This window comes from Prevotella veroralis DSM 19559 = JCM 6290 (assembly GCF_000377625.1).
Lineage (GTDB): Bacteria > Bacteroidota > Bacteroidia > Bacteroidales > Bacteroidaceae > Prevotella > Prevotella veroralis.
Genome location: NZ_KB898326.1, coordinates 57672 through 115342 on the forward strand (window position 1 = coordinate 57672; position 57671 = coordinate 115342).

General features: G+C 44.5%; 48 protein-coding genes and 1 pseudogene (1 of these 49 only partly in view). 31 read left to right on the forward strand and 18 right to left on the reverse strand.

Annotated features, from left to right (window positions below):
• From D464_RS0102715 to crcB, 9 genes and pseudogenes are all read left to right on the forward strand, one after another.
• Nucleotides 1–1057 carry the 3' portion of a penicillin-binding transpeptidase domain-containing protein gene (locus tag D464_RS0102715; protein ID WP_026284615.1) on the forward strand. It extends 107 nt beyond the left edge of the window, so the window shows 1057 of its 1164 coding nt (coding positions 108–1164); its start codon lies beyond the left edge, outside the window; the stop codon is at nucleotides 1055–1057.
• 736 nt (nucleotides 1058–1793) lie between these two features.
• Nucleotides 1794–2540: a sugar phosphate nucleotidyltransferase gene (locus D464_RS0102720; RefSeq protein ID WP_238309044.1), complete on the forward strand. Its 747-nt coding sequence runs from the start codon at nucleotides 1794–1796 to the stop codon at nucleotides 2538–2540.
• Between the two features lie 2 nt (nucleotides 2541–2542).
• Entirely contained in the window at nucleotides 2543–3367 is an 825-nt protein-coding gene (locus tag D464_RS0102725) for a hypothetical protein (RefSeq protein ID WP_024985719.1), read from the forward strand.
• 53 nt (nucleotides 3368–3420) lie between these two features.
• Nucleotides 3421–4362, forward strand: a pseudogene (locus D464_RS14130) (CDP-alcohol phosphatidyltransferase family protein); the annotation flags it as partial.
• Nucleotides 4360–5097, forward strand: a complete 738-nt coding sequence (locus D464_RS14135; protein ID WP_306302066.1) for an HAD family hydrolase — start codon at nucleotides 4360–4362, stop codon at nucleotides 5095–5097. The pseudogene D464_RS14130 and the gene D464_RS14135, both read left to right, overlap by 3 nt.
• Before the next feature lie 91 nt (nucleotides 5098–5188).
• A complete protein-coding gene (locus tag D464_RS0102735; RefSeq protein WP_018910039.1) occupies nucleotides 5189–6496 on the forward strand; it encodes an inositol-3-phosphate synthase in 1308 nt (435 codons plus the stop codon).
• A gap of 160 nt (nucleotides 6497–6656) precedes the next feature.
• Nucleotides 6657–9314 (forward strand): DUF5686 and carboxypeptidase-like regulatory domain-containing protein, encoded by a 2658-nt coding sequence (locus D464_RS0102740; protein ID WP_018910040.1) that lies wholly within the window; start codon nucleotides 6657–6659, stop codon nucleotides 9312–9314.
• Nucleotides 9315–9557: 243 nt separating this feature from the next.
• The gene (locus D464_RS14060; RefSeq protein ID WP_262502517.1) at nucleotides 9558–9689 is read left to right on the forward strand and encodes a hypothetical protein; all 132 of its coding nucleotides are present in this window, start codon (nucleotides 9558–9560) and stop codon (nucleotides 9687–9689) included.
• A gap of 9 nt (nucleotides 9690–9698) precedes the next feature.
• Nucleotides 9699–10076 carry a fluoride efflux transporter CrcB gene (gene crcB / locus D464_RS0102745; RefSeq protein WP_018910041.1) on the forward strand — a complete coding sequence of 126 codons (378 nt, stop codon included), beginning with the start codon at nucleotides 9699–9701 and terminating at the stop codon, nucleotides 10074–10076.
• Nucleotides 10077–10630: 554 nt separating this feature from the next.
• Here crcB and D464_RS0102750 read toward each other — a convergent pair.
• Both D464_RS0102750 and nspC read right to left on the reverse strand, forming a co-directional pair.
• Nucleotides 10631–11326, reverse strand: a complete 696-nt coding sequence (locus D464_RS0102750; protein ID WP_018910042.1) for a DnaJ domain-containing protein — start codon at nucleotides 11324–11326, stop codon at nucleotides 10631–10633.
• Between the two features lie 60 nt (nucleotides 11327–11386).
• Nucleotides 11387–12553: a carboxynorspermidine decarboxylase gene (gene nspC, locus D464_RS0102755; RefSeq protein ID WP_018910043.1), complete on the reverse strand. Its 1167-nt coding sequence runs from the start codon at nucleotides 12551–12553 to the stop codon at nucleotides 11387–11389.
• A gap of 73 nt (nucleotides 12554–12626) precedes the next feature.
• On the opposite strand from nspC, the gene D464_RS0102760 reads away from it, so the two are divergent.
• From D464_RS0102760 to D464_RS0102805, 10 genes are all read left to right on the forward strand, one after another.
• The gene (locus D464_RS0102760; protein WP_024985721.1) at nucleotides 12627–13235 is read left to right on the forward strand and encodes a beta/alpha barrel domain-containing protein; all 609 of its coding nucleotides are present in this window, start codon (nucleotides 12627–12629) and stop codon (nucleotides 13233–13235) included.
• Between the two features lie 57 nt (nucleotides 13236–13292).
• On the forward strand, nucleotides 13293–14231 hold the full coding sequence (locus D464_RS0102765; protein WP_004382082.1) for a ribose-phosphate pyrophosphokinase: 939 nt from the start codon (nucleotides 13293–13295) through the stop codon (nucleotides 14229–14231).
• A 953-nt stretch (nucleotides 14232–15184) separates the two neighbouring features.
• Complete coding sequence (locus D464_RS0102770) at nucleotides 15185–15778, forward strand: TetR/AcrR family transcriptional regulator (protein ID WP_018910045.1); 594 nt, start codon at nucleotides 15185–15187, stop codon at nucleotides 15776–15778.
• Nucleotides 15779–15804: 26 nt separating this feature from the next.
• On the forward strand, nucleotides 15805–16551 hold the full coding sequence (fabG, locus tag D464_RS0102775; protein WP_004382087.1) for a 3-oxoacyl-[acyl-carrier-protein] reductase: 747 nt from the start codon (nucleotides 15805–15807) through the stop codon (nucleotides 16549–16551).
• A 159-nt stretch (nucleotides 16552–16710) separates the two neighbouring features.
• Complete coding sequence (locus tag D464_RS0102780) at nucleotides 16711–17382, forward strand: RluA family pseudouridine synthase (RefSeq protein WP_018910046.1); 672 nt, start codon at nucleotides 16711–16713, stop codon at nucleotides 17380–17382.
• Between the two features lie 187 nt (nucleotides 17383–17569).
• Nucleotides 17570–18655, forward strand: a complete 1086-nt coding sequence (locus D464_RS0102785) for a PCMD domain-containing protein (RefSeq protein WP_018910047.1) — start codon at nucleotides 17570–17572, stop codon at nucleotides 18653–18655.
• A gap of 63 nt (nucleotides 18656–18718) precedes the next feature.
• The gene (locus D464_RS0102790) at nucleotides 18719–19498 is read left to right on the forward strand and encodes a porin family protein (RefSeq protein WP_018910048.1); all 780 of its coding nucleotides are present in this window, start codon (nucleotides 18719–18721) and stop codon (nucleotides 19496–19498) included.
• 874 nt (nucleotides 19499–20372) lie between these two features.
• Nucleotides 20373–23915 carry an ATP-binding protein gene (locus D464_RS0102795; protein ID WP_018910049.1) on the forward strand — a complete coding sequence of 1181 codons (3543 nt, stop codon included), beginning with the start codon at nucleotides 20373–20375 and terminating at the stop codon, nucleotides 23913–23915.
• A gap of 48 nt (nucleotides 23916–23963) precedes the next feature.
• Nucleotides 23964–24689, forward strand: a complete 726-nt coding sequence (locus tag D464_RS0102800) for a DUF5932 domain-containing protein (protein ID WP_018910050.1) — start codon at nucleotides 23964–23966, stop codon at nucleotides 24687–24689.
• Nucleotides 24679–25299 carry an AbgT family transporter gene (locus D464_RS0102805; RefSeq protein WP_018910051.1) on the forward strand — a complete coding sequence of 207 codons (621 nt, stop codon included), beginning with the start codon at nucleotides 24679–24681 and terminating at the stop codon, nucleotides 25297–25299. The genes D464_RS0102800 and D464_RS0102805 overlap by 11 nt, the downstream gene beginning before the upstream one ends.
• A gap of 388 nt (nucleotides 25300–25687) precedes the next feature.
• Here the strand turns inward: D464_RS0102805 and D464_RS0102810 are convergent, their stop codons facing one another.
• Both D464_RS0102810 and D464_RS0102815 read right to left on the reverse strand, forming a co-directional pair.
• Complete coding sequence (locus D464_RS0102810) at nucleotides 25688–26560, reverse strand: sigma-70 family RNA polymerase sigma factor (protein WP_004381684.1); 873 nt, start codon at nucleotides 26558–26560, stop codon at nucleotides 25688–25690.
• 678 nt (nucleotides 26561–27238) lie between these two features.
• Entirely contained in the window at nucleotides 27239–27967 is a 729-nt protein-coding gene (locus D464_RS0102815) for an HAD family hydrolase (protein WP_018910052.1), read from the reverse strand.
• A gap of 403 nt (nucleotides 27968–28370) precedes the next feature.
• Here D464_RS0102815 and D464_RS0102820 point away from each other — a divergent pair, with 403 nt between their 5' ends.
• The 3 genes from D464_RS0102820 (at nucleotide 28371) to D464_RS0102830 (ending at nucleotide 32494) form a co-directional block, all read left to right on the forward strand.
• Complete coding sequence (locus D464_RS0102820; RefSeq protein ID WP_026284617.1) at nucleotides 28371–29912, forward strand: sulfatase-like hydrolase/transferase; 1542 nt, start codon at nucleotides 28371–28373, stop codon at nucleotides 29910–29912.
• 758 nt (nucleotides 29913–30670) lie between these two features.
• On the forward strand, nucleotides 30671–31090 hold the full coding sequence (locus D464_RS12455) for a hypothetical protein (RefSeq protein WP_024985722.1): 420 nt from the start codon (nucleotides 30671–30673) through the stop codon (nucleotides 31088–31090).
• Between the two features lie 303 nt (nucleotides 31091–31393).
• Nucleotides 31394–32494 carry an Mrp/NBP35 family ATP-binding protein gene (locus tag D464_RS0102830; RefSeq protein WP_018910055.1) on the forward strand — a complete coding sequence of 367 codons (1101 nt, stop codon included), beginning with the start codon at nucleotides 31394–31396 and terminating at the stop codon, nucleotides 32492–32494.
• A gap of 101 nt (nucleotides 32495–32595) precedes the next feature.
• On the opposite strand, the gene D464_RS0102835 is transcribed toward D464_RS0102830, so the two are convergent.
• On the reverse strand, nucleotides 32596–33345 hold the full coding sequence (locus D464_RS0102835) for an LrgB family protein (protein ID WP_004383202.1): 750 nt from the start codon (nucleotides 33343–33345) through the stop codon (nucleotides 32596–32598).
• On the reverse strand, nucleotides 33342–33848 hold the full coding sequence (locus D464_RS0102840) for a CidA/LrgA family protein (RefSeq protein WP_004383201.1): 507 nt from the start codon (nucleotides 33846–33848) through the stop codon (nucleotides 33342–33344). Before D464_RS0102840 ends, D464_RS0102835 begins: the two co-directional genes overlap by 4 nt.
• A gap of 228 nt (nucleotides 33849–34076) precedes the next feature.
• Here D464_RS0102840 and D464_RS0102850 point away from each other — a divergent pair, with 228 nt between their 5' ends.
• Both D464_RS0102850 and D464_RS0102855 read left to right on the forward strand, forming a co-directional pair.
• Entirely contained in the window at nucleotides 34077–34892 is an 816-nt protein-coding gene (locus D464_RS0102850; protein ID WP_018910057.1) for a DUF3822 family protein, read from the forward strand.
• 40 nt (nucleotides 34893–34932) lie between these two features.
• Nucleotides 34933–35481 (forward strand): RsmD family RNA methyltransferase, encoded by a 549-nt coding sequence (locus tag D464_RS0102855; protein WP_018910058.1) that lies wholly within the window; start codon nucleotides 34933–34935, stop codon nucleotides 35479–35481.
• 380 nt (nucleotides 35482–35861) lie between these two features.
• On the opposite strand, the gene D464_RS0102860 is transcribed toward D464_RS0102855, so the two are convergent.
• Together D464_RS0102860 and D464_RS0102865 are read right to left on the reverse strand one after the other, a co-directional pair.
• A complete protein-coding gene (locus D464_RS0102860; protein WP_018910059.1) occupies nucleotides 35862–38042 on the reverse strand; it encodes a tetratricopeptide repeat protein in 2181 nt (726 codons plus the stop codon).
• A 37-nt stretch (nucleotides 38043–38079) separates the two neighbouring features.
• Nucleotides 38080–38991 (reverse strand): ABC transporter substrate-binding protein, encoded by a 912-nt coding sequence (locus D464_RS0102865; RefSeq protein WP_018910060.1) that lies wholly within the window; start codon nucleotides 38989–38991, stop codon nucleotides 38080–38082.
• Between the two features lie 61 nt (nucleotides 38992–39052).
• Between D464_RS0102865 and radA the strand changes: the two genes are divergently transcribed.
• A complete protein-coding gene (gene radA / locus D464_RS0102870; RefSeq protein WP_018910061.1) occupies nucleotides 39053–40453 on the forward strand; it encodes a DNA repair protein RadA in 1401 nt (466 codons plus the stop codon).
• Between the two features lie 147 nt (nucleotides 40454–40600).
• Here the strand turns inward: radA and D464_RS0102875 are convergent, their stop codons facing one another.
• From D464_RS0102875 to D464_RS13820, 3 genes are all read right to left on the reverse strand, one after another.
• Complete coding sequence (locus D464_RS0102875) at nucleotides 40601–41308, reverse strand: GDSL-type esterase/lipase family protein (protein WP_018910062.1); 708 nt, start codon at nucleotides 41306–41308, stop codon at nucleotides 40601–40603.
• Between the two features lie 133 nt (nucleotides 41309–41441).
• A complete protein-coding gene (locus D464_RS0102880; RefSeq protein ID WP_018910063.1) occupies nucleotides 41442–41861 on the reverse strand; it encodes a hypothetical protein in 420 nt (139 codons plus the stop codon).
• Between the two features lie 207 nt (nucleotides 41862–42068).
• Complete coding sequence (locus D464_RS13820) at nucleotides 42069–42335, reverse strand: hypothetical protein (protein ID WP_018910064.1); 267 nt, start codon at nucleotides 42333–42335, stop codon at nucleotides 42069–42071.
• Between the two features lie 240 nt (nucleotides 42336–42575).
• Between D464_RS13820 and D464_RS0102890 the strand changes: the two genes are divergently transcribed.
• Entirely contained in the window at nucleotides 42576–43367 is a 792-nt protein-coding gene (locus D464_RS0102890; protein ID WP_018910065.1) for a glycoside hydrolase family 25 protein, read from the forward strand.
• A gap of 17 nt (nucleotides 43368–43384) precedes the next feature.
• Here D464_RS0102890 and D464_RS0102895 read toward each other — a convergent pair whose 3' ends face one another.
• The 6 genes from D464_RS0102895 to D464_RS0102920 form a co-directional block, all read right to left on the reverse strand.
• Entirely contained in the window at nucleotides 43385–43822 is a 438-nt protein-coding gene (locus D464_RS0102895; protein WP_018910066.1) for a hypothetical protein, read from the reverse strand.
• A 153-nt stretch (nucleotides 43823–43975) separates the two neighbouring features.
• A complete protein-coding gene (locus tag D464_RS0102900) occupies nucleotides 43976–45643 on the reverse strand; it encodes a formate--tetrahydrofolate ligase (protein WP_018910067.1) in 1668 nt (555 codons plus the stop codon).
• Between the two features lie 660 nt (nucleotides 45644–46303).
• Complete coding sequence (locus tag D464_RS0102905) at nucleotides 46304–47611, reverse strand: ABC transporter permease (protein WP_018910068.1); 1308 nt, start codon at nucleotides 47609–47611, stop codon at nucleotides 46304–46306.
• Between the two features lie 50 nt (nucleotides 47612–47661).
• On the reverse strand, nucleotides 47662–48873 hold the full coding sequence (locus D464_RS0102910) for an ABC transporter permease (protein WP_018910069.1): 1212 nt from the start codon (nucleotides 48871–48873) through the stop codon (nucleotides 47662–47664).
• A 23-nt stretch (nucleotides 48874–48896) separates the two neighbouring features.
• Entirely contained in the window at nucleotides 48897–49880 is a 984-nt protein-coding gene (locus D464_RS0102915) for an HlyD family secretion protein (protein WP_004382226.1), read from the reverse strand.
• 47 nt (nucleotides 49881–49927) lie between these two features.
• On the reverse strand, nucleotides 49928–51433 hold the full coding sequence (locus tag D464_RS0102920) for a TolC family protein (protein WP_018910070.1): 1506 nt from the start codon (nucleotides 51431–51433) through the stop codon (nucleotides 49928–49930).
• Nucleotides 51434–51629: 196 nt separating this feature from the next.
• Here D464_RS0102920 and D464_RS0102925 point away from each other — a divergent pair, with 196 nt between their 5' ends.
• From D464_RS0102925 to D464_RS0102940, 4 genes are all read left to right on the forward strand, one after another.
• The gene (locus D464_RS0102925) at nucleotides 51630–51845 is read left to right on the forward strand and encodes a DUF4492 domain-containing protein (protein ID WP_004382224.1); all 216 of its coding nucleotides are present in this window, start codon (nucleotides 51630–51632) and stop codon (nucleotides 51843–51845) included.
• A gap of 84 nt (nucleotides 51846–51929) precedes the next feature.
• Nucleotides 51930–53465: a cytochrome ubiquinol oxidase subunit I gene (locus tag D464_RS0102930; protein WP_018910071.1), complete on the forward strand. Its 1536-nt coding sequence runs from the start codon at nucleotides 51930–51932 to the stop codon at nucleotides 53463–53465.
• Complete coding sequence (locus D464_RS0102935; protein ID WP_018910072.1) at nucleotides 53462–54604, forward strand: cytochrome d ubiquinol oxidase subunit II; 1143 nt, start codon at nucleotides 53462–53464, stop codon at nucleotides 54602–54604. The genes D464_RS0102930 and D464_RS0102935 overlap by 4 nt, the downstream gene beginning before the upstream one ends.
• A gap of 211 nt (nucleotides 54605–54815) precedes the next feature.
• A complete protein-coding gene (locus tag D464_RS0102940) occupies nucleotides 54816–55670 on the forward strand; it encodes a patatin-like phospholipase family protein (protein WP_024985723.1) in 855 nt (284 codons plus the stop codon).
• A 255-nt stretch (nucleotides 55671–55925) separates the two neighbouring features.
• On the opposite strand, the gene trmB is transcribed toward D464_RS0102940, so the two are convergent.
• Nucleotides 55926–56726 carry a tRNA (guanosine(46)-N7)-methyltransferase TrmB gene (gene trmB / locus D464_RS0102945; RefSeq protein WP_018910074.1) on the reverse strand — a complete coding sequence of 267 codons (801 nt, stop codon included), beginning with the start codon at nucleotides 56724–56726 and terminating at the stop codon, nucleotides 55926–55928.
• 398 nt (nucleotides 56727–57124) lie between these two features.
• Between trmB and D464_RS0102955 the strand changes: the two genes are divergently transcribed.
• Nucleotides 57125–57325, forward strand: a complete 201-nt coding sequence (locus tag D464_RS0102955; protein WP_238309047.1) for a hypothetical protein — start codon at nucleotides 57125–57127, stop codon at nucleotides 57323–57325.
• Nucleotides 57326–57671 lie beyond the last annotated feature (346 nt).

Genomic DNA, 57671 nt, shown 5'->3' on the forward strand with positions numbered 1-57671 from the left:
AGCCCCCCTCACATTCCGTCCATTGCTGCAAGAGCTTGGAACGAATCTGATGAAGGGTAAGAAAGGGAGTATCGTGGCACTTGATCCAGCCACGGGAGAGGTTCTTTGCATGGTAACGAACTCGCCCGATGGACCGAATGACGGCTTAGCTATAGCCACAGCTTACCCTCCGGGCTCCACAATTAAGCCTGCGCAAGCCTTGATTTACTTGTCGGAAGGATTGGTAAAGAGCGATACCAAGATTGCTTGTCACGATGGTTTTCGTGACGGAAACATAAGGGTGAAGTGTCATCACCATTACTCCCCAGAGCCTTTAATAGGTGCTTTGGCTGTCTCATGTAACACTTGGTTCCTCAAGTCCTACCTCGCCATGATAGGCAACACACATAAGTATGGCTCTAAAGAAGAGGCTGTCACGGTGTGGCGCGATTACTTGGTTAGCATGGGATTAGGCGGTCCTTTGGGTATAGATATGCCTGGCGAACGAGGCGGACTGGTAGCGAATGTGAACTACCTAACGCGTCGTTACAAGACAGGTTGGACTCCCAAGACCATTATGTGGGCTGGTATGGGGCAAGGAGACATCACTGTTACGCCTCTTCAACTGTGTAACCTCGCAGCCACAATAGCCAATCGTGGGTTCTTCTTCACCCCTCATATTCACAAAAACACCGATTATGCGCCCCTCCCTTCACGCTTCCTTACACCGCGTCCAACCAAAGTGTCGGCTGCAGCTTACGGTCCTGTGATAGAAGGAATGCGTCAGGCTGTGACGAAGGGAACGGCTACAATATTGAATGGAACAACCTATCCGGTTTGTGGAAAGACGGGTACTGCGGAGAACGCAGGCAAAGATCACTCTGCATTCATTGGTTTTGCACCAATGAATCATCCGAAGATAGCCATCGCCGTGTACGTTGAACATGCTGGTTTCGGTGCTGATGTGGCTGCCCCGATAGCTGGTCTTATCATGGAGAAGTACCTTAAAGGCAAGCTAAGTCCTAAGTCTATAGCATTGGCAAAGAGGGTGGAGAAAATACAAACGATTGTCCAGTAACAATAAGGAAAAACACTAAAAGTAAGGACAGGAGCCCTCGGCTAGAAACCCGTCTACCTCAATTAATCAATAAAGGGTCAACTGTTTAGCGGACAGACGAGGGCGTCTGTCCCTACTTTGGGGTGTTATTTTGATTGGGAAGAACCATCTAAATTGACTTCCGTTAGGCACTCCTCCCCTTAGGGGAGGCTGGGTGGGGTTTCCAGACGAGGGCGTCTGTCCCTACTTTAGTACCTTATTCCCTAACCTCTCTCCGAATGGAAAGGGGAGTAGATAGTGTCATCTGAAAACGACGGGGGCGTTTCTTCATTGCCAAGAGAGGCTTTCTTCGATATGAAGAGACGCCCTTTTCATTGCAAGGAAACGCCCTCCTTGATTGGAGAAGGGCGTTCCTTTAATTAATGATAATACCAACTTGTAGGGACAGACGCCCTCGTCTGTCCGCCAAAACACAGCAAATAAAAGCCTCCCCAAGCCCCTCCAAAGGAGGGGATGTTGTCTATCAGAATGTCATGAAAGGGTAGATGGGTGGATAGACAAGGGCATCTGTCCCTACTTTGCGGCATCATTTTGATTAAAATAATATGTCATTAAAACAACATGTCATTATGTCCTTCTGTCTTAAAACTATGTTGCAAAGTGGGTAGGCAAGGGCATTCCCCCCTGCTTGTTACTACAGCTTCTGACAAAACTATTCATAACTTTACATTATGAATTGTGTGTTTTGAATAGATAAATGTGTATCTTTGCATGGATGAAGTATGCAATCATAGCCGCTGGAGACGGCTCCCGACTGGCACAAGAAGGTGTTACTGATTCCAAGCCATTGGTTAAGGTGAATGGAGAACGGCTTATTGACCGGTTGATAAGAGTGTTTGTTGCGAATGATGCAACCGATATTCTCGTTATCTGCAATGAGCACATGACGGATGTTGCAAGGCACCTCGTTGAGGTGGAGGAACAGGGTTTGAATGGGCATCATGTCCCTCTGCAATTCCTGATCAAGACGACTCTTAGTTCCATGCACAGCCTCTATGAGCTGCGAAAATACCTACTTGACGAACCCTTCATACTGACGACTGTAGATACAATCTTCGATGAGCAAGCGTTCAGTTCGTATGTCTCTACTTTCCGAAAAAGGCTGCATCAGGGGGTGGATGCACTGATGGGTGTAACCGATTATATCGATGATGAGAAACCGCTCTACGTGTCGACTGATTCGCAACTACACGTTACGGGCTATTATGACCATGCACACCCTGATACGCAATATATCTCTGCGGGCATCTATGGACTTACCCCTCTGACCCTCTCCATACTGAATGATTGCATTGCAAAAGGGCAACATCGCATGCGTAACTTTCAGCGTGCTTTGGTGGAAAATGGGCTTCACGTTGAGGCTTATCCATTGTCGAAAGTCTTTGACATAGACCATGCTTCTGATATAACAAAGGCTGAAGAATATTTGAATAAAAGGCTCTAACCATGTTACTCATACAACGGGCAAAGCGTTATTCGCCCCATTCTGAAGAGAAAGATTTGGCTATCTTGGAGGCAGTGGGTAGGCTGTTAGGCAAGGTAGACATCGTGGGTGAAGAAGCGTTGGAAACCTTTTTACAATCGCATGAGAGGGTAGGGGAGAGTCTATCAAAAGCCGGAGTGCCCACCGAGCGACGTCTCGTTCTCTCCATGGGGCGTGCTCCGCAGACCTTAGATTCTCTATCCACATTGGAGGAAAAAGGTGTCTGTGTGCTTAATCCCACAGCTGGTGTGCGAGCCTGCCAACGTAGTAATATAGAACGAGTAATGCGTGAAAATCATCTTCCATTGCCACCATCAGAAGGAGAAAAAGGCTATTGGCTGAAGCGTGGCGACCAAAGTGCAGAGACCCAAGAGGACGTTTGCTATTGTGCGAATCGGGCTGAACTGGAGCTTGCCAAAGAGCGTCTTCAACAGCGAGGAATCGTCGATTTCATTGTACAAGCGCATGTGGAAGGCGATTTAATCAAGTTTTATGGCGTTGAAGGAACGAATTTCTTTCGTTGTTTCTATCCTTGTGACGATGGTGAAACGAAGTTTGGTGCAGAGCAGCGGAACGGTATTTCTCATCATTTCAGCTACTCCAAAGGGCAGTTGCAATACGATGCAGAACAGTTGTCGAGGCTTTTGCAAACCCCTATCTATGGTGGCGATGCTATCATTCGAGCCGATGGAACTTATGTCATCATCGACTTCAATGATTGGCCGAGTTACTCCCGTTGTCGTCAAGAGGCAGCTCAATCGATTGTTGAAAGAGTGCGTCAGCTGTGAAAGTCATCCCCTTTTGACTATTAACAAACGATAATGAAAGTCTTGAAAGATACATGATAATAAGAGAGAAAATAGATAAATTCCGCACATTACTACGTGCTTCTATGAAGTCGGAAGACACCGAAGAGTGGCTAGATGTGCATTTCACACGTCCCATCGGACTTGCTTTTGCCTTGCTCTGGCACCGCTTTGGCGTCACTCCTAACAGCATTACAATCCTCTCCATATTCCTTGGTGTGGCGGCAGGAGTGATGTTCTCTTTCACAGACACATTATATAATGTAGTGGGCGTAGTGCTCTTGATGCTTGCAAACTTTTGTGATTCCACCGACGGACAACTAGCTCGTCTCACCAACCAGCGGTCGATGAAGGGGCGTTGTTTGGATGGTTTCGCTGGTGATACATGGTTTTTTACGATCTATCTAGCCCTTGTCTTGCGCCTTTGGAACGAGCCTATACCCTTCACGACAGTGCCTTGGGGCATTGGAGGATTGGTCTTGGCAGCCGTTGCAGGTCTATTGTCTCACTCGCCACAAAGCTCCTTGAGCGACTATTATCGTCAGATACATCTTTACTTCCTGATGGGTAGGAAAGGTTCAGAATTAGGCTCTTATGCACAGGAACAAGCGATAGTTGAATCGCTGAAAGGCAAACCGAATGTCTTTTGGGAGCGTGCTTTCCACTCCAATTATCAGCATTATTGCCAGAGTCAGGAGCGTCGCACACCTGCTTTCCAGCGTTTCCACAAAGCGTTGATGGCACAGTATGGCAGCATAGAGCAGGTTCCGCAAGAACTGAAAGAACGTTTTTTGAAAGGGAGCCGACCGCTCATGCCCTTCACAAACCTGCTTACTTTTAACAGTAGAGCTATCCTCCTTTACATCACCTGCTTACTGAATTGCCCTTGGATCTACCTCCTTTTTGAAGTCACGATATATAACCTCATGTATGTATATATGCACCAGAAACACGAGAAACTGTGTGCATCTTTGATGCAGAACATCGGTGAGGGGGGGCTGACAAAGTCGTCCGTTATCCTCTTCGACTTCGGCGGAACGCTCGATACACAGGGCTGTCACTGGGGCAAAATGCTTTGGCATGGATATGAAGCGATGGGTGTTCCCGTGACAGAAGAGCAGTTTCGGGAAGCCTACGTATATGCTGAACGAAAGTTAGGGAGCGAACCTTTGATTCATGCCAACGACACTTTCCGTAGGATGTTATCGGTGAAACTCAGCTTAGAGTTCGATTACCTCTTAGAGAAAGGATGGTTGACTGTTGATGAGCAAAGTGCGAGGAAGATGCAAACAGAGCTTGAAAACCATATATATAATAAGGTGGAAACGACAATCGGAAGCAGTAAGAACGTTCTTGAACAGCTTCGGAAGCGATACAGATTGGGCTTAGTAACCAACTTCTATGGCAATATGTCCGTTGTTCTCAAGGAGTTCCAGCTGTCCAATCTCTTTGAGACTGTGACCGAGAGCGCCGTTGTTGGCGTTCGTAAACCATCCCCAGAGATATTCAGAAAAGCCGTTGCCGCTATGCAAGTGCAGCCTGACAGGGTGTTAGTAGTGGGTGATAGCTATACGAAGGACATTCTTCCTGCCCATGAGATAGGCTGCCGTACCTGTTGGATCAAGGGTGAGGGATGGGACAAGGAAGAGCCGCAAGCACCTGTTGCCGACCTTATTATTCATGAGTTAAAGGTACTTTTATCCTACGAATAAGTACTATTTGAAGTTTAAATAAGCTGAAAAATAATTAGAAGAAAGCAATATTAGTAAAGTAAGAGCGTTTGGTTTATAATATAAAAGGCGTATGAAAGAAATAAATGTAAAGCCTGCAGAGGGTAGACTCGGAGTGTTGGTCGTTGGATGTGGAGCTGTTGCTACAACATTCATAACGGGTGTATTGATGGCACGTAAGGGGCTTGCAAAGCCTATCGGGTCGATGACACAATATGACAAGATACGTGTTGGGCATGGAGCCGATAAGCAGTATCTGCACTACAAGGACATTGTTTCGATGGCAGACCTTCGTGATCTTGTCTTCGGGACATGGGATGTCTACCCTCAAAACGCATATCAAGCTGCGGTCTATGCAGAGGTCTTGAAGGCTAAAGACATTGAACCTGTTCGGGACGAGCTGATGGCTATTAAGCCTATGAAAGCAGCCTTCGACAAGAATTACGCCAAGCGTCTTGATGGCGATAATGTTAAGGATTGCAGGACGAGATGGGATATGGTTGAGGCGTTAAGAGCCGATATCCGCGACTTTAAAGAGCGTGAGCAATGCGATAGAGTAGTGGTTATCTGGGCTGCTTCCACAGAGATATTTGTACCTTACGATGCGGCTTATCACAAGACACTCGACCAACTACAAGCTGCGATGAAGGCTGACGACAGAGAGCACATAGCCCCTTCCATGTGTTATGCTTACGCTGCTTTGGAAGAGAGATGCCCGTTTATCATGGGTGCTCCTAACACTACTGTCGACATTCCCGCGATGTGGGAATTAGCAGAGAAGACGCACATGCCGATTGCAGGAAAGGACTTCAAGACAGGTCAAACACTGGTGAAATCAGGCTTCGCACCTATCATTAAGACCCGTAATTTGGGCTTGGCAGGATGGTTCTCAACCAATATCCTCGGTAATAGGGATGGGCTTGTTCTGGACGAGCCAGCCAACTTCCACACCAAAGAAGTTAGTAAGCTGTCCACCTTAGAGACCATTTGTAAGCCAGACGAGCAGCCCGACTTATATGGAAACATCTATCACAAGGTGCGTATCAACTACTATCCTCCACGCAACGACAATAAAGAAGGGTGGGATAATATTGATATCTTCGGGTGGATGGGATACCCAATGCAGATCAAGATAAACTTCCTTTGCCGTGATTCCATCCTTGCCGCACCCTTGTTATTAGACCTTGTTTTGTTGTCAGATGTGGCTGTTAGGGCTGGAAGATATGGTATTCAATGCTTCTTGAGTTTCTTCTTAAAGAGTCCAATGCATGACTTCACGCAAGGTGAAGAGCCTGTGAACAACCTCTTTGAGCAGTACACAATGCTTAAGAATGCCATCCGTGAGATGGGAGGCTACGAGCCGGATGAAGAGATAGATTAGTTGTCTCTGTCTGAGTAAATAAGACTTTGGGTCTTAAAAGAGTTATAAAATGATTGTATTAGATAGATTAAGAAAATCCCAGAAGTCCGTGTTCTCCGTGTTTCGAGACCGACTGAGAATAGTGCTGTTGATGTGCCTATTGTTTATAGTAGGCACATTGATGGCTCATGCGCAACAACCACTTCCTTCAGTCTTAAAGGTAGATTCCCTACCAGTTAAGACTGATTCGTTGTTATTAAGCACTGACTCTATGTCGCTTGCCACTGATTCCCTCATTCAGATGATGGACTCTCTTGCAAAGGAGGTAAGCAAGCCTGCACCTGCAGTCGATAGTACTTTATTACAGTGTTATGTGGTTGACTCGCAGACAGGAGACAGTATTCCTTATGCTAATGCCATCTATAAAGCACTGAAGATAGGGACTTCGGGCGATGCTGACGGTCATTTCACAATTAAGAGGAAGGCTGGCGAACAACTCACCGTAACGGCTGTTGGCTATAAACCTCGTCGAATTAAAGTGACGGATGACACGCCTAATACACTGCATATAACGCTTATTGCCGACTCGAGACAACTGCAAGGTGTGGTGGTAAAAGCCAAACGCCGGCATCGTTACTCTCGCAAGGATAACCCCGCAGTAGAGCTTATGAGGCGTGTAATAGCAGCCAAGAAACAGTCGTTACTATCGAACCACAGCTACTATCAATATGATAAGTATCAGAAGGTAACGATGGCTGTTAACAACCTAACTCCCGATGATCTTGAGGGCAAGATGTTTAAGAGAGCACCTTGGCTAATCGATCAGGTGGAGGTGTGCCCATATAACAATAAGCTCATACTTCCTATCTCCGTTGATGAGACACTCACGCAACACATCTATCGCAAAGAGCCTCGCGATGAGAAAGACATCGTGTTGGGTCAGACCACAAAGGGTATCTCTAAGCTCATTCAGACAGGTGAGGCGGTGAACACAATAGTAAAGGATCTCTTCAAAGATATCAACATCTATGATGATCAAATCGACCTCCTGCAAAAGAGATTCCCCTCTCCAATAGGCTCAACTGCCATCTCCTTCTATCATTTCTATATAGATGATACGGTCTATGTGAACCAAGATCAATGCATCAGACTACAGTTTATGCCAGCTAACCAACAGGACTTTGGCTTCCGTGGTGAGCTTTATGTGCTGAACGACAGTACGCTGCATGTGAAGAAGTGTGACATGCAGTTGCCTGCAAACACAGGTGTTAACTTTGTCGATGCGATGAAGTTTGAACAGGAGTTTACTAAGTTGGACAATGGCGAATGGGCGTTGACAACGGATAACATGGTGGCTGAGTTGAAACTCACCGACTTTCTCCAGCGTGCCATTGTGATACGTACAACGGGCATGAATCACTATGCCTTCAATCCTATTGACGACAAACTCTTTAAGGGGAAAGCAAAGGTTACGTATGATGCCAACGCTAAGATGCGTGATAATGAGTTCTGGGCAGAACACAGAACAACGCAGTTAACGAAGAGCGAAGCCGGTATGGACTCGTTCGTGAAACGCATGTCTAAGACCAAGCACTTCAAGTGGGTGCTGTTCGCAACGAAAGCTCTTGTGGAGAACTTCATCGAGACTGGCAATGAAGATAAGCCCAGTAAGGTGGACCTCGGACCGGTTAACACCTTCATTTCAAAGAACTTCGTCGATGGCATCCGTTTGCGTGCTTCAGCCCGAACAACGGCTAAGTTCAATCCACACTGGTTCTTTGAAGGCTATTACGCATACGGTACCAAGTCGCATGACCATTACTATGATGCGAAGGTAACATACTCTTTCAATAAGCCAGAATACCAACCGATTGAGTTCCCGATACGTACTATCTCCATCGAATCCAATAAAGATATAGAGTCGCCATCGGATAAGTATTTGAAGCATAATAAGGATAACATCTTTATGACCTTTCGCCCAGTTAAGGTGGAGAAACTCTACTTCTATAATCGCCAGAAGATAACCTTTGAGTGGGAAACAAGCTATGGCTTGAAAACAGGTATTGGTCTTCGCACAGAGAGCAATCGCCCAACTGGAAAGTTGATATACGAACGGATGGATGGCTCCTTGGTAGATCGTATTCGTATGACGGAGCTTTCTTTGAGTTTAGACTTCCGTCCCGGACAAACCTATGTGAACTCGAAGCAGAGACGAATGGAGGTTAATCTCGATGCACCAGAGTTCAAGTTAAAGCACATCATGGGCTTGAAGAACTTCCTCGGAGGGCACTTCACGACCAATTTCACCGAACTCTCCATCTATAAGCGATTCTGGTTAGGGAGCTGGGGACACGTTGATACACGTGTAGAAGGGGGTGCGCAGTGGAATAAGGTGCCTTTCCCTTTCCTCATCACACCGCCTGTCAACACCTCGTACTTCGAACACCTTGGTACGTTTAACTTGATGCAACCACTCGAATTCCTTAATGATCGGTATGCCAAATTCAACCTTGCTTGGGACTTGGAAGGCAAGGTTTTCAATCGAGTTCCATTGTTGAAGAAGTTGAAATGGCGTGAGTATGTAGCCTTCAAGGGCATGTGGGGACACCTAACAGATAAGAACAATCCCTTCTTACCACAGAACTCTAACGATCGAGTTCTATATAAGTTTCCAGATGGAACAGGCGTTATGACGAATGATCCTTATCTAGAGTTTGTGGTCGGAGTGCATAATATCTTCAAGTGTTTGGAGGTCGATTATGTGCGCAGACTGACCTATACTCATGCGCCGGGGATCTCTAAGAATGGTATAAGATTCGGTTTTAATCTTGTGTTCTAGGGCTCTCTTGTAATTCAAAATTCATAATTCACAATTCAAAATTATGATTAGGTAGAGTGGACGAATTAACTGGTTGACGGGTTAACAAGTTGTTTATTCCGTTGAGGAAAAGCCTCACCCCCAACCCCTCTACGTATGGGGAGAGGAGTAAATAGTGCTTTTTGCATACGAAGTCAGTATCACAAAGTAGGGACAGACGCCCTCGTCTGTCCGCATAAATACAATATATGAGATAAAAGGGATATGTCATTAGAACAATATGTCTTTAGTCATTTTGTCTTTAAACCACGTTGCGAGGCGGACAGACGAGGGCGTCTGTCCCTACGGTGTAGCGTTATCTGGGAGGTAGATGAGTTCTTTAAAAAGTTGATATAAGTACAGATTATGTTGAAGGATATTATCTTAGTAGGTATTGGAAGTTTTGTAGGAGGAAGCCTGCGAATGGTTATCTCAAAGTATATTCAGCTTGCCATTGCAGGGTCGTTCCCCTTAGGAACGATGGTGGTAAATGTTTTGGGCTGTTTTCTGATTGGTGTTTTCTCCTCTTTATCAGGTGAGAATGGAGGTATCAGTACGTCTACTCGCCTCCTACTAACTACTGGTTTCTGTGGTGGATTCACGACTTTCTCCACCTTTATGAATGAGAATGTCGGTTTGATAAAAGGTGGTGATGGCTTCACAACATCCGTTCTTTACATCCTTGTCTCCCTCGCTTTGGGGTTCATCGCAGTGTTGGCTGGTAGGGTAGTGGTGGTGCATTAAGGAGCACTAAACACCCTCTTTTAATTCAAAATTCAAAGTTCACAATTCAAAATTAAAGCCTCCCCAAGCCCCTCCGAAGGAGGGGATGTCCTCCCCCAAGGTTTTGCTTAACTTCTAAAGTGTGGTTGGTATGAGTGGACGAGTGGATGGGTTGATAAGTAGACGAGTTGTTTGTTCTATTGAAGAGGGCGTTTCTTCGATGTGAGGAGACGCCCTTTTCATTGCAAGGAAACGCCTTCTTCGCTTTGAAGAAGGCGTTTCCTTGTTTTTAGTTCTGCTGTTCCAGCTAACGAGGTACTACCTCGCTACACTGAAACTATGTTACACGGGCATTCCAGCAAAGCCTTACATCAAACAGAACTAATCATAATTTTGAATTTTGAACTTTGAATTTTGAATTAAAGTAAAGCCTTACATCAAACAGAACTAATCATAATTTTGAATTTTGAACTTTGAATTTTGAATTAAAAGAGATGTCTACTTGATAATCAGAAAGGTTACAAGATAGCTTCTAAAGCATGTTGGAAGAGCCATGAATGAGCCTTTTCTTGGGGTTAGCCTTCGCGTCTCATCTGTTCGATAAGCTCCTTTTGATGCTCCGTCAGATGGTCAGGAAGTTTCACGTTATAGGTAATGATGAGGTCACCGAAGGTACCGTCACCACGGTCGTAACCCTTTCCACGTAGCCGAACCTTCGTCCCGCCTTGTGTTAAAGGCTTTACTTTCAGTTTCACCTTGGTACCACTAGAGAGCTGAATAATCACTTCTCCACCCAATAGGGCAGTGTAGAGATCAATGCCAACAGTGGCTTCCATTTGTCCAGGACTGGGTCGACCGTAAGCTCTACCAGTGCTTCCTGCCGATGAACGCCGCCTCCCTGCACCTCCGAAAAGGTCTTGGAAGAAGCTACTGAAGCCGCCACCTCCACTGCCAAAGCTGCTGAAATCGAATCCTCCAAACGAGTTTGCATCCCCTTGACTACCATTAAAACCACCGAAGCCACCCGCTTGCTCGTAGGCATCAGCATTCCTCCATTGCTCGCCATACTTGTCATATTTAGCGCGTTTGTCGGGGTCTCCAATCACTTCAAAGGCTTCGCTCAATGCTTGGAACTTGGCTTTTGCCTTCGGATCGTTAGGATGTAGGTCTGGATGAAACTGCTTTGCACGTTTCCTATAGGCTGCCCGCACATCCTTCTGAGGGATGTTTCGGTCAACACCTAGAATCTTATAATAATCTATAAATGCCATATTTTACCTCCTTATATATAGTTAATTCTTTCTTTAAAGAGGGTAGCAAAGAGCGTGCCATTAGTCCATTCGGTCTCGATAATCCTCATAGGTAAACTCTCGCAAGACCTCTAGTTCGTTGTCAGGATGGAGTAGGGCGATAGCCGGATGACTGATTCCATTGAACATATTAGTCTTCACTGTCGTGTAATGAAGCATGTCTTCAAAGATGATATTCTCGCCTATCTGCAATGGATGATCAAACCTCCATGCCCCCATCCAGTCGCCACTCAAGCAGCTGTTAGCACCCAGTCGGTACGTATTCTCACCCTTTGCAGAACCGTCCTCATCAACTAATTCCGCATTGCGAACGGCTGGGTGGTAAGGCATCTCTAAACAGTCAGGCATGTGACAGGTGAAACTTACATTTAAGATAGCCGTTTTTATGCCATGATCCTCCACCACATCGAGCACTTGAGCGACCAGTGGTCCCGTCTGCCAAGCGAAGGCACTACCTGGTTCGAGTATCACCTTTAACCAAGGATAGCGTTTCTTAAACTCTTTCAAGGCACGAATAAGACGCGGAACATCGTAGTCTTTGCGTGTCATCAGGTGTCCGCCACCGAAGTTAACCCACTTCAGTTGAGGGAACCAGTTGGCGAACTTCGCCTCAATATGCTCCAATGTGCGTTCGAAAACATCGCTACCACTCTCGCAATGACAATGAATATGGAAGCCATCAACGCCCTCTGGCAGTGTAGCAGGGAGTTTTGAAGATGCGACACCGAACCTAGTTCCAGGCGCGCAAGGGTTATATATGAGTGTTTCTACCTCTGAGTACTCCGGATTCACACGTAGACCGAAACTCAAGCGAGTGTTTTCTAGCTTTGCTCTAACGTGGTATCGCTCAAATTGCGACAATGAGTTGAACACGAGATGAGACGAGCATCGAGCAATATCATCGATCTCGTAATCCGTATAACCGGGTGAGAAGGTATGCGTGGGAGCACCAAATTCCTCAAAACCAAGGCGTGCCTCATACAGAGAAGATGCCGTTGTGGCATGGATATACTCACGGAAAATAGGAAAGGTACGCCATAGAGCGTAGGCTTTAAAGGCTAGAATAATCTCAACATCAGCCTCCTTAGCAACACTGGCGATCAGTTGGAGGTTCTTTCGTAAACGCTCTTCTTCCAATATGTACATCGGTCGGGAGAGTTCGTTGTAAGTCTTTGGATTTACTTTCATGGTGCAAATATAAGGAAAAATTTGCGGTTATCAGAAATAATATCTACCTTTGCAATACAAATAAAGTATGAGCATGAAGCTGGTTATTATGACTAAATCCACCTTCTTTGTAGAGGAGGATAAAATAATAAGTATGCTCTTCGAGGAAGGACTTGACTGCCTACACATCTCGAAGGTGGATCCATCTCCACTTTATTTGGAACGCCTCTTATCCCTTATTCCATCCCATTATCATAGCAAGATAGTTGTACATCAGCACTTTCAGACGAAAGGTGAATATGGTTTGGGTGGTATTCACTTGGATAACCCCACAATTTCTGCCCCTCGGGGATATAAAGGTCACATCAGTAGAAGCTGTGATGACGTGATGAAACTAAAGGCGATTAAGAAACAATCAGACTATGTTTTTCTTAAAAACATCCATCAGCCACGTGAGCAATCGGCTGCAACTGAACACATCCTATCGGATATTGAGTTGGAAGAAGCCAGTCGGCAAGGACTCTTAGGAAAGCATGTTTATGCCATGGGAGGCATTACGGTGGAAGATTTCCCACGTTTGCATGACCTCGACTTTGGTGGAGTAGTGGTGCGAAACGACCTTTGGGATCAGTTTTGTATCCATAGTGAGCAGAACTTCAATCCTATAATTAAATACTTCCACAAGCTCCGTACAATTTGTTAAGGACTTTGGATAGATAACAGTTGATTTATACCTTATCAATATAAACAATAGAAAGAAATGAGTGAAAACAACTCTTTTTTGGTCTTCTCAGGTACTAAGACGAGATATCTTGCTGAGAAAATCTGTGCTAGTTTAGGCTGTCCTCTTGGCAACTTAGTGATGACTCGCTTCTCTGATGGTGAGTTTGTCGTTTCTTATGAGCAGAGTATTCGTGGCAAAGATGTCTATCTTGTACAGAGCACTTTCCCTAACTCTGATAATCTCATGGAGCTTCTCTTGATGATTGATGCAGCCAAGCGTGCATCTGCCCGACAGATTATTGCTGTTGTGCCTTACTTTGGTTGGGCTCGTCAAGACCGTAAGGACAAACCACGTGTCAGCATTGGTGCAAAGCTAGTAGCCGACTTGTTAAGTGTTGCTGGTATTGATCGCCTAATGACAATGGATCTCCATGCTGATCAGATTCAAGGTTTCTTCAACGTTCCTGTTGACCACCTCTATGCTAGCGGTGTTCTTCTTCCTTATGTACAGAGTCTCCACTTGGAGGATTTAGTTATTGCCAGTCCTGACGTCGGAGGCTCAAAACGTGCTAACACATACGCTAAGTATTTGGGTTGTCCGCTCGTTCTTTGCAATAAGACACGTGCTCGTGCCAATGTAGTAGATACGATGCAGATCATTGGTGATGTAAAAGGTAAGAACGTCATCATCGTTGATGATATGGTTGATACAGCCGGCACCATTACCAAGGCAGCTGATATTATGAAAGAAGCAGGTGCAAAGAGTGTTCGTGCTATTGCTTCTCACTGTGTTATGAGTGGTCCTGCAACCGAGCGCGTAGAGGCTTCTGCCTTGGAAGAGATGGTCTTCACAGATTCTATTCCATATACTGCTCGCTGCTCAAAGGTTAAGCAGATCTCTGTTGCTGATATGTTTGCAGAGACGATCAAGCGCGTTTTGAATAATGAAAGTATCTCTAGTCAATATCTTATCTAATTGATAGATTAGATAGATCGGAACTTGTGATTAGACACATAATAAGGGATGGAATGAAGAGTTCCATCCCTTTTTTGTGCTTTTAAGACAAGTTTCGTTGATATAAGTCAATAAATGAAGAATCATATAGAAAATAGCCCCCAAATGTTTTGGTGTGTGCGAAAACAGTAATACCTTTGCATTGTCAAAAGACAAATAGATTGTTTAGGTTAGTAGTAATAGATTTAGGTTTTTAGTTATTTAGTTTAAGGTAGAGCAAAAGAGATTGTTCAGGTTCCAATTAAATAGGTTTAGTTAAGGTTATAAATAAGATTGATTAAAGGATAACAATGATGCAAGATGATTGGGTAAACGCCGTGAGGCGAGAACCCAAAAATCAAGCTCAAACATTCACTAAAGCGTGAATTGGCAAAGGGTATAGCACTTGAAGCTATACCCTTTGTTAGTTTCTTCTTACTTATCAAAGCCTATCTGATAGTGGAGAGAGGGTCTTGGAATAATTGTGTTGATGACAACCACGACTTGTGCTAACCATCAGCACAGATTCTATAAGGTATCACGGGGAATAATCAAACTGAAGTGGTTAAAGGAAAGTAAGAATCTACTGTGAAAGAAGAAAAATAATTTTGCTGTCACTCCTGTCACACCTTTGATGATTATAAGTCGTTGGAATATAGATAATTAGCTGAAATGTTAAAAGTGACAGCAACTTAAATCTAAAATAAACTATGTGTTTTAGAGGGATGAGAGGGGCTTGGGCGGGTTACTGGCTATATAAGATAAGGAATACTTGCATTAGATTAGTAAGGATGTTTCCTATACTTTGTTTCTTTCTTAACTATAGGTAAATCATAAAGTTTTGTAGCCTTAAATTTGCCCATGTGGGATATAATATATACTTTTGCACATAAGATTTGCAACGTGCAAATCAGTGATTAGAGGAGTAAAAAGGTATGTCAATATCAAAAACAAGGCAGAAACTCGTTGATGTCGCACGGCAACTTTTTGCGAAGAATGGTATAGCCAATACGACAATGAACGATATTGCGAAGTCGTCGGGTAAAGGAAGACGCACGCTCTATACCTACTTCAAGAGTAAAGATGATGTATATTATGCGGTGATAGAATCAGAGTTGGAACGTCTATCAGATAAGTTAGATGAGGTTGCAGCAAGGCGTATTAGACCGCAAGATAAGATTATCGAACTGATTTACACCCATCTAAGTATGATTAAAGAAACGGTTATGCGCAATGGAAACTTACGTGCTGAGTTCTTTAGAAATATATGGATGGTAGAGAAGGTACGCAAGAATTTTGATGAAGACGAGATCGAGCTCTTTCGCAAAGTATATGCAGAAGCGAAAGAAGATGGCGAATTTGATATTGACAATGTAGAGCTAGTTGCAGACATCACACACTATTGTATCAAGGGCTTGGAAGTACCATTTATCTATGGTCGGTTAGGTCATGGACTAACCGAAGAGTCTTCCCGTCCGTTAGTGGCAAAGGTTGTGTATGGTGCATTAGGTAAGAGTATTATAAAGTAATAACTAACAATATAGATTAAGGCAATATGAAATTATTGGAAGGTAAGACAGCCCTTATCACAGGAGCTGCACGTGGTATTGGTAAAGCTATCGCATTGAAATTTGCAGAGGAAGGCGCTAACATTGCTTTCACTGACCTTGTTATCGATGAAAATGGTAAGGCTACTGAAGCAGAGATAGCTGCTAAAGGCGTTAAAGCAAAGGGTTATGCAAGTAATGCCGCAGACTTCGCTCAAACAGAAGAAGTCGTTGCTAAGGTAAAAGAAGAGTTTGGTTCTATCGATATCTTAGTTAATAACGCAGGTATCACGAAAGATGGTCTTATGCTCCGTATGACCGAACAGCAGTGGGATGCCGTTATAGCAGTTAACTTGAAGAGTGCCTTTAACTTCATTCATGCTTGCGTACCAGTCATGATGCGTCAGCGCAGTGGTAGCATTATCAACATGGCTAGTGTCGTTGGAGTACATGGTAATGCTGGTCAGGCAAACTATGCTGCTTCAAAGGCAGGACTTATCGCTTTGGCAAAGAGTGTAGGTCAGGAAATGGGTCCAAAGGGCATCCGTGCTAATGCTATTGCACCTGGATTCATTGATACAGCAATGACTCAAGCACTCTCACAAGAGATCCGTAAGCAGTGGATCGATAAGATTCCTCTCCGTCGTGGTGGTACTGTTGAGGATATTGCTAACACTGCTGTTTACCTCGGTTCAGACCTTTCAAGCTATGTATCTGGTCAGGTTATCCAGGTAGATGGCGGTATGAATATGTAATTAAAAGCCTCCCTATTCCCCAACAAGGGGAAGGGAGGCATTCTTGCTAAGGCTTCAAACTTGCGTTAGCAATACTCTTGAAAATCATAAATCACTAAAAGGAAATATACACCGAACCACAAGCTCTCTTTTAAATGAGGCTTGGAAAAACTATATACTATGCAAGTACTTTACGAAGATAACCATGTCATAATTGTCTATAAAGAGGCTGGTGAGATTGTGCAAGGCGATAAGTCGGGTGATATACCATTGTCAGAGATTGTCAAACAATGGTTGAAAGAAAAATATCAAAAGCCTGGTAATGTTTTCTTAGGTATTGTTCACCGGCTCGATCGACCTGTTTCTGGTTTAGTTATCTTTGCTAAGACGTCCAAAGCACTTACTCGTTTGAATAACATGTTCCGCAATGGTGAAGTGCATAAGACCTATTGGGCAATCGTTACTCGTCCTCCTTTTGAACCCGAAGCGACGTTAACCGACTGGCTTGTGCGTAATGAGAAGCAGAATAAGAGTTACGCTTATAACCATCAAGTGCCCACTTCCAAGAAGTCAATCTTACATTACAAGGTGATCAATCAGACGGATCATTACACGCTCTTGGAGGTTAACCTTATGACAGGAAGGCATCATCAGATACGTTGCCAACTGTCAAATATGGATTGTCCTATCAAGGGTGACTTGAAGTATGGGGCGCCTCGTTCCAATCCAGATGGCGGTATCTGTTTGCTAAGTCATCGTGTGGAATTTATTCATCCAGTGTCTAAAGAACTCATAAAGGTGGAGTCTCCTCTCCCTAACGACAATCTTTGGCAAGCGATTGGAAGGTTCTAATTCGACAAGACACCGCCCTTTATATATAATAAGGTGGGATTCCTCGATTCCTCCCTTTGGCTTCTTATACTACTATTATTGCCTTAGTAGTCTGTTATTGTGTACCTTAATTCTTTGTCATATACGCTTTTTTGCTTACCTTTGTCAACTGATTAAACTATTACAGATACATTATTAAGTAATAAAGATGAAGCAGATAAAATTATTATTCCTCATTATGTCGGCTGGAGTTGTTCTCTCTTCTTGTATTAAAGAAGAGGCTTTAAACGCAGAGGCAGACATTAATAATATTACAGTCGATGGTGTGGAACTGATCCGTAAACCGGTTATAACGAATAATGCCATCCAACTCTATGTCAACGGATGGGCTGATGTTACGCATCTTGCACCCGTGTTTAACCTGACAGAAGGTGCAACAATTGAACCAAAGGATAGTACGGTTCGCGACTTCACACAGCCCCAGCAATATGTCGTGACATCGCAGGATGGGCAATGGAAGAAGACTTACACCGTCTCTTTTATTGCTAACGACGACATTGCAACAGCCTATCATTTTGAATCCCTAAAGGTAGATAACACCGTTAGTTATGACACCTTTGTCGACAAAACACCTGATGGTAATACCTTCGAGTGGGCGAGTGGCAATAGTGGAGTATCGTTTGTTCTGTCGGGAAAAGGGGCTAAAGACTATCCAACATGCCAATCCGATGATGGTTATAAAGGGAAGTGTCTCAAGCTGACAACCATCAGTACAGGAGCGTTGGGGGCTATGTTTGGTTCGCCAATAGCTGCTGGTAACTTGTTCACAGGCTCCTTTGAACTTAATTTCGGCGACACTGGCAAGTCCACCCACTTTGGTGTTCCATTCCACAAAACGCCTCTTGCACTTGTAGGATACTATAAGTATAAAGCTGGAACGAAGTTTACTGATAAGAAGCAGAAAGAGATTAAGGACAGAAAAGACGACTTCGCGCTTTATGCCGTGCTGTTTGAAACGGGCGACGGAGTGGAGTATTTGGATGGTCATAACTCACTGACAAGTGATCGCATAGTGCTTAAAGCCGAGCTTGGTGATCGTAAAGAAACGGACGAATGGACACGTTTTACCATTCCTTTCAAGGCTGTTGATGGTAGGACGATAGATGCTGATAAGTTGAAGGCAGGCAAATACAGTCTTGCAATCATTATGTCATCAAGTAAAGACGGAGCAAAGTTTGAAGGTGCTGTTGGTAGTACGCTCTATGTGGACGAGTTGGAGTTATACTCTAAATAAGTTGTTATATAGATACTTACAAGATAATAATAAAGGATAAACTTAACAGTGTTTAGCATTAAAATGAATATACGTGTAATAGCAATAGCAGTCGTTAGCTTGGGCTGTAGTATCAGTCTTTTCGCACAGACCGACCGCACAGAAGCATTAGAATCAGCCGATCAGAACGGGTGGGAATATGAGTTGAAAACAGGTGTAAACATTGGTGGCTCTGCTCCACTCCCTATGCCCGTTGAGATAAGAAAGATAACTAGTTACAACCCACGATTCAATGGGACGATTGAAGGAACAGCCACTAAATGGTTGGGGAAAGACCATCGTTGGGGCGTGTCAGTGGGTTTGAAGTTTGAAGAAAAGGGTATGCTGACGGATGCGAGAGTAAAGAATTACAAGACAGAGATCGTTAATGAGGGTAGTCATGTTGCTGGTTATTGGACGGGGGATGTTCAGACTGACTATCACTCAACGCTCCTCACCATCCCAGTTATGGCTAATTACCGCATTAGCGATAGGTGGAAAGTGCGTGCGGGAGTCTATTCTTCCATCAAACTGGATGGTAATTTCTCTGGACATGTTAGTAATGGTTACCTCAGAGAGAGTACTCCTGTTGGGCAAAAGCTTAGTTTCGAAGAGGGTAAGACAGCCTTTTACGATTTCTCTTCATCGCTTCGCTCCCTTCATTATGGTGCCCAAGTGGGTGCAACGTGGCGTGCCTTTAGTCACTTTACGGTCAATGCCGATATGACATGGGCAGCGAATGGTATCTTCAAAAAGGACTTTAATACCATTAGTTTCAAGCTATATCCAATCTATCTAAACATCGGTTTCGGCTATCGTTTTTAGGCTTGTTTAAGACAGAGCAACAGATGTTCTTTAATTCAAAATTCATAATTCACAATTCAAAATTATGATTAGTTTGAGTTGACGAGTTGACTGGTTGACAAGTAAACAAGTTATTAGTTCTATTTGAAGTGATAGGGAATTTGTAGGGACAGATGCCCTCGTCTGTCCGCATAATCATCACCAATGAAAGCCTCCCCAAGCCCCTCCAAAGGAGGGGATGTTGCCTACCGGGATGTCATGTAAGTGTAAACGGGTGGACAGACGATGGCGTCTGTCCCTACTTTGAAGTCTCTCCCCCAACCCATTCTCCGAATGGAGAGGGGAGTAGATAGTATTATTTACAAACAAAGAGGGCGTTTCTTCGATGTGAAGAGACGCCCTTTTCATTGCAAGGAAACGCCCTCTTCAAAGCGAAGAAGGCGTCTCTTTGTTTTTTGTCCTGCTATTCCAGCTAACGAGGGACAGCCTCGTTACACGGAAACTATAATACACGGGCATTTCAGCAAACCCTTATTTCAAACAGAAGTAATCATAATTTTGAATTGTGAACTTTGAATTTTGAATTACGCGTGGGCGTCCGCTTCTGTGGAATCTCGTGTTCCGTAAGGAACTCTGTGTCGCCTTGCGGCTTCGTGCTATCCGTGTATTCTGTGTTAAAAATGCCCAGCAAAGAACTTATTGACGCTTTTCAACAACAGAACTAATCATTCATCAACTTGTTAACTCTCCACTCGTCCACTCTAACTAATCATAATTTTGAATTTTGAACTTTGAATTTTGAATTAAAAGAGACCGTTTACTATCTGTTTAAAAAAAGTTTCGTATATTTGTCTCTCAAATCATTTCGATGGATGGTAGCGACTCAATACAATAGATGAAGACGAGTAGAACAAAAGAGATAATTGTGACATTGGTGGCAAGCTGCCTACTCCTGTTCTTCTCGGCATGTACGGCTCCACATAGACAACAGGCAGATGACTATAATGAAAAGGCGTATGCTGCCCATTATAGGAATCTTGACTCGGTACGAATCTATGCGAAGCAAGCCCTCGCCTTGTCGGATGGTTACAGCGCAGGTAAGGCTGAGGCGCTGAACAATCTGGCGTTTGTCGACTTGATGCAAATGCACTTTGACAAGGCTTATACTAAGCTCAATAAGGTGATCCAAAGCACTGATGACCAGGTAGAACTGCTTGTTGCCGACATACAAATGATGCGTCTTTGCCAGCGCGAATCGAACAATAAGGAGTTTTACGATTATAACGAGAAAGCCAACAAACGCTTTCATCGTATCTATGAGGATAACCGACTCCTGACCGAAAGACAGCGACGTCGCATGGTATATGCCCGTTCGGAATATGCCATAGTGAGCTCTACTTATTACTATTATGTCGGTTTGGAGCAACCGTCGGTACGTGCTCTTGAAGCCATCAACCCCGATGGTGAGATTCAAACAGACATGCCTCAACTGCTCGCGTACTTATATAATGTGGGTGCAGGAGGTGTCTTTACGAAAGGAAAACAAGAGGAGATTAACCAGAAGGAGTTCGATTATCTCATTCGCTGTTACATGCTTGCTATCCATAATAACTACCCTTATTGGGAGGCAAACTCATTGCAGGCTCTGAGTGAGCACTTGGTGAATAACGAGAGTAGAGAGAAACTTATCCGTGATAACCTGCCCTCTTTTCAATACTTAAATGTCACGAACTTGCCCGATAGTCTTATCGCGGGCAACCTCGCCGAACGCTCTTTAAGTATCTTCAAGAAGTATGGGGATGTCTATCAAACAGCTGGTTCTTACCGTACTCTGGCGTCTTGTTATTGGCAGATAAAGGACTATCGCTCCGCACTTATCTGTCTTCAGAATGCCTTAAAACAGAATCCTGCCATCAACCAAGCCCCCGACTTGGTGGCTTCTATTCGTGAACAACTAAGCGTGGTGTACTCTGCGATAGACAATAAACAGGCGAGTGACTATAACAGGAACATATATCTTGACTTGCAGGAACAGACCCGTCAGGACCGATACTACGAAGCGCGTGCCGATCAACTGGACTCTACTTCGCAGCAGTTGAACATCATGATCTTCGCAATCGGGTTCATCATTGTTGCAATTCTGTCCTTGTTAATCATCTTCCATTACCTTCGCAGGCGCACAGGAAACCAATCAGAACTGGACAATCTACTCTTACCTTTAGAAGAATGGAAGCAATATAACATCGCTTATATGGCTCAACTCGGCGATGAATATGCGGAGATTTCAGAGCAGTTGACCATTAGTAACATTCATCTTGTCGATAACAAGCGGCGCTACCTGGAGCAACGTGCGAAGGTATCGTTGGTTAACAGCATCATGCCACTTATCAATCGAATGCTACATGAGGTCAACAAACTAAAGACGGGAGGCGAGTCTGAGGCAGTGAGAAGCGAACGCTTCACTTATATCAGGGAACTCACGGACATGATCAACGACCTTAATTCGACGCTGACAGAGTGGATTCAACTCCGACAAGGGCGTCTCTCCTTACATATTGAGAGCTTCCCTGTACAGCAGGTGTTCGACATTGTGAAGAAAGGACGCATGGGTTTCCAATTAAAGGGAGTGGAGCTGAATGTGGAGGATACGCCTGCTATCGTCAAAGCCGACCGCATCCTCACACTCTTCATGGTGAACACTCTTGCCGACAATGCGCGTAAGTTCACGCCAGCAGGGGGCGAGGTATGTGTCAAGGCAGTGGAGGAAGCCGACTATGTGGAGCTTTCTGTGGAGGATACAGGCTGTGGCATCAATGAAGAAACACAGCAACATCTATTCGACCGGAAGCCTATTCACGATCAAAAAGACAGTACTTCGCATGGTTTCGGACTAATGAACTGCAATGGAATCATCAATAAATACCGCAAGATCAGTCAGATATTTTCAGTCTGCCAGATAGGAGTTAAGAGCGAAGAAAACAAGGGTTCACGCTTCTTCTTCCGCCTTCCTAAGGGCGTGAGTCGCATCCTCTTGTTCCTACTCATCGCCACTTCGTCCCTCTGTTCGGCACAGGCACGACCCCAGCGGAACGACGATAAGGCTGCAGCCATAGCCCGAAAGGACTACAAGACATTAGCGGGTATCTATGCCGACTCGGCTTACTTCAGTAATATCAACGGTCAGTACGAGCAGACCCTACGCTTTGCAGACACGTGCCGATACTATCTTAACCAGCAATACCTTAGGTTCAATCCTCATGGGAAGCTCCTCATGCAACGCATCGGAAGCCTTTCTAATGTGCCGGCAGAGATTAAGTGGTTTCATGCCAACGTCCCCATTGATTACAGGGTGATTCTGGATATACGCAACGAGAGTGCTGTTGCTGCCTTAGCTCTGCATCAATGGGACATCTATAAGTACAATAATAGTGTTTACACACACCTCTTCAAGGAGCAATCGGCCGATAGTTCGCTGGGCGAGTATTGCCGAATGATGATGAAGTCGGAGACCAATAAGAACGTAGCTATCGCCCTCTTGGTGCTCTTACTACTGTCTATTTTCCCCGTGTATTACGTGATGTACTATCGTCATAGGCTCACTTATCAATTCAGCATAGAACGAGTAAAGCATATCAATGCCGTTCTCTTGAGTGATGTAAGCGTCGAAGAGAAACTCAAGGAGGTTGATCGTGTAAACAGCGACCGCTTCCCTGAGCGTCTACGGAACATTGTTCAGCAAATCAGAGAAGCCTTGGTAGCATCACAGGAAGCAAGCCAGAAGAGTAGAGCCGACATTGAGGCACTGGAAGACGAGGTGCATTGTGTGGAATACGAGAACGAACGCTTGCATATTAGTAACAGTATTCTCGACAACTGCCTATCGACACTCAAGCACGAAACAATGTATTACCCGTCACGCATCCGACAGTTGGTTGAGTCCGACACAGACAGACCTTTGGAGGCTATTGATGAGTTGGCTGTCTATTACAAGGAGCTTTACAGTTTGCTAAGTCAGCAGGCGATGCACCAGTTAAGGGCTGTGAAACTGGTAGCAAAGAGTGTTGATATTGCAGCAATCGTACCCGAAAATAAGTTGAGACAGCCGTTAGCACCAATCCCATTGGTGGCTGGCGACCCTGTAATGATTGCTTACCTCTTCGATATACTCTACTCTGAAAACCAGAACCAACCGCTCGTTGTCAGTGCAGAAGAGTATCAACAGCGATATGTCGCACTGCATGTTCAGCTCTCATCGTTGCACCTCTCGACCGAAGTATGCCACGAACTCTTCTCGCCACAAGCGCAGGGAATGATGTTCTTTATATGTAGGCAGATCGTGAGAGACAATGGAGAAGCAACCAACAAGCGCGGTTGTGGCATTACAGCTAAGCCCGCAGACGAGGGGACAGAGATAGATATTATCCTCTCAAAAGCCTAATAGGAGGAATGAAGAAAATACCGAATTAAATAGAAAAAGATATATAAAATGGAGAAGTTCAAAGTAGTAATAGTGGAAGATGTGCCACTCGAATTAAAAGGTACGGAGGGTATTTTCCGCAACGAAATACCCGAGGCTGAAATCATCGGAACGGCTGAAAACGAAGTAGCATACTGGAAGTTGATTAAGCAACAACTACCGGATCTGGTGCTCTTAGACCTTGGTTTGGGTGGATCAACTACTGTTGGTGTAGAGATCTGTAGGCAGACTAAGGAGGTATATCCCAACGTTAAGGTCTTAATCTTTACTGGTGAGATACTCAATGAGAAGCTTTGGGTGGACGTATTAGACGCTGGTACCGATGGAATATGCCTAAAGAGTGGGGAGTTACTTACCCGTGGTGACGTGTCGAGTGTGATGTCTGGTAAACGCTTAGTATTCAATCAGCCGATCTTAGAAAAGATTGTTTCGCGGTTCAAACAGAGCGTGAATAGCATGCTAATGCACCAAGAAGCGATGGTAGGATACGAGATCGACGAGTACGACGAACGCTTCCTTCGACACCTTGCACTCGGTTACACGAAGGAGCAAATAACCAATCTTCGAGGCATGCCATTCGGTGTGAAGAGCCTTGAAAAACGCCAGAATGAACTCGTGCAAAAGCTCTTTCCAGATGGTAATAAGGGTATGAGCGTCAATGCCACACGCCTTGTTGTGCGCGCATTGGAGCTTCGCATCATCGATATAGATAATCTCCGTGCTGATGAAGAATAAGTTAGGTTATGTTGTCATAGTGCTTTCCTTGACGCAGATAGCCGTCATCCTACTGTCATGGTTGATAACCGCTGCCAATCCAGATTGGGCTCTTCACTCATTGTTGAGCAGTGAGGGAATACGCTGGTTCTTCGGTTCTTTCGTCAGCAATCAACTAACGTCATGGCTTGTATATCTCATGGTTGCGAGTATAGCGGTGGGTGCTTTCGTGCGCACAAGGTTCTTGAAAGCCTTACAGCGGAGGTTCTCCCGACAGCAACGACAGCGTTTTCCCCTGACTTATCCAGAGCGAATAGGACTGCGCATAGCCCTTGTTGAGTTCATAGCCTTTATAGTGGTAATGGTGCTGCTGACGCTTGTTCCGCATGCAATCTTACTGAGTGTGACGGGTCAACTCTATCCCAGTAGCTTCTCCGCAAGCCTCATTCCTGCTCTATCTTTCATCCTTCTTGTCATGTCACTATCCTATGGTATAGCGAGCAAAACCATCAACAGCATTACTACCATGCACGACATGCTCACCTACGGGTTACTTCTTTCCTCCCGCTATGTCCCCACTTACGTTCTTGCCATCCAGCTATACATGTCCTTGAGGTATGTGTTTCAGTAGGAAGGAACGCCCTCCTTTAATTCAAAATTCAAAGTTCATAATTCAAAATTATGATTAGTTCTGTTTGAAATAAGGGTTTGCTGAAATGCCCGTGTATTATAGTTTCCGTGTAACGAGGCTATACCTCGTCAGCTGGAACAGCAGGACAAAAAACAAAGAGACGCCTTCTTCGCTTTGAAGAGGGCGTTCCGTCGCATCGAAGAGAGGCTCTCCTTACATCAAGGAAACGCCCTCTTTGAATTAAAGAAACCTTTTTCTAACTAACTCCCGTTAGGCACTCCCCTCCTTGGGAGGGGCTGGGGGAGGTTTTAACATTCGGAGAGAGGTTGGGGGTGAGGCTGTAGTTGGCTGGGAGTGAGGCTGCCCTTTGATTGAAAGAAGTCGTATTTTAGCCCAGATACTTCATCAACACGCGGGCGTTACCACTCTCACGTATCTTCTCTATAGCCTTTTCTCGAATCTGTCGAACACGCTCACGAGTAAGCCCCATCTCGGTTCCGATCTCCTCAAGACCTTTCTCTTGGCACCCGATACCGAAGCATTCTGTGACGATCTTAATCTCTCGATCCTTCAGAGTATTCTGTAGAACGGCACGCAAATCATCCGACATTGACTCGAAGTCAACGCCCTTGTCCGTACGAGAATCATCACCAGAAGAGAGCATATCACTCATTGAATTGTCATCATCGTCACTGAAAGGTGCATCGATACTCATGTGGTGGTTATCCGCACTCTGGCTCTGTCTGATGCGCGACTCTTCGATCCCCGTGAGCTCAGCAAGCTCATGGATAGATGGACGACGGTTGTGTTTCTGCACAAACTCATTGGTTACCTGGTTAATTTTCGATATAGCACCAACCTGATTAAGAGGCAACCTCACGATACGACTCTGCTCTGCAATAGCCTGCAGAATGCTCTGACGAATCCACCACACAGCGTATGAAATGAACTTAAAACCACGCGTTTCGTCGAACTTCTCAGCTGCTTTTACTAAACCAATGTTGCCCTCGTCAATAAGATCGGTTAGTGACAAACCTTGGTGCTGATACTGTTTAGCAACAGAAACGACGAATCGGAGGTTGGCTTTAATCAGTTTCTCCTTAGCGCGTTCACCCTTTCGTCCGCCCTTATGGATCTCCTGTGCGAGTTCAATCTCCTCATCAACTGTAATCATCGGTTCGCGTCCTATCTCAACAAGATACTTATCTAACGCCTCGCTAGAACGGTTTGTGATGCTCTTAGAAATCTTAAGTTGTCTCATGAATAATTGCTATCTCCTCCTTTAAGAACCTATTAATTTCTCCTAAAAAAATAGTTGATTTCCGTTATCCTAATTTGATACGGCGTGCAAAGGTACATATAATTATGTGAAAAACAAAATATAGCTGTATTGATTCAAGCACTTTTATGCTTTTTTATAGATTGATTATCTCCATTGTAATTTATCGATGGGGAAGATCCCACGCAGCCTCCCCGAAAGGAAAAGAAGAAGCCTCACCCCCAACTCCTCTCCGAATGGAGAGGGGAGTAAATACTACTATTAGCAAACAAAGAGGGCGTTTCCTCGATGTGAAGAGACGCCCTTTTCATGGCAAGGAAACGCCCTCTTCATATTGAAGAGAGCGTTCCTTTATTTAGAGAACATGCCAACTTGTAGGGACAGACGCCCTCGTCTGTCCGCATAGGGGGAGGCTGCTTGTCATGTAAGGTGGAATGTTGGAGCGGACAGACGAGGGCGTCTGTCCCTACTTTTGGTGCTTTATTGCACAGAGCAAATAACCTGTCTACTTGTTAACCAGTCCTCTCGTCAACTCTACCTAATCATAATTTTGAATTATGAACTTTGAATTTTGAATTAAAGAAGAGCCTCTCCCAACTAGCTCCCACTGGAACATCCCCTCCTTCGGAGGGGCTTGGGGAGGCTTCAGGTGAGGCTTTTTCACGAGAGTTTCGAGGTGTCAATAAGCATTGATGGAGAGTTTAGGTACGGTTCAAGATCCGTAATCTTTGACAAGCGCAGGAGCCTAGGATGAACATAATCAACGGTTGTGTTTTCCTGTTCCAAACCCTCAATAGGAATATAGGCACCCCATCCTCCAAAATTCAAAACGGGTTCGATGTCCGCAGAAAACGAATTACCCACCATCAGCAGCTGGTCTGCTGTGATGTTATAACGCTTGCATAAGCGGTGATAAGCATCTTGTGTCTTGTCCGAAACGATGATGACATCATCAAAGAAAGGTCTTAATCCCGATCGATCCATCTTCTTTTCCTGATCGAGCAGTTCGCCTCGTGTGAATACAACCATGTGATATAAGCCCGTAGCTTGCAGTTGCTCCAAAGTCGCCCGAACCCTATCAAAGGGTCTACCAGGCAATCGCAGCAACTCTTTCCCTATCCCTATAATCTGTTCTATTTCGTCTCCTGTAACCTTACCTTGGCTTACATAAACCGCATTCTCTACCAAGGACAGTATGAATGCCTTACTTCCACAACCAAAGAGAACCCTATTATGATATTCAGTAGACAATAATGACTTGGTGATTTCAGCCGCATCTGCATACGAAGCAAGTATCTCGCAGTACACATGTTCTACTGAATTGAAGTACGTCTGACTGCCCCATAGGGTGTCATCAGCGTCGAATGCCAGAAGTGAAATCCGTCTCATAAGCCCAAACCTATTAGTTGTTATACTGTAAACTTGAATAATCTGCGACGGAGATAGGCATCTCCTCGAGACATTAGGTAAAAGGTTTAAGATGCTACTGATTGTCCTTTCCGTTTCATTGAAGCCTCCTCCCTTATTCAATCTTTCAATGCAAAGATACGAGGTTATACTTATATTCAAGTATAAAAACCCGTATTTTTCAAACAGAAAGGCTCGTTTTCACATTTTTTATATTATCATCTTTGCTTCAAATCATATATTTTATTATAGAAAAAAAGTGCTTATTTATTTGATTACTCCATATTTTTTTACTTTCTTTGTATGCCTAAATCCATCCGAGAAGATAGACAAACTCTCCCATAAGGGAGCCTTTAATGACACGTTGAAGACAATTAAAACCTATATGGAACAAAGACTTATCACACTGGCGTTGCTCTCTTCTGCCATGGGAGCAAGCATTCCGACTATGGCACAAAAAGCTGGGAAACATCTTAACAAACCAAATGTTATCATCATCTTAGCCGATGACTTGGGCTATGGAGACATAGAGTGTTATGGGGCAAAGAACGTTCACACGCCGAATATCAACCGTTTGGCACAGTCGGGCATACGCTTTACTAATGGGCATGCTGTGGCTGCCACGAGTACGCCCTCACGTTACTCGCTCCTCACGGGGGAGTATGCTTGGCGACGAGAGGGGACAGATGTGGCACCGGGTAACGCTGGGATGATTATCAAACCGAGCCAGTTTACAATGGCAGATATGTTTAAGAGTCAGGGATATACCACTTGCGCCATCGGCAAATGGCACCTCGGACTGGGTGATAAGACCGGTGAGCAGGATTGGAACGCACCCTTGCCACAGGCGTTGGGGGACATTGGTTTCGATTATCACTACATCATGGCGGCTACGGCGGATCGTGTTCCTTGTGTGTTCATAGAGAATGGGAAGGTGGCAAACTATGATCCCGAGCATCCGATTGAGGTGTCTTATCGAAAGAACTTCGACGGTGAGCCGACTGGACGAGACCATCCCGAACTCCTTTACAATCAGCATGCAAGCCACGGACATGATATGTCTATCGTCAATGGAATCGGTCGGATCGGTTACATGAAAGGCGGTGGTAAGGCGTTATGGAAGGATGAGAACATCGCAGACTCTATCCTTGTGCATGCCACGCGATTCATAGAACAGCACAAGACGGAGCCTTTTTTCATGTATTTCGCTACCAACGATGTACACGTCCCACGCTTTCCTCATCCCCGATTCAGGGGGCATAACATCATGGGAGTGCGTGGCGACGCCATCGAACAGTTTGATTGGACGGTCGGAGAGTTGCTCCGCAAGCTCAAAGAACTGCGCCTTGACGATAACACCTTAGTGATTCTTACGAGCGACAACGGTCCCGTTGTGGATGATGGATATGCCGACCGAGCCGAGGAACTGCTGCATGGTCATAGCCCGGCAGGTCCTTTCCGTGGGAATAAATACAGTGCTTTCGAGGGCGGGACGGCTATTCCTCTGATCGTGTCATGGTCTAAACAGGTGGAAGGAGGCGAGGTTTCGGATGCCTTGGTGAGCCAGATTGATTTCCTTTCATCGCTCGGTTCGCTCATTCATGCCACCCTTCCAAAGGGGAGCGCACCGGACAGTAAGGATTATCTCTCTACCTTGCTCGGTCGCAATAAGCAGGGGCGCGATTATGTCATTGGGCTTTCCAGCAATCATGTCCTGTCCGTCCTCACCCACAGATGGCGGTATATTGAACCGAACGATGGTAGTCCGATGATTCAATGGGGACCGAAGATTGAGACAGGCAATGCGCCTGTTCCCCAGCTTTATGATATGCAGGCAGAGAAGTACGAAACGCACAACTGCGCTGCTGAACAGCCCGAGGAAGTGTTTAAAATGCAGACGATATTGAGGAAGGAAAGGGCTCATTGAAATTCAAAATTCATAATTCATAATTCAAAATTATGATTAGTTCTGTTGTTGAAAAGCATCAATAAGTTCTTTGCTGTGGCATTTTTAACACGGAATACACGGATGACACAAAGCCGCAAGGCGACACAGAGTTCCTAAAGGAACACGAGATTCCACAGAGGCAGACTCCCAAGTGCAATTCAAAATTCATAATTCATAATTCAAAATTATGATTAGTTCTGTTGTTGAAAAGCATCAATAAGTTCTTTGCTGGGACATTTTTAACACGGAATACACGGATAGCACGAAGCTGCGAAGCGACACAGAGTTCCTAAAGGAACATGGGATTCCACAGAGGCAGACGCCCAAGTGCAATTCAAAATTCATAATTTACAATTCAAAATTGTGATTACTTCTGTTTGAAGTAAGGGTTTGCTAAATGCTATGTATCATATAGTTTCAGTGTTGCAAAGCTGTCCCTCGTTAGCTGGAATAGCAGAACTAAAAACAAAGAGACGCCTCCTTCGCTTTGAAGAAGGCGTTTCCTTGCCATGAAAAGGGCGTCTCTTCGATGTGAAGAAACGCCCTCTTTGTTTGCAAACAATACTATCTACTCCCCTCTCCATTCGGAGAGGGGGACGGGGGTGAGGCTGTAGAGGGACGTAGTGAGGCTGGTTGTGGCTGTGGGTGAGGCCCCTTTTCTGTCGTTAAACATGGCAGAAAACTTGCGATTTCATAATCTTTTTAGTATCTTCGCAAGTCAAAGAGTAATCGTAACAATGGGTAGGAATAAGTTTTCAGACGCTGAGATAAAAGACATAGCGAAGCTACTTCGGCTGAAGAATGCGGGTAATAGAGCCAAACAAAAGCTCATTCGGCATGACCTCAGGACGTTGTTTGAGTTTAATATATCCGACTTCAACGTTCCGGGAAAGGCTTTCGGTGAAGCCGAACTCTATGAGGCTATCGACCGCGGAGCCATCCAGATACTTGATGACGCTACTATTGCGGACATGAAGGCGAAGCGTGCTCGAGATAAGGAACGCGATAAGGCGGAGGCTGAACGACGTGCGATTGAGGCTGGCGAGATGACTGATTGGAGGAAAGCGATGGCTGAATGGGAGGCCTCCCCAAGCCCCTCCGAAGGAGGGGATGTGCCTAGCGGAAATCAGTTAGATAGTTGTTTCCTATCAAAATAACGCCACCGAGTAGGGCCAGACACCCTCGTCTGTCCCCCTGTTCATCCCTTCCTAACACTCCGTTAGGCGACATCCCCTCCTTTGGAGGGGCTTGGGGAGGCTTTGAATGAAGTCTTCAATAATATAAGAACAAGTAAATAACAATCCTCATGAGTCCCAATTAGGCGGTAATCCATCACTAACAAGATTTGGAAAAGGCTATCCCTAATTCGCTCCCGTTAGGCAACATCCCCTCCTTCGGAGGGGCTTGGGGAGGCTTTCAATAGCCTGAATGGGAATCTTGAAATAGACATTTAATTGATTATGACACTATATCCAAAATTGATAACAGACGCCCTGGAGAAGGTAATCTACCCCGGGACAAAGAAGAATCTCATAGAGAGTGAGATGCTGGCAGATACTCCGAGTATTAATGGAAACAAGGTGAAGATCACGTTGATATTCCCTCGTGAGACCGACCCGTTCCTCAAGTCGACCCTTAAAGCAGCCGAGGCGCAGATTCACTACTCGGTGGGGAAGGACGTAGAAGTGACCATCGAGACCGAGTTCAAGAGTGCTCCTCGCCCAGAGGTGGGCAAGTTGCTGCCGCAAGTGAAGAATATTATCGCCGTCAGTTCGGGTAAGGGTGGCGTTGGCAAGAGCACCGTCTCTGCCAATCTCGCTATCGCTTTAGCCCGCTTGGGGTATAAGGTTGGATTGCTCGATACCGATATCTTCGGTCCGAGTATGCCTAAGATGTTCGGTGTAGAAGACGTCCGTCCGTATGGCGTTGAGAAGGATGGTAGACAGCTAATAGAGCCTGTTGAGAAGTATGGCGTGCGGCTTCTTTCCATCGGATTCTTCGTTAATCCCGATACAGCAACGCTGTGGCGAGGAGGCATGGCGACGTCTGCTTTGAAACAACTCATCGCTGATGCCGATTGGGGAGAGCTTGATTATTTCATCCTCGACACGCCTCCTGGGACCAGTGATATCCACTTGACACTGATGCAAACACTGTCAATTACAGGTGCAGTGATTGTTTCCACGCCACAAAGTGTAGCCCTTGCCGACGCGAGAAAAGGCATTGATATGTACCGAAACGACAAGGTTAACATTCCAATCTTAGGTTTGGTAGAGAACATGGCATGGTTTACTCCAGCCGAACTACCGCAGAATAAGTATTATATCTTTGGTAAGGACGGCTGTAAGAACCTAGCGAAAGAACTCAACTGTCCGTTACTTGCACAGATACCAATCGTTCAGAGCATTTGTGAAAACGGCGATAAAGGTACACCAGCAGCCTCTCAAGTAGACACCATAACCGGTCAGGCGTTCTTGAGTCTGGCGCAGTCTGTGGTGACAGTAGTCAACAGACGGAATAAAGAACAAGCCCCAACGAAGATTGTTGAGGTGAAGAATTAAGGCGAGATAACGCCTTTGAGGCATTAAAAAAAGAAAGTCTCACTAAGAAATCTATCGTATATAGAAATCTTAGTGAGACTTTCTTTTATTTTGTTCAGCCCTTACGAAACCCCGATGAAATGCAAGATAGAAGGGGTGAAGAGCGCAGTGAAGATACCATTTAATGTAATACCAAGACTGGCAAATGCGCCATATTTACTGCTATAAGCCATCGCCGTGGATGCGCCAACAGCGTGAGAAGCAGCGCCCATAGATAGTCCCTGGGCTATCGGACTACGCACATGTCCTATCGCCAAAGCCTTGAATCCAACCAAAGCTCCTATAATACCTGTGATGACAACAACGGCAGCTGTGAGTGAAGGAATACCTCCCAAGCTCTGCGTAACCTCCATTGCTATAGGGGTTGTGACCGACTTACTTGCCATTGACAACACGACAACATCCGATGCACCACATAGTTTGGCAACTGTGACAACACTCACAATTCCAACCAAACAGCCCACTAACTGCGACAGAACAATGGGTAACCAAAGACGTTTGATAGCGTCTAACTGCAAATAAAGTGGAACCCCTAAGGCTACGACCGCAGGCTTCAGCCAGAAGTCAATGAGCTGCGCGTCTTGCTTATACACTCGAAAGGGAACACCCGTCACCTTTAAGTATATAATGATAAGAATGATAGCTATAAGGATGGGATTTAACAGCATCCAGCCTGTCTTCTTTTGTAACCTCTTAATCAAAAAGAACGTCCCGCAGGTGAGCGTCAGGATGACATATTGATTAGAGAAGATGTCTCGTCCGTCCTGAATGAGGTTCACCGTCTGATCGATGGTTTGGTCAATTGAAATCATAACTTAGCCTCCTTTTCATCCATAATATCCTTTCCTTGCAAGGCTTCAGTCGTGAGGATCTGTTCCTCCTCGGTGTATTCTGCATATTCTTTGAGTATCTGCTTCATCTCTTCCGCCTGCCTTCTGTGCGCCCGATGATGCAACAGGTCGAGTGCTATCATTCGACGTTCTAACTTGATAACAAGCTGGTGCATGTGTCCAGTAACCACCAGAACGAGCACCGTACTGACGATAGTCGCTGTCACAATAGGGAACCACTCCTTCTCAATCAGGTCCAAATAAAGAATCAACGCCACCCCAGGTGGAACGAAGAAGAAGCCCAAGTTGGCGATAAGCAGCTCCGATAAGTGCTCCACCCAACTAAGTTTTACCCATCCCAACTTAAGGAATAAGGTAAGAAATAACATACCGATGATACTGGACGGCAGCTTTATTCCAGTCGCCCATACGATAATTTCTCCCAATGCCAAGCATCCGAAGATCACAAAGAATTGTATTGCCATTTAGAAAAGATGTATTTTCTGTGACAGCATTAATGCTGATTTATAATCCGTTTGAGTGCAGAAAAGTGGCTGCAAAGTTATACTTTTTTAACCAATCAGTCCTCTCCATCGTTCGTAAAGAAGCCTATAAAGGGAGAATAGATGATATTTATCAAGAACTAAACGGCGTTAATCAAATAATTTGTGTAAGTTTGCAAGTAAATTAATAATGATTATGTAGACCTCAGGATGAGTGAGATTGAGAATAATATAACGGATAAGAAGCTGCGACTAATCGTCAGATTTGGTCGTAGTAATATGACGTTCTCGGTTGGAGACCCACAAGAGAATGGTGTGTTGGCATACGAACCTTATGAAATGAATATGGGTATCTCCATGGCTGCTAACCTACGGGAAGCCCTCAAAACATCAGAACTCTTGCAGAGTGGATACAAACGCGTGTTGGTTCAAATGGACTCTCCTGTAATGCTCATGCCCGTGGATGAGTATAAGACTCAGGATGTGGAAACGCTCTATTATCACACCTTTCACCACAAAGGAAACGAGGAGGTCTTGGCTCATCAACTGATGGAACTCAACGTGATGGTGGTTTTCTCGATAAATAAAGACCTGAAACTCGTTATCGATGACCACTTCGAAGACATTCGCATACAGCCTTTGATGTGTCCTGTCTGGACGCATCTCTATCGAAGAACATACGCTGGTGTGCGCCGAAAGTTATATGCTTATTTCCATGAAAAGCGTATGGAAGTGTTTAGTTTTCAGCAGAATAGGTTCCGATTTGCCAATACTTACAAGATTGTCAACGCCCACGATGCCCTCTATTACCTATTATATATATGGAAACTGACGGGGATGGATGCGCAACAAGACGAACTTTTGCTCATCGGGGATATGCCACAAGCAAAACTGCTCACCGATGAACTGGCTAAGTACTTGCGCTTCTATAAGGTCGTAAATCAGGCAGATGATTTCGCACAACACCATGTCTTGGCAGAAAGAAAGGATATTCCTTACGACATCAAAGCCATCTATCTGGATTGAACAAACAGCAACATCACAAAATAACAATACTTCACAACGAATGAGAATCATAACGGGAAAATATAAGGGAAGGCACTTTGACATCCCTCGCACATTCAAGGCACGACCCACAACGGACTTTGCTAAGGAGAATATCTTTAATGTCATCAATGCCTATCTGGACTGGGAAGAGACCGTGGCACTCGATCTCTTTGCGGGTACGGGGAGCATTTCTCTGGAATTGCTATCGCGTGGCTGCAAGGAAGTTGTTAGTGTGGAAAAGGACAGGGATCATGCTCGTTTCATCTCACAGTGCATGGAGAAGATAGGTGCCGATGAACATGTATTGATCAAGGGCGACGTCTTCCGATTCATAAAGAGCTGTCATCAGCAGTTCGATTTCATCTTTGCTGATCCTCCTTATGCCCTCCCCGAACTGCCAACCATTCCCGATCTCATCTTCTCGCAAGACCTCCTTGCGCCCGATGGGCTCTTCGTTTTCGAGCATGGCAAGCACAACGACTTCTCTTCGCACCCCCATTTTGTGGAGCACCGAAGCTATGGCAGCGTCAATTTCACGCTGTTTAAAGCCTCCCCAAGCCCCTCTTGAAGGAGGGGGATGTTGCCTAACGGGATGTCATGTAAGTGTAAACGGGTGGACAGACGATGGTGTCTGTTCCTACTTAAGGAGCTCACCCCCGTCCCCCTCTCCGAATGGAGAGGGGAGTAGATAGTATTATTTGCAAACAAAGGGGGCGTTTCTTCACATCGAAGAGACGCCCTTTTCATTGCAAGGAAACGCCCTCTTCAAATGAAGAAGGGCGTTTCCTTGTTTTCATTCCTGCTGTTCCTGCTAACGAAGCATCGCCTCGTTACACACCAAACAACATCCCCTAATTAGCTTCCGTTAGGCATTCTCCCCCTATTGGGGGGGAGCTGGAGAGAGCTTGCTGGGCTTCTCCAGAGAAGCAGGGAGGGGCTACCTTTTCCCTAAAGTGGCTTTGCCAATGTCAACATCAATAGCCAGTCGGTCTCTTGGATGTTGTATTTTTCTAATAGCTCTGCATCATTCTTGAACTCATCCAATAACTGGTCACGATCTTTGTTGCCCTTTGTTATCCAATTACGGAACAACTCGGCAGCCTGTTGAACATTTCCTTTTGCCCATTGACAATAGCCCGCATTGAGGTAATCCTCCGTTGTTGGCGATGCTTCCAATAATGTGTTATAGAGTTGTTCGGCCTTATCAAGGCTCTTCTCCATAAGCATTGCCCATGCAAAAACGCGCTTCACGTTCATGTCGTCGGGGTATTGATAATCCAATCGGAATAACTCTTCTCGCACTTCAGATGATTTCCCCAGTTTCAAAAGAGCGACACTACGATTCAAAGCAAAGCTTTTATTCTCGGCATCCAATCGTAGTAATTGAGCATAAGTCTGCTCTGCTGTCTTGTAGTCTTCGCAGTCCAGTGCTGCACGAGCCAGTCCTTTCAATGCCCATTCATTGGTTGGATCATTCTCTAAAGCCTTACTGAAGAACTCGTAAGCAGTGTCCGGTCTGCCCAAATGGATGTTTGTGTAGCCCACAAGAATATTGTATCTCGGGTCGTCACTATAGAAGGTACTGAGCAATTCGATTAGTTTCCTGTATTGGTGATGATTATAGAGGTGCAATGCTAAACGCAGCTTCATCGCATCGAGTCCAGTACCCATAAAGGACTTATAGATAAAGAAGAAGGTATCGGCAACGAAGTCTCCTTTGCCGTTATCTTCGAATGGGTTGATGAGATCCTGGGCTGTTTTGTAGAGCCGAAAGAAGCGATATAGATCCTGAATGTATGCTCGGCGAATGTTAGCAGCATCCTCTTTCTCATCGAAGGAACCGAGCGGACCGAATGCAGAATCAGTCCCCATCATCTCTTTAATGTTACTTGGTAACTGGTTTATTACTCGCTCCATAGCGATCACAAGAGAGTACTTGTCGGAGTCACATAGGCTCCCCTTATTCACGAGAACATCGAGGAACTTCGAATCACCTAACGCCTTTAAGGCAGGGCGAAGAGCTGGGTTTTCAATATAAAATGGTGTGAACCAGTTGACCAGATCACCGAAGAAAGGGAAGCTTTTCATCTGTCGGAACCCACCAAAGTAGATGTCTGATCCTTGCTTCTGCATGTCCATCATCTTCTTAACCTGCTCCTCCATCTGTTCCATGCGTTTGTCTTCTGCATCTTGATGGAGGATGTTCTCGAGTTGATCCTCCTCTTTCTCGACAATGCCAAGACGCCCAACAGTAAGGTTAGAGTTGCGTATGATGCCTAGCATAATATCCCTTTGAATCTTGTCGTTGTCCTTTTCTGTGTCCTGACTATAGAACAGTTGGATTTGTAAAGAGAGTAGGTCGCGTGTCACGTTAGCATCAGTACAAAGCTGTTTGATGATGTTGTCCTGTTCTGGGAATATATCCATTCCTTCAAAGACTGATAATATCCAACCCACGAGCGCACGCTGACGAACATGGCTATCGTTAGTTTGCTGATAGACTGTTGTGAGTGTTTTGAACTTGTTGATATCGAATTGGTTCATCGCACTCAACGTGATGGCACTGACGAGGAGTTGCTGATCAGTGGAGATAACAGTAGGTGAGGTCAGTAGTTGGGAATAGAACTGATAATCCTCTTCTGTCCATTGGCACGATGTGAATAAAGCATTGAAAAGCCTGTTTATGAACAATTGATGACGATCGTAGAGTTCGTTTTCTTTGTCTTTGGGGGTGGTCTCTGACTGCAAAGATAACATAGCCAAATCGGAGACAAAGGACTCTAAGACGGTGCGAATGAAGTCATGGCTGGTATTGAGATGGTTGCTAATTCGAAAGGCATCGATATATGCAGGGACATGCTTGCAACGCCAACCAATCTCCAAATTAGTGGTTACACGATAGAGACGTTGGAGTAATGAGGCGTAGAGCGAGGCGCGTTGACTGTCGATAAGTCCCCTTCCCATGTAGTCAACCATCAGTTGATAATCACGCTTGACAGCCTCAAAATCATCGCTACCCATCAGTGATGGACGTTGTAAGAAGAGCTGATTTAATACTTCAATAGCATTGTCCAATCGCTTATCCATCAGCTCATTTATAGTCTTACTAAGTATTTCTTCTACGTTCACCGTGCTGTTTCTTTTAAGTTACTAACTATGATCTGTCTCACTTGTTATGGTTAAGGAAATCCCTTGCCATTATTAGGTCGGCTCTACGAGGTGGTCCCACCTTTGTGTATTTGATGTCAGGCAAGGCACGAATAGTGGCATCATCCGCCTGCATATACTTCTTTATCAAGGCTGCGTAATACTTAACACCATTCTTATTAATCAATTCGACGGCCTTGTCATAAGCCTTCGCAAACTCTGTCTCATCCGATGGTCTGCGGTGCTTATCCATAATCGCAACAACCCCTAGATGTACACCTGCATCAGCTGAATTAAATAGAGGGTTGTTGTCACCTTGCAGTGCTTTCGTAGCCTGCGGTTCGGTAAACCAGTAGGCATCTATCTCATGGTTCTGTAACATCTTGAGCCTAATTAGAACGTCATTGACCTGCACTTGGAACACTTGATACTTCGGTTTCGCCTTCTTTACGACCTTGTTACTCAACAAGTCAGTGCCTGAGAAGCGTGTTTTGGCTATAATCTTATCACTTAAATCGGATAGTTTCTTTAGTTTAGATGACCTATCGGCTATGAGCTGCCAGTTGAGGTTTGTGTCCGTTAGATAGTGCATTAACACTTTCTGTCTATGCTTCAAACGCTCAGTCCTGACCAAATCGCTGAAGGCTGCCTGGACGCTTCCTCCAGCCATAGCAGTGTCACAATCCATCTGAGCAGTGTACTCTTTCAGTCGGATATCAACTTTAGCAGTATCGTATAACATGCTATCTTTCAATAGATAAGCAGGTAAACAGTCGAGCGTTGGCATAACTGCAACCTTGTAAGCTCGCTGATAGCTTTCTATCTCCGCATGCTCTTTTGCCTTTTGTTCAGCCTTTAGTTGCTTTGCAGACTTCCCACAACCAGCAATCAAGAACATCGATAGTATGAGTATGTAATAAGTACGTTTCATGTCCTGCAAAAGTAATAATTAATTTTGTAACTAGGCAAATTCTTAGTACTTTTGTCCCACTATGTCAAAGGATAAAATTGCTTATGTCTGCAGCAACTGTGGGCAGGAAAGTGCAAAGTGGATAGGTAAGTGCCCTAATTGCGGACAGTGGAATACGTTCAAGGAGATACGTATCTCTGCCGATACAGGTACACATGCTGCACGTCAGGCAGCCACCTCTTTGCGTCATGGAGTAGCTGTCGGGGCTGTGTCGGGATTGGCTAATAAGCCTCAAAGACTGCGTGATGTCTCTGCGAAGGATGAGCCTCGTATGGACATGCACGACGGTGAATTGAATCGTGTGTTAGGTGGTGGTCTGGTGTCAGGGAGCATTGTTTTGTTAGGAGGAGAGCCTGGTATCGGTAAGAGTACATTAACCTTGCAGACCATTCTTCACCTATCCCAACGCATCTTATATGTTAGTGGTGAAGAGAGTCCGCATCAGATTCGTATGCGTGCGGAACGCATTACTAAGGATATACCAGAGAATGTTATCATCCTATCGGAGACCTCTCTTGAACACATATTCGAGCACATCAAGGATGTAAAACCCGAACTCGTTGTGGTCGATTCGATACAGACTATATCTACAGAGGACGTTGACAGCAGTCCTGGAAGCGTCACTCAAGTGCGTGAATGCGCCTCTGCTCTATTGCGATTTGCGAAGACTAGCGGCGTACCAGTGGTTCTTATCGGTCATATTAACAAGGAGGGAAGCATTGCCGGACCGAAGATTCTAGAGCACATAGTCGATACTGTGATTCAATTTGAGGGCGATCAACATTATATGTATCGCATTCTTCGAAGCATAAAGAACCGCTTTGGATCCACATCAGAGCTGGGTATCTATGAGATGGAACAGCAAGGTCTGCGGCAGGTAAGCAATCCTTCGGAGTTACTACTTACTGAAGACCATGACGGACTATCAGGAGTTGCGATCTCAAGTACCATCGAAGGCGTTCGACCCTTCCTCGTTGAGACACAAGCACTGGTGTCTTCTGCTGCCTACGGAACGCCTCAACGTTCAGCAACAGGCTTTGATCAGCGTCGCTTAAACATGTTACTTGCAGTATTGGAGAAGCGTGTTGGCTTTAAACTCATGCAGAAGGATGTGTTCTTGAACATAGCTGGTGGACTGCGAGTAACCGATATGGCGATGGACTTGAGTGTGATTGCTGCAGTGTTATCATCCAATGTTGACACTCCAATCGAGGCTGGTTGGTGTATGTGCGGAGAGGTTGGCTTGAGCGGTGAAGTACGTCCCGTAAGTCGTATCGAACAACGTATTGCAGAAGCAGAGAAGCTCGGCTTCAGTCATATTATCATCCCGAAGTATAATATGTCAGGGCTTACTGGAAAGTATGCAATACAACTTCACCCTGTAAGGAAGGTTGAAGAGGCTTTGAGGATATTGTTTGGATAGTCCATCCTTATATATAAATATTGGCAGAAACAAGCGTTATTACTGTTTCTGCCAATATCCTTTTTATATACAAAATGCAGTATATTAGGTGATTATATAATATCTCTAAAGTTAAAGATAATACCTAATTAGCTTTCAGTTAAAGCTTTACTTATAGATATAAGGGCGTATAATCTTTGCCCAAACATCATACCCTTTCTCGGTTAAGTGCAATCCGTCACGGCAATATTCAGCTTTCATCGTCTTGGGGTGTGCACCAAGAAGAGGCGTATAGAGGTCGATGTAAGTGAGAGCGTGGCTCGCACAATACTCCTTCAGTTTGTTGTTTAGTTGGATAATCAGGTCGTCCTTCCCTTTAAGATACTTCCACGTACCCACTTCCTCATTAAGTGGTAAGACGCTCTGAACGTATAGCTCCGTCTTTGGAGACCGCTCCCTTATTGTTGCCAACACACGAGTGATACCTTGAAAGACCCGTTCAACAGTCCAGCCATGGCTTAGATCGTTCGCACCACACTCAAAGAAGATCTTTTTGGGATGGTAAGGAAGCACCAAGTCAAGCCTGTTGTACATCCCTTGACTATCGTCTCCAATGATTCCCCGATTGATAATCTTCCCTGCACCGGGGAAGTGTCTGCTCCAGTCGCCACCATATTCTGAATGGCTATCACCATACATTACGATAACATTGGAGGGTAGTTTGCCCTCTTGTTTAAACTCTTTCACCTTTATAGAATAGTGTTTTGAACCATGATAAACGGGACGTTGACCTTGTACGGAGAGGTTGCCTAAGGATAGAAGGAATAGTGCGGACAGAGCGAACTGCCTTATGTTTACTTGTATAGAATGTGTCATTTTATTATGTTAAACACCCACAAAAGTAAGGAAAAAGATGGAGAATAAAGAGAAAAAGTCTGGTTATCTGTCCTAAAGGGAGTAGATAACCAGACTTTTTAAAAAGGGATTTCTTAAATCTTCTGTATGCCTGTTAGCGCATGAGTTTCAATACTCTTGTGAGGTACTTCTGGGTCTTTTTGATGTCATACTTGATACCTCCACTCCATAAGCGGATACCCTTCTCAATGCTATTAAGCGGATTGTGAAAGGATTGGATGACAACAAACATCTCCTTAGACTTCGTTGCGTTAAATCGATCAGATAGTGTGTAACGCTTTGAACTGCCTCTACTTTTAAGGATGTTATTACATTCCTTGACCAGAACAGGGGATATTTGAAGAACTCCAACATACGACCCATTAACCGCTAAAGCATTCCCCTTGCTTTCAAGTTGGATGATTGCGTCCATTACAGGACCCCAGTTAAACTTGCTACTTTGAGCATTTGCTTCAACAGATGAAGCCAAAATCATTAAGAAACTAACAATTACTACTTTAAAAAATCTCATCATTTAAAACTTTCCGGAACCTTAGATAAGTTGCTCAAGAGAGTTACCTTCTATGGTGCGTTCCTATGTGAGAATGAGTTACCACCGCACCTTAGTTCCATATTAACGCTTGCAAAGGTACAAAAAATATTGCTGATAACCAAATAATTAGCATTTATTACGAATAGAGTTACTCGAATGGGAAGGGGCGAGATAAAGCCCCAATCAGCCTCACCGAAGGAGGAGGAGTGCCTCACGGGATAGGTATTTGCATGGCTGTTGGAGGCTGGTTGATGTGTTGTGAGGCTGTGCCTTGTTTACAAGAATCAAAGGGGTAGAAAGAAGGAAAGGCTCTTCTCCATTCAAAGGGGGCGTTTCCTTGCTATGAAGAGGGCGTTTCTTTGCATCAAAGAAGGCGTTTCCTTGTATCAAGGAAGTGCCTTCGTCAATTAGAAAGGATACCTCAAAGTAGGGACAGACGCCCTCGTCTGTCCGCATAAGAGGGCGTATTTCACAAAGAAGTAAGGATTTTGGGGCGGACAGACGAGGGCGTCTGTCCCTACTTTGGGGCTCTCTATTCAATGTAGCAAGTAACTTGTCCACTTGTAACTCGTGTACTCGTCAACTCTATCTAATCACAATTTGTGGCATTCAAAAAGATTAATTACCTTTGTGCAAACATTCCTTTGGGGTGTTTGAATAGCTTAAATTTGAAGGTACTCTTGATTATTTCATATCATGGTAAGGCGTAGAAGGAGGCGCAGTAAGCGTAAAAACAATAATAGGAAACTATGGATATGGGGCTGTGTGGCTCTGTTTACACTCGTTGTTATCCTTATGGTCGACCTTAAACCATGGCGTCACAAGCATGTAACTGTTAGTGATGAATGGCCTTACCATGACCTAACAAAGGGAGAATATACCAAAGATTTCGATGGTTTGGATCTATCTCGTCATCAAGGAAAGATACACTGGGACGAGCTAGTTGATGAGAATCCGCAACTCAAGTTCGTGTATCTTAAAGCTACAGAAGGCAGCTCTGTGGTTGATCCCTTTTATCAGAAGAACCTCAAAGAGACTAAGAAACGAAACCTACTAGTGGGTTCGTATCATTTTCTCACACGTCGTACTTCAATGGAAAGGCAGGTTGACAACTTCCTTTCTAACATTGACCTACAGCAACAGGACTTGCTTCTTCTGGTCGACATAGAGGATGATGGAACAAGAGGATGGGATAGTCAGCTAATAAAGAAGAACTTATCACGATTCATTCAATTAGTTAAAGAGCGCACAGGACACGCCCCGATGATCTATACCAATGAGTCTTATTACCACTTACACCTCTATCCCGACTTCAATCATTACCACTTGTTTATAGCCAATTATAACCTCCCGCCAACCTTAGGAAATGCCAAATATGATATCTGGCAATCGAGTAAAAGGGGCAGAGTAAAGGGTATTTGGACCCACGTAGACATAGATCAATTACGTGAAGGAGTCAGTGTTGACGACTTTAAAATGCCGAAGTAAAGCTAACAGAACAGCCTTTATTGGCAGTCACCTGCAATCTTATTCATAATGCGAATGGACTCATTAGCCTTATAAACATCCTTTCCCAGTTGGCTAAAGTCTATGATGTTGCGATAGACACTGGTAAAGGCAACGAGCTTCTTATCCCTTACAAACAAGAGAGTACACATATTATCATACATGGTGTTATCGATGATGACGTCTCTATCTCCACCATATCCCATGTCGATACTCTCGTTAGCTGCGGTCGAACTATTGTATGGTTTGACTACAACCATCATGTCCCAATCCTTGTCCTTATATAGAGAATGAACCGAGATGCAAGTATTTTGCCTTTGTATTGATTGTAAGTTATCAGTGATGTTGACCTCTTTATAAGGGATTCTGATACATAGGATGATGGCAACGGAAAGGACGATTGTAAAGATCGTTAGTAGTAGGGTCTTTCGTTTCATGCGGTTTTCTCATTGTAAAGGTTAGTGTTTCAGGTTTATAGTTGGTGCTGCCTGCAAGTGCTATTAACACTTACCTCGGTAAGAGCTTTTCGATAGGTTGCCTATCTAATAAGGCTCTTGCAAGCAGCACACAACAATTTATTGAGTCAGAAATTAGGCTAATCCTTCTATCTGACCACGCACAATATCAATCTTCTCAGCCTGTGGAACCTTTGGTAAACCAGGCATTCTCATCATGTCACCAGCGATAGCAACAATCATTTCAGAGCCACCATTGATGACGAAGTCACGAATGGTAAGGTCGAAGTTCTTCGCCACGCCCACTTGCTTCGGGTCTTCGCTGAATGAGAATTGAGTCTTTGCTATACAAATAGGGAACCTTTCCATGCCCCAAGCCTGTATGCGTTCTAACTTCTTTTTAGCTGCTGGCTTGAAGACAACCGATCGAGCACCATAGATCTTTTTAGCCACCTTCTCGACCTTTTCCTCTATACTATCATCATCATTGTAGACCATGTTGATATCCTTTGCCCCATGCTTATCTATGGTCTCAACAACGAGCCTTGCCAAGTCTTCTGCGCCTTCTCCGCCCTTCATAAACACATTGTTTTCGGCAAAGCCAACGCCCAATAGCTTGCAATGATCAGCCAACATCTGAACCTCCTCATCGGTATCGTCACCATATCTATTTAGTGTTACGATGACCGGCTGACCGAAGTTTTGCATGTTCTTAACATGCTTGTCAAGGTTAGCAAAGCCTTCAACAAGGGCTTGTAGTTCCTGTTCACGAGTGCAACCTTCCGTGAGTCCGCCATGTAGTTTGAGCCCTCGCAAGGTTGCAACAAGCACCGTGACGCGTGGATGAATCTCTCCCTTGCGACACTTGATATCGAGGAACTTCTCTGCACCAAGGTCTGCTCCGAAGCCCGATTCGGTAATGGCATAATCGCTCAAGGACATTGCCATCTTCGTTGCCAACAAACTATTGCAACCATGGGCGATGTTTGCAAAAGGTCCACCATGCACCAATGCAGGTGTACCCTCAAGTGTTTGAACAAGGTTCGGTTTGATTGCATCAAGCAACAAAACGGTGATAGCACCTGCTATACCAAGGTCTTTCACCTTGAACGGTTTGTTATCAAAGGTGATACCAAGCACCATATTCTCTATACGACGGCGTAGATCGCTTTCATTAGAGGCTAAACATAGAGCTGCCATGATCTCACTTGCAGGTGTAATATCAAACCCCGACTGTGTCGGCAGACCATCAGTTACAGCTCCCAAGCCCGTTACTACGTTACGAAGACTGCGATCATTCACATCAAGAACACGCTTCCATAGAATCTGTTTAAGCGTAAATCCCTCGCTACGATGCTGATAGATGTAGTTATCCAACAGTGCTGCAATCATGTTATGTGCGCTTGTTATGGCATGAAAGTCGCCTGTGAAGTGCAGATTTATCTTCTCCATCGGTACCACCTGGGCGTATCCTCCACCAGCAGCACCACCTTTCATACCGAAACAAGGGCCTAAACTCGGTTCGCGTAAAGCTAATACAGAACGTTTGCCAATGCGATTCAATGCCATAGAAAGCCCTATACTCACAGTCGTTTTACCAATACCTGCACGGGTAGGAGATATTGAACTAACAAGAACCAAGCGGTTTTTAGCAACGCGTTCTTCGTCTATTAAGGTAAGAGGAACCTTAGCCATATACTTCCCATAAAGCTCTAACTCGTCAGCAGGAATACCTATTTTAGCTGCCACCTCTTCGATTCGCTTCATGTTACATGAGCGTGCAATCTGAATGTCTGATTTCATAGTTTTATACTTATATTTTAGTTGTAAGGACAAAGATAAGCATATTTTCTGAATCTACTAACCGATTCTTCATAAAGTTTTAACCAATCGCCACGATTTTACGAATACCCTTGTATAATTCAAAATGCAAAATTCACAATTCAAAATTATGATTAGGTAGAGTTGACGAGTTGACTGGTTGACGAGTAAACAAGTTGCTTGTTCTGTGGAAAATAGCACTATCTACGCCCCTCTCCATTCGGAGAGGGGGCGGGGGTGAGGCTTCTCTTCACACGGAATACACGGATGGCACGAAGCCTAAAGGCTACACAGAGTTCCTAAAGGAACATGGGAATCCACAGAAGCTGATGCTCTTGTGCAATTCAAAATGCAAAGTTCACAATTCAAAATTATGATTACTTCTGTTTGAAGTGATGGTCTGCTAAGATGCTCTGTACCATATAGTTCTGTGTAACGAGGCTGTGTCCTGTTAGCACGAGTCACTGATTTGCAAATAAAGAAACGCCCTTCTCCATTGGAGAAGGGCGTTTCTTCATTATGAAGAGAGGCTTCCTTCAAGTCGAAGAAAGCCTCTTCTCACGTCGAGGAGAGGCTTCCCTTAAATTGAGAATACACTCTCTTTAAATTGAGGAAACGCCTTCTTTAAATTGGAAAGAGGATTTACTCTTGTCCAGAAGATATATTTTGACGCTTCTTCTGACGCTCATTCTTGATCTTATCTTGAATCATTTGATAGTGCGAAATGGCATGTCTACGAGCGTTGATAATCTGGAATCTATAGACGAAACAAGTAGTTGTAAAATAGATAACTACCTGTATCCACAGTGCTCTCACTTCAGGGAGAATGTCGTTGAGGGTGCCTCCCATAGAGGATATTCGTAGGAATCCACGCACGCCAAAGGTCGATGGAATGATCCAACCCAAGCCCTGCCATATCCCTGGAATGTTGCTTTGAGGCCAAGAGACACCTGTTAGGAACAGAAGTGGAACAGATGTAAAGACCACCAAAAGCATGACATTTTCACGATAGCGAACGAGGCATGAGACTGTCATACCAAAGAAGATCACAGCAAGCAAGTAGGGGAGTAAGAGCCAAAAGAGGTCCGATGAATGTGCTAACATCGTGAAGTTAAAGAAGCGAGGGACTGCCATTGTGATGTAAGCAGCCATGACGCAATAGACCATAAAGTAACAGGACGACTTGCCGAGGACTATTTTCATGATTCCATCATAGTGTTTTCCGATTGGAACAAGGTCTTGGAAGCGGTTGTTCTCACGTGCTGTACCAGCCGAGAGACCAATTCCTAAGAGTAGAGTTTGCTGTAAGATGAGAATCAAGACACCTGGGAGAATGGCGTTACCATAGCCTCCTGTGGTGTTAAAAATCGGTTCAGCGTCAACAACCATTGGTTCCGTGTTCAGCTCCTCATCCCTTTCTGTGAACGAGAAAGAGTGAGCCTTCAGCCTGTCAGCACCCATCTCAAGTGCTACTGCTTGTGCCGTTTGATAGATCGCCTTGTAGGTTAGCATCAAACTCATGTCACAATAGACTCCAACATGCGCCTGTTCGCCTCGATTCAAAGTCTCATCAAAGTCGGAAGGAAAGTATAGGATGCCATGAACTGCCTGTTTCCCAATGAGTTCCTTCGCCTCTTCTAAGTTGTTACAATAGTATGCTGCCTTCACATCTGGTGCTGCATCAAAGTCGCGAATGAACTCCCTTGACGAGGTTGTATGCGATAGGTCGACAATAGCAACAGGTACATCCCGCACCACTTCATTGTTATATATCCACGAATAAAGCAAAGGGTAGGCGAGAGGAACAAGTATGAAAAATATCAATACACCCTCATCTTTCACCGTACTCTTCAACTCCAACCACCAGATGTAGCAGACGGATGAAAGAAAGTCGAGCGGTTTCTTGAGCGCATCCTTTAGTGTGGAACTCTTTTTATTATTATTCGACATAGACAGTTATCAGCGTTATTTTCTTTCTAAAAGAGGTCTGTTTTAACAACTTATGGTATGTAAACATATTCCAGCATAGCACGTTTCAAGTTCCAAAGAACAAGTATCGGCGAGGCAGCGAAGGCAACAAGTGCCATCACATTGACCCACGCATCAATAAGAGGAAAGCCATTGAAGACGCAGAGCTGATAAATCATGTAGTAATGACGAAGCGGTATGATCTGTGCCAGAGCTTCGATCATCCCGTCCATAGCAAAGACTGGGAACGTGGCTCCACAAGCGGAGAATCCAACGACAGCCCATAACGAACAGACGCTCATCGACATGCGTAACGAGGGGATGAGACCGAAAACAAAGACTCCAAACCCTTGTGAGGACAGAACCGTGAGGATGCCAAGAAAGAGGATCATGTGCAATCCTCCGGGGTGAGGGAAGTTCAGGTAGCCATAGATATACCACTCATATCCGAGGAAAACTGCCAAGAAGATGAGGGTTTGAGGTAGGAGTTTTCCAGTGATAGCAAGCCATATATTGTTGTTAGCTAACCGCATCCATTGTTGTGAACGACCGAACTTTAGTTCAGTTCCAATCGAATAGACGGTGATAAGAAGCATAAATAGTACGAGGATACCGGGCACCATAATACTCGTCAGATAGATGTTATAATTCATCCACGGATTGCCCACCATGTGTACATCCAAGCCTATGGGCTGTATGAACTCCTTAATCTCCTTGGGTGTTTTACCAAGCATTTGGAGCTTTGCGGCACCCATAGCTGCAGAGCCAAGAGTCGTCACTGTCTTGAGGTCTTTATATAACATTCCGCCTGCAACAAGCGTCACATTACTATAATAGAAAGATACATGTGGCTGGCGTTGAGCGAAGAGTTCGGCTGTAGTACCTTCTGGAATATAAAGGAAACCATATATCTCGTTGCGTTGAATAGCTTGTCTCGCCTCGGCAACACTATTGTAATGATCAGCCACACGGGTGCTTTGGAAGGCATCTAACTGACGTATTAAAGCACGTGTGGTGGATGTGTTATCATTGTCAACAACGCCACATGGCAACTTTTCCGGTTGCCCTTCATGCATCAAGGAAGTGAAGAAGAAGACGATAACTAATGGGAAGACAACCATACAACAGATGTATATTGGGTTGTGAACCATCAGTCCAACCTCTCGTGAAGAGAGTGCAAAGACTCTTTTCAATCCGTCTCCAAGGGAGTTGAAAACCGACTTTATGTTGAATGATAACTTCATTATAAAAAGAAAAACCGCCTCCCTTATTTAATAATCAATGACATACCGGGCTTTAAACCATCTACTTTCTGCACTGGACGAGCCTTTACTTGGAAAGTCTTTAAGTCGTATTGTCCGTTGCTTTTCGTTGCTTTCCAAACAGCGTATGAACCTTGGTCTTTGAGTGAGGTAACCCGCATTTCGATCTGTTTGTCAAGTGCTGGGACATAGACCTTGAGCTTTGTTCCAATCTTCATGTCCTTTAGTTGATCCTCACGAACATTAAAGGTTCCCCATATATCATCAACCATTGAGATGCTCATGATAGGACTACCAAATCCAACGAGTTCGCCCACTTTAGGATAGATGGTCTCTACTTCGCCATCAGCTGTTGCACGTTGAACAGTCTCTTTCAGTACTGAACGGACAACATCAATAGCCGAAGTAGCTGCTTGCGCCTGCTTTCTTGCAGCCTCTTTAGCCTCTTTGCGCGCTCCACTCTTCGCCAGTTCCCATTGCGACTTAGCGACTTGCACACCTGCTTGAGTTGCTTCAAAGGCAGCCTTTGCCTCGTCCCGCTTCTGCGCACTCATCACTCCCTCGTCAAAGAGTCGTTGCATACGTCCGTAGGTTTTCTCGGCTATTCCGTTCGCAGCAATAGCCTGTTGATACACTTGATAAGCACTTTCAACAGCCTCACGGCGGGTTGGTGCCTCTGTTAAAGCACTGATGGCTTCAGTCGCCCCAGCAGTTGCTTCAGCCACTTTCTCCTGTGCGTTGGCTTCAGGAATAGCCAGTTTTGCAAGGATATCACCCTTATGAACATGGTCACCTTCCTTTACTAAGAGTTCAGTTACACGTCCCGGTAACTTGCAAGCCACACGATATTCACTCACTTCGACCTGCCCTTGGATGATTTCTGGCGTGCGGTCGATGGTGAAGTAACCAATGACTGCAACGATGACAACTACTGCGACGAAGCCTAAAACAGCCAGAAGAATATTGTTATGTTGTGATTTTGCTGACATAAGTATTGTTGTTTTTACTTTTAATGATCTATTTCCACCTTATTATATTATAGCTCTCCGATTGCTTTCTGAACACTGCTTTGTGCCAACTTAACGGCAATCTCTGCATCAATAATCGCTGTGCGGGCTGTCTGCCAAGCCGTTTGAGCGGTCATGACGTCGGTTACTGTCATCACTCCCTCTCGAAAACCAACGTTCGCACAACGTAGGTTTTCCTCTGCAGCCGACATATTTTTATGCGCTGTAGTGAGCTGTTTGTTGGCATCTCTGAGGCGTAGACGGCTCTGTTCAATATCAAGTTCTATTTTCTTTTGAGCGTCATTCAGCTCCATTCGAGCTATACTGGTTGCGGTCTTACTGGCACGTATCTTATATTTATTCTCCCCCCATGTCCATAGCGGCATTTGCACTGTTACACCGATATTCCATAGTCCGGAGAATCGGTTTTGGAACCCATTAAAGACGTTAGGGTTCATTACTGTATAGCCACCAGTTAGTAAGATGTGGGGGCGATAGAGTGCAGTAATGAGCTTGGTGTTCTGCTCGCTGATCTCAACTGCATTCTGTAACAAACGCAGTTCGGGGCGTGCTTCGCTGATAGTGGCACTGTCTGATGCTGCTTTTATACGATTATCAAGTTGGGAAGAAGGCGTTGCCTGAATGTCTGCATCCCCTTCGTCAGCTAATAGAATATCCCCATCTAAACTAATACCACATAATTCGCACAATGCCATCTTAGCAAGTGAAACACCACTCTGGATACGTGCTATCTGTAAGTCGGCAGTGTTAACTACGACGTCAACCTTCAATCCGTCAGCCCTTGTAGCTACTCCTTCGCGGATCATCTTTTTGACATCGTCGTCCAGTTTCTGTGCTAAGTTGCGATATTGAAGAGCAAGTGTTTCCTTCTTCTTGAGCGATACTGCCAACCAGTAAGCATTATCCACACCATATAGAACAAGCTGTCTTTTCAGGTCGATGTTGTTCTGTGCTACTTGCTCACCGAGGGCTGCCATGTCATTAGCCGCTTTAATAGCTCCACCCATGTAGATCGGTTGACTCACGAGAATCCCACCTGCATATACGTTCTTCGTGTTGGTTCGGAAAGCGTCTTTGATAGTCGTTCCGATGTTGTTGGCAGCCTGTGTAAGGGGAGAGGCGATATTGTTCAACACCTGTCCCAATTGCTGTGCTGTTTGTGGACTAATAATCCCTTGTTGTGCAAGGGTGGTCAGATTCTGTCCCAATTGATTACCCAACTGTCCCACAGAATTCGTCCCTAAATTGGTAAGGGCAGACTTCTGTTTACCATTCAAGATCGATACTTCACGTGAGAAATGTTGGTATCCTGCAAGTCCATCTACCCTTGGTAAGTACTTTGTCTTAGCTGCCTTATGTGCGTTCTCTGCAACATCAGCAGTCATCTTAGATATCTTTAACTGTCGATTGTTCCGTAAAGCAAGCTCCCGACACTGCGTTAGTGACAACACACCTTGCGCCTGTATGCCATGGAGAGAACAGAACAATATCACAAAAGTAAATAGTCTTCTCATTTACGATAGTTACGCTATTAAATTAATAGATGCAAATATAACCTTTTTAAATGACTTATTACTCAAATAGAGGTCACTAATCCTTAAATTTAAAAAAAGAGCCTATTTTTAAGGAAATATAGAACAACTTTAGAAATAAATAACTATCTTTGCAACCGCAATCTGTATTAAATACAAAGTAAGAAAACATTTCACTGTGACAAAGAAGAGTTTTTTTTATCGTGCTTTCGACCTCTATTACGATGGCTTCAAGCACATGACTTTGGGCAAGACATTATGGATGGTGATTATAGTTAAGCTAATCATTATCTTCCTTGTGCTTAAAGTTTTCTTCTTTCCGAACTATTTGAAGCAACGGACGAAACCAGGTAAAGAAAGCGAATTTGTTGAACAGCAGCTCTTGAAAAGATAGCTGATAAGAGGGCACAAATAGTTTGCTCCTAATCTAAATGATAGTTACATCAATTCATAACAATTAATAATTAACAGAGAAACAATGGAAAACCTACTCTTAACCATTGACCCAGGAACAGTTGACTGGTCGCGTGCGCAGTTCGCACTAACAGCCATCTATCACTGGTTATTCGTCCCATTAACGCTTGGATTAGCGGTTATTATGGGTATTATGGAAACTTGCTATTACCGGACGCGTAAGGAGTTTTGGCGTTCAGCAGCCCAGTTCTGGCAGCGACTCTTTGGTATTAACTTTGCCATGGGAGTGGCTACTGGCATCATACTTGAGTTCGAGTTTGGTACCAATTGGAGTAATTACTCTTGGTTTGTTGGCGACATCTTCGGTGCTCCACTGGCAATAGAAGGAATCCTCGCGTTCTTTATGGAGTCCACATTCGTTGCTGTTATGTTCTTCGGATGGTCGAAGGTCTCTGCTGGTTTTCACCTTGCTTCGACATGGTTAACAGGCTTAGGCGCAACGCTATCAGCGTGGTGGATTCTTGTTGCTAACGCTTGGATGCAATATCCAATAGGCTGTACTTTCAACCCAGAGACGATGCGTAACGAGATGACCTCATTCTTGGACGTAGCTTTAAGTCCATTTGCTATTGACAAATTCACCCATACAGTCACCTCTGCTTGGGTACTTGGTGCAGCCTTCACTGTCGGTGTAAGCTGCTGGTATCTATTGCGTAAACGCCACGTGGAACTCGCTAAGCAGAGTATTAAGATAGGTTCTATCGTTGGTTTGGTAGCCTCTTTCTTAACTGCATTTACGGGTCACGACTCAGCTTATATGGTCGCTCAAACACAGCCAATGAAGCTCGCTGCGATGGAAGCATTGTATGAGGGAGGAAACAGCCAGAGCCTTACAGGTATTGCAATGGTCAATCCCTTCAAGCAACCAGACTATATGAACGAGTCTGAACCACCTATGCGTGTGGCTGTTCCAAATATGTTATCAATCCTCGCAACAAAGTCTACTACTGGCTATGTTCCTGGTGTTCGAGACATCATCAAGGGCTATACTAAGGCAGATGGAACCAAAGAGCCTTCCTTGAAAGAGAAGCAGGAACGAGGCAAGAGAGCCATTCAAGCACTCAAAGACTATCGTGCAGGAAAGGACAAAGAAAGCAATGAGAAGATCCTTGACCATGATATGAAATACTTCGGATATGGCTATATCAAGGATGCCAATCAACTGGTACCTTTCATTCCAATTAACTTCTGGGCGTTCCGTATAATGGTAGGTCTTGGCGGCTTATTCATCCTTGTCTTCGCTGTAATGTTATTCCTTCTCTATAAGAAAGACATTACTCGTCCACGTTGGTTACAGTATTTAGGAATAGCGTTGATACCGCTCGCTTACATTGCAAGTGAGAGTGGTTGGCTTGTTGCCGAGTTTGGTCGTCAACCTTGGACAATACAAGACATGCTACCTACTTGGGCTGCTGTTAGCGACCTGTCAAGCGGTGGTATCGCCTTCACCTTCTTCCTCTTTCTTGTGTTATTTACGGCTATGTTAACCGTAGAGATTAGTATTATGTGTAAGCAAATAAAGAAAGGACCAGCTCTATGACATACTATTTCCTACAAAACTATTGGTGGTTTATCATCTCACTATTGGGCGCGTTGCTCGTTTTCTTACTATTCGTACAAGGCGCAAACTCGATGATCTTCCAGTTAGGAAAGACTCCCGACGACCGCAGAATGTTGATTAACTCCACTGGAAGAAAGTGGGAGTTCACCTTTACAACACTTGTTACATTCGGCGGGGCATTCTTTGCTTCATTCCCATTGTTCTATAGTACGAGCTTTGGAAGTGCTTATTGGATATGGTTATTGATCTTGTTTACATTCATCATACAGGCTGTTAGCTATGAATTTCAGAACAAGGCGGGTAACATCTTTGGTGTTCGTACATTCCAAACATGCCTTATCATCAATGGTATTCTTGGTCCGTTGCTCTTAGGCGGAGCTGTTGCAACCTTCTTCACAGGCTCTAATTTCATCGTAGAAAAGGCTAACATCACCAATAGCATGCAACCCGTTATCTCTCATTGGGCTAATGGTTCACGTGGACTTGACGTCTTACTCAATCCTTGGGTAGTCATCTTTGGTATTGCAGTGGTGTTCTTAGCACGCATCCTGGGTACGCTCTACATTAATAATAATGTAAACGACGATACAATCCGTACCCGTGTTCGCAAGCAGTTATTGGTTAATACCATCCTTTTCTTGCTCTTCTTCTTACCTTTCCTCATTGTTACTTTGTTCAGCGAGGGCTATGCGGTAAATGAAGCAGGTACTATCGTCATGGAGCCTATGAAGTATTTTAACAACCTACTAACGATGTGGCCATTGGCTATTATCCTACTTGTGGGTGTTGTCCTACTTCTTTTTGGAATCATCAAGACCATCTTTAAACCCAATTATGTGCGTGGTATATGGCCTGCAGGTATAGGAGTTGTATGTGTGGTATTGGTTCTCTTCCTCATTGCAGGATGGAACAACACAGCTTACTATCCCTCTACTGCCGACTTACAGAGCTCTTTGACCATTCAAAACAGCTCATCAAGTGAGTTCACACTCAAGGCTATGTTCTACGTAAGTTTCCTCGTTCCATTCGTCTTGGCATACATTGTTTATGCTTGGAGAGCCATTGATAAGAAAGCTATCGACCGACAGGAAATAACAGAGGATGACCATGCTTATTAAGAAGTAAACGTATTTTTTATATACAAATAACCATCAGAGGTGGGAGAGAATACCGATAATAAGGTATTTCTTCCACCTTGTTTTTTCCCCTTAAAGATAAAGGGAATAACGATATTGAGCGTCCTCTGTGTACTATTCATCATTTTTTATGTATCTTTGCAGGGCTCACAACCTTTTTGGGAAAGTGTAAGATGAACTAAAGATAATGGCAATGAAGAAGGGACTAGTACTTGAAGGAGGCGCCATGCGTGGGCTTTTTTCCGCTGGTGTAATAGATGTTCTCATGGAAAACAACCTATCGCCAGATGGCGTTATAGGTGTTTCTGCGGGTGCAGCCTTTGGTTGCAATATGAAGTCGAAACAGCCGGGACGTGTCATAAGGTATAATAAGAAGTTAGCACATGACTGGCGTTATGCCTCTTTCCGTTCGCTTCTTACGACTGGCGACTACTTCGGTGGCGAGTATGCCTACCATTACATGCCTCGCAAATTAGACTATTTTGATGTCGAAACATTCCGTAATAACCCTATGGAGTTTTGGGTTGTTTGTACGAACGTAGGCACTGGCAAGGCGGTATATAAGCGTTTAATGGAGGTCAACGACGCTTGTCTCGAATACATCCGAGCCTCGGCTTCGATGCCGATAGCCGCTCGCATTGTCACAATAGAGGGTAAGAAGCTACTAGACGGTGGTATTGCCGACTCCATCCCATTGCGTTTTTTCCAAGAGCAAGGCTATAATCGTAACCTAGTTGTGCTCACTCAACCAGCTAATTACGTAAAGAAACCAAACAAACTCATGCCTCTTATGCGCCTTTGGTTGCGTCGCCACCCTCGCATCATACGTGCTTTAGAACAGCGACATATCATGTATAACAATCAGTTAGAGTATGTTCGTCAAGAAGAGAAAAAGCCCAACACACTCGTCATACGACCTAAAAAGCCTCTGATCATAGGGCATATTTCGCACAATCCAGACGACATGCAGGCTACATACGACCATGGAAGAGAGGTTGCCACAGAGCATTTGGAGGAGATAAAAGCATTCTTTTGCATACGAAGATAGTATCACAAAATAGGGAACAGACGCCCTTGTCAGTCCGCATAAATACTATATTTGGGATAAAAGGAATATGTTATTAGAACGATATGTCCTTATACATCTTGTTTTTAAACCATGTTGTGAGGCGGACAGACGAGGGTGTCTGTCCCTACTTTGTGGATATAGCTCCAGCAGTACAAACAACTCGTTTACTTGTCAACTATCAACTCATCAACTCTACCTAATTATAATTTTGAATTAGAAAAAGGCTTCTCTTTCTTACTTGCTCGTAGTCAATCCGCTACGTTTCGGGCGTTTGTAAGAGCGGTAATCATCAAGTTCTATTTCCACCTCAGGCTCTTTCAGTTCACCTTCTGACGGTAGTTGGAACTTCATATACTTAATATTCAAGCCTCGTTCAATCCATTGGTTCTCATAATAAGTATGGATTCCAAGGATCTCACGAGTGTTCTCGTCCATCTCATTCTCAGCCGTTTTCGCACCTTCCTTCAACTCATTTCCATAGAGATCTTCCGTTCGGAAGAGTACAGGGAGGCTATTCACATTCACCATGTAAGTGGTATATGTGAATAAGAAGTTCGAGTCCGTCTTTAAGTGAACGATACCTCCATCCACCAAGAAGTGGCGGTATCGGTTCATAAAGAACGTAGATGTCAAACGCTTGTGATAGTTCTTCATCTGTGGATCAGAGAAGGTTAACCATATTTCTTGCACCTCATTTGCACCAAAGAAGCGGTCGATTATCTCGATACTCGTGCGTAGGAACGCTACATTCGATAGCCCATCCTCCAGCGCCTGCTTAGCTCCTGTATAGATACGAGCACCCTTGATGTCAACACCAATGAAGTTGATGTCGGGATAAACACGCGCTAGTCCGACGGTGTACTCACCTTTTCCGCATCCTAACTCAAGTACAATGGGGTTGTCGTTATGGAAGTATTGCTCCCTCCAATGCCCTTTCATATCAAAAGGAACCTCACTGATCACACCGAAGGGATACTGAAAGACGTTCTTAAACGTCTCCATCTCTGCAAATTTCTGTAGTTTACCTTTACTCATGCTGCAAAGTTACAACAAAAATAAAGAATGTTATGTCAGTTCGAGTAAATTCTTCTTTCCATCGCTCTTAATCGGTTGCCACTTATAGCACAAACCTTCAGCTATTGGCAATGAAAAGCCTTTCCTCCAACCCCTCTCCGAATGGCGAGGATCGAGGGGAGCATTGCCTGTAAATGAAGGAGGCGTTTCTTTGATGCAAGGAAAGGCTTTCTTCGATGGGAAGAGAGGCTTGTTTACATTTGAAGAAAGGCTTTCTTGCAAGGAGGAAAGACTAAGCTAATGGAATACAAGGGTGTGTTTGCAACTATGGATGTTTGTTGGTATCAGCAGAAAATAGTAACTTTGTACCCGTTATTATGGAATAATTTATATTGAAACTAAACTTTTGAAATAAGATGATGGCACCACAAATAGAATATTCTGATAGAGAGGAACGACTCGAGTTCATACAAGACCGTTATCATTGTAAAGCCCCTTCTTGTGGGCGATGTGGTTCGTGTGCTTTGCCAGATGGTGTACCTGCTGTAGAATACTTTGCCGATTATATTGATGGGAAGGTGGAGTATGTAAAGCTCGCAGCAAAGGTCTGGGACTATTAACGTCGTAACTTTGCAGGTGGATAGAAAAGTGGAGTTAACCTCCTTGAAGTAAACACCCTAAAAGGGGAAACTTCTATTGCATCAGCTCTTGATGTTGGTGTGTCTTTGTGATACAAACCGCAGTTTATACCACAAAGATCCTTGTCCTGAAAGGGGAAAGAATTACTCCAAAGTCGTAATTATAATGAGGAAAGACAATGAATGACAGACAGACCAAGTCAGATACTGTGCGTGGTCGTATTCGTGGAGAGAGTTTTAAGGGTAATTACGGTAGATAGATTCTCCTACTTTTTTCTACTGAGCCATAGCTTATTCAAAGTTTCTAACAAGATTATAGTTTGTAGGT

Coding starts and splice junctions, on each gene's coding strand:
- D464_RS0102720 (WP_238309044.1), top strand. CDS start 1,794: ATGTGTATCTTTGCATGGATGAAGTATGCAATCATAGCCGCTGGAGAC.
- D464_RS0102725 (WP_024985719.1), top strand. CDS start 2,543: ATGTTACTCATACAACGGGCAAAGCGTTATTCGCCCCATTCTGAAGAG.
- D464_RS14135 (WP_306302066.1), top strand. CDS start 4,360: ATGCAGAACATCGGTGAGGGGGGGCTGACAAAGTCGTCCGTTATCCTC.
- D464_RS0102735 (WP_018910039.1), top strand. CDS start 5,189: ATGAAAGAAATAAATGTAAAGCCTGCAGAGGGTAGACTCGGAGTGTTG.
- D464_RS0102740 (WP_018910040.1), top strand. CDS start 6,657: ATGGCTCATGCGCAACAACCACTTCCTTCAGTCTTAAAGGTAGATTCC.
- D464_RS14060 (WP_262502517.1), top strand. CDS start 9,558: ATGTCATTAGAACAATATGTCTTTAGTCATTTTGTCTTTAAACCACGT.
- crcB (WP_018910041.1), top strand. CDS start 9,699: ATGTTGAAGGATATTATCTTAGTAGGTATTGGAAGTTTTGTAGGAGGA.
- D464_RS0102750 (WP_018910042.1), bottom strand. CDS start 11,326: ATGGCATTTATAGATTATTATAAGATTCTAGGTGTTGACCGAAACATC.
- nspC (WP_018910043.1), bottom strand. CDS start 12,553: ATGAAAGTAAATCCAAAGACTTACAACGAACTCTCCCGACCGATGTAC.
- D464_RS0102760 (WP_024985721.1), top strand. CDS start 12,627: ATGAAGCTGGTTATTATGACTAAATCCACCTTCTTTGTAGAGGAGGAT.
- D464_RS0102765 (WP_004382082.1), top strand. CDS start 13,293: ATGAGTGAAAACAACTCTTTTTTGGTCTTCTCAGGTACTAAGACGAGA.
- D464_RS0102770 (WP_018910045.1), top strand. CDS start 15,185: ATGTCAATATCAAAAACAAGGCAGAAACTCGTTGATGTCGCACGGCAA.
- fabG (WP_004382087.1), top strand. CDS start 15,805: ATGAAATTATTGGAAGGTAAGACAGCCCTTATCACAGGAGCTGCACGT.
- D464_RS0102780 (WP_018910046.1), top strand. CDS start 16,711: ATGCAAGTACTTTACGAAGATAACCATGTCATAATTGTCTATAAAGAG.
- D464_RS0102785 (WP_018910047.1), top strand. CDS start 17,570: ATGAAGCAGATAAAATTATTATTCCTCATTATGTCGGCTGGAGTTGTT.
- D464_RS0102790 (WP_018910048.1), top strand. CDS start 18,719: ATGAATATACGTGTAATAGCAATAGCAGTCGTTAGCTTGGGCTGTAGT.
- D464_RS0102795 (WP_018910049.1), top strand. CDS start 20,373: ATGAAGACGAGTAGAACAAAAGAGATAATTGTGACATTGGTGGCAAGC.
- D464_RS0102800 (WP_018910050.1), top strand. CDS start 23,964: ATGGAGAAGTTCAAAGTAGTAATAGTGGAAGATGTGCCACTCGAATTA.
- D464_RS0102805 (WP_018910051.1), top strand. CDS start 24,679: ATGAAGAATAAGTTAGGTTATGTTGTCATAGTGCTTTCCTTGACGCAG.
- D464_RS0102810 (WP_004381684.1), bottom strand. CDS start 26,560: ATGAGACAACTTAAGATTTCTAAGAGCATCACAAACCGTTCTAGCGAG.
- D464_RS0102815 (WP_018910052.1), bottom strand. CDS start 27,967: ATGAGACGGATTTCACTTCTGGCATTCGACGCTGATGACACCCTATGG.
- D464_RS0102820 (WP_026284617.1), top strand. CDS start 28,371: ATGGAACAAAGACTTATCACACTGGCGTTGCTCTCTTCTGCCATGGGA.
- D464_RS12455 (WP_024985722.1), top strand. CDS start 30,671: ATGGGTAGGAATAAGTTTTCAGACGCTGAGATAAAAGACATAGCGAAG.
- D464_RS0102830 (WP_018910055.1), top strand. CDS start 31,394: ATGACACTATATCCAAAATTGATAACAGACGCCCTGGAGAAGGTAATC.
- D464_RS0102835 (WP_004383202.1), bottom strand. CDS start 33,345: ATGATTTCAATTGACCAAACCATCGATCAGACGGTGAACCTCATTCAG.
- D464_RS0102840 (WP_004383201.1), bottom strand. CDS start 33,848: ATGGCAATACAATTCTTTGTGATCTTCGGATGCTTGGCATTGGGAGAA.
- D464_RS0102850 (WP_018910057.1), top strand. CDS start 34,077: ATGAGTGAGATTGAGAATAATATAACGGATAAGAAGCTGCGACTAATC.
- D464_RS0102855 (WP_018910058.1), top strand. CDS start 34,933: ATGAGAATCATAACGGGAAAATATAAGGGAAGGCACTTTGACATCCCT.
- D464_RS0102865 (WP_018910060.1), bottom strand. CDS start 38,991: ATGAAACGTACTTATTACATACTCATACTATCGATGTTCTTGATTGCT.
- radA (WP_018910061.1), top strand. CDS start 39,053: ATGTCAAAGGATAAAATTGCTTATGTCTGCAGCAACTGTGGGCAGGAA.
- D464_RS0102875 (WP_018910062.1), bottom strand. CDS start 41,308: ATGACACATTCTATACAAGTAAACATAAGGCAGTTCGCTCTGTCCGCA.
- D464_RS0102880 (WP_018910063.1), bottom strand. CDS start 41,861: ATGATGAGATTTTTTAAAGTAGTAATTGTTAGTTTCTTAATGATTTTG.
- D464_RS13820 (WP_018910064.1), bottom strand. CDS start 42,335: ATGCGGACAGACGAGGGCGTCTGTCCCTACTTTGAGGTATCCTTTCTA.
- D464_RS0102890 (WP_018910065.1), top strand. CDS start 42,576: ATGGTAAGGCGTAGAAGGAGGCGCAGTAAGCGTAAAAACAATAATAGG.
- D464_RS0102895 (WP_018910066.1), bottom strand. CDS start 43,822: ATGAAACGAAAGACCCTACTACTAACGATCTTTACAATCGTCCTTTCC.
- D464_RS0102900 (WP_018910067.1), bottom strand. CDS start 45,643: ATGAAATCAGACATTCAGATTGCACGCTCATGTAACATGAAGCGAATC.
- D464_RS0102905 (WP_018910068.1), bottom strand. CDS start 47,611: ATGTCGAATAATAATAAAAAGAGTTCCACACTAAAGGATGCGCTCAAG.
- D464_RS0102910 (WP_018910069.1), bottom strand. CDS start 48,873: ATGAAGTTATCATTCAACATAAAGTCGGTTTTCAACTCCCTTGGAGAC.
- D464_RS0102915 (WP_004382226.1), bottom strand. CDS start 49,880: ATGTCAGCAAAATCACAACATAACAATATTCTTCTGGCTGTTTTAGGC.
- D464_RS0102920 (WP_018910070.1), bottom strand. CDS start 51,433: ATGAGAAGACTATTTACTTTTGTGATATTGTTCTGTTCTCTCCATGGC.
- D464_RS0102930 (WP_018910071.1), top strand. CDS start 51,930: ATGGAAAACCTACTCTTAACCATTGACCCAGGAACAGTTGACTGGTCG.
- D464_RS0102935 (WP_018910072.1), top strand. CDS start 53,462: ATGACATACTATTTCCTACAAAACTATTGGTGGTTTATCATCTCACTA.
- D464_RS0102940 (WP_024985723.1), top strand. CDS start 54,816: ATGAAGAAGGGACTAGTACTTGAAGGAGGCGCCATGCGTGGGCTTTTT.
- trmB (WP_018910074.1), bottom strand. CDS start 56,726: ATGAGTAAAGGTAAACTACAGAAATTTGCAGAGATGGAGACGTTTAAG.
- D464_RS0102955 (WP_238309047.1), top strand. CDS start 57,125: ATGGCACCACAAATAGAATATTCTGATAGAGAGGAACGACTCGAGTTC.